The 55955-nt window shown below is 72.1% G+C and carries 59 protein-coding genes and 2 pseudogenes (2 of these 61 cut by a window edge); 28 read left to right on the top strand and 33 right to left on the bottom strand.

Annotated elements, in window-relative coordinates; genetic code table 11:
• Positions 1–1405 carry the 5' portion of a hypothetical protein gene (locus tag EV384_RS22000; protein WP_130336153.1) on the bottom strand. It extends 869 nt beyond the left edge of the window, so only the first 1405 of its 2274 coding nucleotides appear in the window; the start codon lies at positions 1403–1405; the stop codon falls past the left edge of the window.
• Positions 1406–1541: 136 nt separating this feature from the next.
• Positions 1542–2023, bottom strand: a pseudogene (locus EV384_RS36200) (transposase); the annotation flags it as partial.
• Positions 2024–2188: 165 nt separating this feature from the next.
• Here EV384_RS36200 and EV384_RS34970 point away from each other — a divergent pair.
• The 4 genes and pseudogenes from EV384_RS34970 to EV384_RS36195 all read left to right on the top strand — a co-directional run.
• Positions 2189–4795 (top strand): hypothetical protein, encoded by a 2607-nt coding sequence (locus tag EV384_RS34970; protein WP_165440015.1) that lies wholly within the window; start codon positions 2189–2191, stop codon positions 4793–4795.
• A complete protein-coding gene (locus EV384_RS21990) occupies positions 4792–6099 on the top strand; it encodes a patatin-like phospholipase family protein (protein ID WP_165440014.1) in 1308 nt (435 codons plus the stop codon). Before EV384_RS34970 ends, EV384_RS21990 begins: the two co-directional genes overlap by 4 nt.
• Positions 6100–6213: 114 nt before the next feature.
• Entirely contained in the window at positions 6214–7107 is an 894-nt protein-coding gene (locus tag EV384_RS21985) for an IS982 family transposase (RefSeq protein ID WP_130336149.1), read from the top strand.
• Between the two features lie 122 nt (positions 7108–7229).
• Positions 7230–8052 (top strand): annotated as a pseudogene (locus tag EV384_RS36195) (IS481 family transposase); the annotation flags it as partial.
• A 313-nt stretch (positions 8053–8365) separates the two neighbouring features.
• Here EV384_RS36195 and EV384_RS21970 read toward each other — a convergent pair.
• A complete protein-coding gene (locus EV384_RS21970; protein ID WP_130336147.1) occupies positions 8366–8971 on the bottom strand; it encodes a hypothetical protein in 606 nt (201 codons plus the stop codon).
• Positions 8972–9400: 429 nt separating this feature from the next.
• Entirely contained in the window at positions 9401–9877 is a 477-nt protein-coding gene (locus EV384_RS21965; RefSeq protein ID WP_130336145.1) for an HNH endonuclease, read from the bottom strand.
• A 101-nt stretch (positions 9878–9978) separates the two neighbouring features.
• On the opposite strand from EV384_RS21965, the gene EV384_RS36190 reads away from it, so the two are divergent.
• Positions 9979–10164, top strand: a complete 186-nt coding sequence (locus EV384_RS36190; protein ID WP_242624206.1) for a hypothetical protein — start codon at positions 9979–9981, stop codon at positions 10162–10164.
• 456 nt (positions 10165–10620) lie between these two features.
• Here the strand turns inward: EV384_RS36190 and EV384_RS21950 are convergent, their stop codons facing one another.
• Entirely contained in the window at positions 10621–12417 is a 1797-nt protein-coding gene (locus EV384_RS21950; RefSeq protein ID WP_207232403.1) for a TIGR03767 family metallophosphoesterase, read from the bottom strand.
• Positions 12418–12627: 210 nt separating this feature from the next.
• Entirely contained in the window at positions 12628–14088 is a 1461-nt protein-coding gene (locus EV384_RS21945; RefSeq protein WP_242624205.1) for a hypothetical protein, read from the bottom strand.
• Between the two features lie 298 nt (positions 14089–14386).
• Between EV384_RS21945 and EV384_RS21940 the strand changes: the two genes are divergently transcribed.
• Complete coding sequence (locus tag EV384_RS21940) at positions 14387–15871, top strand: vWA domain-containing protein (protein WP_207232402.1); 1485 nt, start codon at positions 14387–14389, stop codon at positions 15869–15871.
• Between the two features lie 60 nt (positions 15872–15931).
• On the opposite strand, the gene EV384_RS21935 is transcribed toward EV384_RS21940, so the two are convergent.
• From EV384_RS21935 to EV384_RS36180, 4 genes are read right to left on the bottom strand one after another with little or no spacing between them, the layout of a single operon-like run.
• Positions 15932–16504, bottom strand: coding sequence for a GNAT family N-acetyltransferase (locus tag EV384_RS21935; protein WP_242624204.1), 573 nt, complete (start codon positions 16502–16504; stop codon positions 15932–15934).
• A gap of 38 nt (positions 16505–16542) precedes the next feature.
• Positions 16543–17361 carry a TIGR04222 domain-containing membrane protein gene (locus EV384_RS21930; protein ID WP_130336141.1) on the bottom strand — a complete coding sequence of 273 codons (819 nt, stop codon included), beginning with the start codon at positions 17359–17361 and terminating at the stop codon, positions 16543–16545.
• Between the two features lie 37 nt (positions 17362–17398).
• On the bottom strand, positions 17399–18232 hold the full coding sequence (locus EV384_RS36185) for a DUF2785 domain-containing protein (RefSeq protein WP_242624203.1): 834 nt from the start codon (positions 18230–18232) through the stop codon (positions 17399–17401).
• Positions 18229–18780, bottom strand: coding sequence for an alpha/beta fold hydrolase (locus EV384_RS36180; RefSeq protein WP_242624202.1), 552 nt, complete (start codon positions 18778–18780; stop codon positions 18229–18231). The genes EV384_RS36185 and EV384_RS36180 overlap by 4 nt, the downstream gene beginning before the upstream one ends.
• A gap of 109 nt (positions 18781–18889) precedes the next feature.
• Here EV384_RS36180 and EV384_RS21920 point away from each other — a divergent pair, with 109 nt between their 5' ends.
• Both EV384_RS21920 and EV384_RS21915 read left to right on the top strand, forming a co-directional pair.
• Positions 18890–19375, top strand: coding sequence for a GNAT family N-acetyltransferase (locus tag EV384_RS21920; RefSeq protein ID WP_130336139.1), 486 nt, complete (start codon positions 18890–18892; stop codon positions 19373–19375).
• A gap of 27 nt (positions 19376–19402) precedes the next feature.
• Positions 19403–19840, top strand: a complete 438-nt coding sequence (locus EV384_RS21915) for a cupin domain-containing protein (protein ID WP_242624201.1) — start codon at positions 19403–19405, stop codon at positions 19838–19840.
• On the opposite strand, the gene EV384_RS21910 is transcribed toward EV384_RS21915, so the two are convergent.
• Positions 19794–21029 carry an MFS transporter gene (locus EV384_RS21910; protein WP_130336137.1) on the bottom strand — a complete coding sequence of 412 codons (1236 nt, stop codon included), beginning with the start codon at positions 21027–21029 and terminating at the stop codon, positions 19794–19796. The genes EV384_RS21915 and EV384_RS21910 overlap by 47 nt on opposite strands.
• Before the next feature lie 68 nt (positions 21030–21097).
• Here EV384_RS21910 and EV384_RS21905 point away from each other — a divergent pair, with 68 nt between their 5' ends.
• The 3 genes from EV384_RS21905 (at position 21098) to EV384_RS21895 (ending at position 22667) form a co-directional block, all read left to right on the top strand.
• On the top strand, positions 21098–21589 hold the full coding sequence (locus tag EV384_RS21905; protein WP_207232401.1) for a MarR family winged helix-turn-helix transcriptional regulator: 492 nt from the start codon (positions 21098–21100) through the stop codon (positions 21587–21589).
• A 71-nt stretch (positions 21590–21660) separates the two neighbouring features.
• Entirely contained in the window at positions 21661–22167 is a 507-nt protein-coding gene (locus EV384_RS21900) for a GNAT family N-acetyltransferase (RefSeq protein ID WP_242624200.1), read from the top strand.
• A gap of 74 nt (positions 22168–22241) precedes the next feature.
• The gene (locus EV384_RS21895) at positions 22242–22667 is read left to right on the top strand and encodes an Hsp20/alpha crystallin family protein (protein ID WP_130340730.1); all 426 of its coding nucleotides are present in this window, start codon (positions 22242–22244) and stop codon (positions 22665–22667) included.
• On the opposite strand, the gene EV384_RS21890 is transcribed toward EV384_RS21895, so the two are convergent.
• Positions 22657–23691 (bottom strand): helix-turn-helix transcriptional regulator, encoded by a 1035-nt coding sequence (locus tag EV384_RS21890; RefSeq protein WP_130336135.1) that lies wholly within the window; start codon positions 23689–23691, stop codon positions 22657–22659. The genes EV384_RS21895 and EV384_RS21890 overlap by 11 nt on opposite strands.
• Positions 23692–23847: 156 nt before the next feature.
• Between EV384_RS21890 and EV384_RS21885 the strand changes: the two genes are divergently transcribed.
• Entirely contained in the window at positions 23848–24846 is a 999-nt protein-coding gene (locus EV384_RS21885; RefSeq protein ID WP_130336133.1) for a tyrosine-type recombinase/integrase, read from the top strand.
• 123 nt (positions 24847–24969) lie between these two features.
• Complete coding sequence (locus tag EV384_RS21880) at positions 24970–25815, top strand: LLM class flavin-dependent oxidoreductase (protein WP_130336131.1); 846 nt, start codon at positions 24970–24972, stop codon at positions 25813–25815.
• A gap of 81 nt (positions 25816–25896) precedes the next feature.
• Here the strand turns inward: EV384_RS21880 and yczE are convergent, their stop codons facing one another.
• Positions 25897–26544, bottom strand: coding sequence for a membrane protein YczE (gene yczE, locus EV384_RS21875; RefSeq protein ID WP_130336129.1), 648 nt, complete (start codon positions 26542–26544; stop codon positions 25897–25899).
• 199 nt (positions 26545–26743) lie between these two features.
• Here yczE and yczR point away from each other — a divergent pair, with 199 nt between their 5' ends.
• A complete protein-coding gene (gene yczR, locus EV384_RS21870) occupies positions 26744–28231 on the top strand; it encodes a MocR-like transcription factor YczR (RefSeq protein WP_207232400.1) in 1488 nt (495 codons plus the stop codon).
• A gap of 29 nt (positions 28232–28260) precedes the next feature.
• Here the strand turns inward: yczR and EV384_RS21865 are convergent, their stop codons facing one another.
• The gene (locus EV384_RS21865; protein WP_242624199.1) at positions 28261–28665 is read right to left on the bottom strand and encodes a winged helix-turn-helix transcriptional regulator; all 405 of its coding nucleotides are present in this window, start codon (positions 28663–28665) and stop codon (positions 28261–28263) included.
• Between the two features lie 93 nt (positions 28666–28758).
• Here EV384_RS21865 and EV384_RS21860 point away from each other — a divergent pair, with 93 nt between their 5' ends.
• The gene (locus tag EV384_RS21860) at positions 28759–29586 is read left to right on the top strand and encodes an NAD(P)H-binding protein (RefSeq protein ID WP_130336127.1); all 828 of its coding nucleotides are present in this window, start codon (positions 28759–28761) and stop codon (positions 29584–29586) included.
• A gap of 53 nt (positions 29587–29639) precedes the next feature.
• Here the strand turns inward: EV384_RS21860 and EV384_RS21855 are convergent, their stop codons facing one another.
• Both EV384_RS21855 and EV384_RS21850 read right to left on the bottom strand, forming a co-directional pair.
• Positions 29640–30011 (bottom strand): VOC family protein, encoded by a 372-nt coding sequence (locus tag EV384_RS21855; protein WP_130336125.1) that lies wholly within the window; start codon positions 30009–30011, stop codon positions 29640–29642.
• Positions 30012–30067: 56 nt separating this feature from the next.
• Positions 30068–31774, bottom strand: coding sequence for an acyl-CoA dehydrogenase family protein (locus tag EV384_RS21850; protein ID WP_130336123.1), 1707 nt, complete (start codon positions 31772–31774; stop codon positions 30068–30070).
• 107 nt (positions 31775–31881) lie between these two features.
• Here EV384_RS21850 and EV384_RS21845 point away from each other — a divergent pair, with 107 nt between their 5' ends.
• The gene (locus tag EV384_RS21845) at positions 31882–32340 is read left to right on the top strand and encodes an Rv0361 family membrane protein (protein ID WP_130336121.1); all 459 of its coding nucleotides are present in this window, start codon (positions 31882–31884) and stop codon (positions 32338–32340) included.
• A 2-nt stretch (positions 32341–32342) separates the two neighbouring features.
• Here EV384_RS21845 and EV384_RS21840 read toward each other — a convergent pair whose 3' ends face one another.
• The 3 genes from EV384_RS21840 to EV384_RS21830 are packed head-to-tail and all read right to left on the bottom strand — an operon-like array spanning position 32343 to position 35288.
• Positions 32343–33056 carry a thymidine kinase gene (locus EV384_RS21840; protein WP_130336119.1) on the bottom strand — a complete coding sequence of 238 codons (714 nt, stop codon included), beginning with the start codon at positions 33054–33056 and terminating at the stop codon, positions 32343–32345.
• Positions 33057–33109: 53 nt separating this feature from the next.
• On the bottom strand, positions 33110–34501 hold the full coding sequence (locus tag EV384_RS21835; RefSeq protein WP_130336116.1) for an MFS transporter: 1392 nt from the start codon (positions 34499–34501) through the stop codon (positions 33110–33112).
• A gap of 19 nt (positions 34502–34520) precedes the next feature.
• Positions 34521–35288, bottom strand: coding sequence for a glycerophosphodiester phosphodiesterase family protein (locus EV384_RS21830; protein ID WP_130336114.1), 768 nt, complete (start codon positions 35286–35288; stop codon positions 34521–34523).
• A gap of 126 nt (positions 35289–35414) precedes the next feature.
• On the opposite strand from EV384_RS21830, the gene EV384_RS21825 reads away from it, so the two are divergent.
• Both EV384_RS21825 and EV384_RS21820 read left to right on the top strand, forming a co-directional pair.
• Positions 35415–35870 carry a helix-turn-helix domain-containing protein gene (locus tag EV384_RS21825; RefSeq protein WP_242624198.1) on the top strand — a complete coding sequence of 152 codons (456 nt, stop codon included), beginning with the start codon at positions 35415–35417 and terminating at the stop codon, positions 35868–35870.
• Positions 35863–36243, top strand: a complete 381-nt coding sequence (locus EV384_RS21820; RefSeq protein ID WP_130336112.1) for a DUF4180 domain-containing protein — start codon at positions 35863–35865, stop codon at positions 36241–36243. The genes EV384_RS21825 and EV384_RS21820 overlap by 8 nt, the downstream gene beginning before the upstream one ends.
• On the opposite strand, the gene EV384_RS21815 is transcribed toward EV384_RS21820, so the two are convergent.
• Positions 36244–37089: an SDR family NAD(P)-dependent oxidoreductase gene (locus EV384_RS21815; protein WP_130336110.1), complete on the bottom strand. Its 846-nt coding sequence runs from the start codon at positions 37087–37089 to the stop codon at positions 36244–36246.
• A gap of 71 nt (positions 37090–37160) precedes the next feature.
• Entirely contained in the window at positions 37161–37934 is a 774-nt protein-coding gene (locus tag EV384_RS21810; RefSeq protein ID WP_130336108.1) for a lysophospholipid acyltransferase family protein, read from the bottom strand.
• Between the two features lie 177 nt (positions 37935–38111).
• Here EV384_RS21810 and EV384_RS21805 point away from each other — a divergent pair, with 177 nt between their 5' ends.
• Positions 38112–39524, top strand: coding sequence for a cytochrome ubiquinol oxidase subunit I (locus EV384_RS21805; RefSeq protein ID WP_130336106.1), 1413 nt, complete (start codon positions 38112–38114; stop codon positions 39522–39524).
• Positions 39525–39539: 15 nt separating this feature from the next.
• Complete coding sequence (cydB, locus tag EV384_RS21800; RefSeq protein WP_130336104.1) at positions 39540–40538, top strand: cytochrome d ubiquinol oxidase subunit II; 999 nt, start codon at positions 39540–39542, stop codon at positions 40536–40538.
• A gap of 63 nt (positions 40539–40601) precedes the next feature.
• Here cydB and EV384_RS21795 read toward each other — a convergent pair whose 3' ends face one another.
• Positions 40602–41039: a MarR family winged helix-turn-helix transcriptional regulator gene (locus tag EV384_RS21795; RefSeq protein WP_130336102.1), complete on the bottom strand. Its 438-nt coding sequence runs from the start codon at positions 41037–41039 to the stop codon at positions 40602–40604.
• Between the two features lie 101 nt (positions 41040–41140).
• Here EV384_RS21795 and EV384_RS21790 point away from each other — a divergent pair, with 101 nt between their 5' ends.
• Both EV384_RS21790 and EV384_RS21785 read left to right on the top strand, forming a co-directional pair.
• Positions 41141–41584 carry a MarR family winged helix-turn-helix transcriptional regulator gene (locus EV384_RS21790; protein WP_130336100.1) on the top strand — a complete coding sequence of 148 codons (444 nt, stop codon included), beginning with the start codon at positions 41141–41143 and terminating at the stop codon, positions 41582–41584.
• Between the two features lie 41 nt (positions 41585–41625).
• Positions 41626–42807 (top strand): GNAT family N-acetyltransferase, encoded by a 1182-nt coding sequence (locus tag EV384_RS21785; protein ID WP_130336098.1) that lies wholly within the window; start codon positions 41626–41628, stop codon positions 42805–42807.
• A 132-nt stretch (positions 42808–42939) separates the two neighbouring features.
• Here the strand turns inward: EV384_RS21785 and EV384_RS21780 are convergent, their stop codons facing one another.
• The 3 genes from EV384_RS21780 to EV384_RS21770 form a co-directional block, all read right to left on the bottom strand.
• A complete protein-coding gene (locus tag EV384_RS21780) occupies positions 42940–43626 on the bottom strand; it encodes a hypothetical protein (protein ID WP_130336096.1) in 687 nt (228 codons plus the stop codon).
• Positions 43627–43693: 67 nt separating this feature from the next.
• Complete coding sequence (locus EV384_RS21775; protein ID WP_278045630.1) at positions 43694–44128, bottom strand: peroxiredoxin; 435 nt, start codon at positions 44126–44128, stop codon at positions 43694–43696.
• A 67-nt stretch (positions 44129–44195) separates the two neighbouring features.
• A complete protein-coding gene (locus tag EV384_RS21770; RefSeq protein ID WP_130336094.1) occupies positions 44196–45026 on the bottom strand; it encodes a patatin-like phospholipase family protein in 831 nt (276 codons plus the stop codon).
• 78 nt (positions 45027–45104) lie between these two features.
• Here EV384_RS21770 and EV384_RS21765 point away from each other — a divergent pair, with 78 nt between their 5' ends.
• Positions 45105–45833 (top strand): SDR family oxidoreductase, encoded by a 729-nt coding sequence (locus EV384_RS21765; protein WP_130336092.1) that lies wholly within the window; start codon positions 45105–45107, stop codon positions 45831–45833.
• 60 nt (positions 45834–45893) lie between these two features.
• Here EV384_RS21765 and EV384_RS36820 read toward each other — a convergent pair whose 3' ends face one another.
• The 5 genes from EV384_RS36820 to EV384_RS21745 form a co-directional block, all read right to left on the bottom strand.
• Positions 45894–46016 (bottom strand): MFS transporter small subunit, encoded by a 123-nt coding sequence (locus EV384_RS36820; RefSeq protein ID WP_278045629.1) that lies wholly within the window; start codon positions 46014–46016, stop codon positions 45894–45896.
• The gene (locus tag EV384_RS21760) at positions 46013–47434 is read right to left on the bottom strand and encodes an OFA family MFS transporter (RefSeq protein WP_130336090.1); all 1422 of its coding nucleotides are present in this window, start codon (positions 47432–47434) and stop codon (positions 46013–46015) included. Before EV384_RS21760 ends, EV384_RS36820 begins: the two co-directional genes overlap by 4 nt.
• A gap of 150 nt (positions 47435–47584) precedes the next feature.
• Positions 47585–48724: a hypothetical protein gene (locus tag EV384_RS21755; RefSeq protein ID WP_130336088.1), complete on the bottom strand. Its 1140-nt coding sequence runs from the start codon at positions 48722–48724 to the stop codon at positions 47585–47587.
• 158 nt (positions 48725–48882) lie between these two features.
• Positions 48883–49161: a hypothetical protein gene (locus EV384_RS21750; protein ID WP_130336086.1), complete on the bottom strand. Its 279-nt coding sequence runs from the start codon at positions 49159–49161 to the stop codon at positions 48883–48885.
• Between the two features lie 520 nt (positions 49162–49681).
• The gene (locus EV384_RS21745; RefSeq protein ID WP_130336084.1) at positions 49682–50137 is read right to left on the bottom strand and encodes an Lrp/AsnC family transcriptional regulator; all 456 of its coding nucleotides are present in this window, start codon (positions 50135–50137) and stop codon (positions 49682–49684) included.
• 93 nt (positions 50138–50230) lie between these two features.
• On the opposite strand from EV384_RS21745, the gene EV384_RS21740 reads away from it, so the two are divergent.
• The 4 genes from EV384_RS21740 (at position 50231) to EV384_RS21725 (ending at position 53343) form a co-directional block, all read left to right on the top strand.
• On the top strand, positions 50231–51085 hold the full coding sequence (locus tag EV384_RS21740; protein WP_130336082.1) for an LLM class flavin-dependent oxidoreductase: 855 nt from the start codon (positions 50231–50233) through the stop codon (positions 51083–51085).
• Positions 51086–51096: 11 nt separating this feature from the next.
• Positions 51097–51531: a nucleoside deaminase gene (locus EV384_RS21735; protein WP_130336080.1), complete on the top strand. Its 435-nt coding sequence runs from the start codon at positions 51097–51099 to the stop codon at positions 51529–51531.
• 460 nt (positions 51532–51991) lie between these two features.
• Complete coding sequence (locus tag EV384_RS21730) at positions 51992–52501, top strand: SigE family RNA polymerase sigma factor (RefSeq protein WP_130336078.1); 510 nt, start codon at positions 51992–51994, stop codon at positions 52499–52501.
• Entirely contained in the window at positions 52498–53343 is an 846-nt protein-coding gene (locus EV384_RS21725) for a hypothetical protein (protein ID WP_130336076.1), read from the top strand. The genes EV384_RS21730 and EV384_RS21725 overlap by 4 nt, the downstream gene beginning before the upstream one ends.
• Positions 53344–53614: 271 nt before the next feature.
• Here EV384_RS21725 and EV384_RS21715 read toward each other — a convergent pair whose 3' ends face one another.
• Genes EV384_RS21715 through EV384_RS36175 form a run of 3 tightly spaced genes read right to left on the bottom strand, consistent with a single transcriptional unit; the run spans position 53615 to position 55760 of the window.
• The gene (locus EV384_RS21715) at positions 53615–54985 is read right to left on the bottom strand and encodes a permease prefix domain 1-containing protein (protein ID WP_242624197.1); all 1371 of its coding nucleotides are present in this window, start codon (positions 54983–54985) and stop codon (positions 53615–53617) included.
• On the bottom strand, positions 54982–55356 hold the full coding sequence (locus EV384_RS21710) for a PadR family transcriptional regulator (protein ID WP_130336072.1): 375 nt from the start codon (positions 55354–55356) through the stop codon (positions 54982–54984). The genes EV384_RS21715 and EV384_RS21710 overlap by 4 nt, the downstream gene beginning before the upstream one ends.
• A gap of 38 nt (positions 55357–55394) precedes the next feature.
• Positions 55395–55760: a hypothetical protein gene (locus EV384_RS36175; protein ID WP_242624196.1), complete on the bottom strand. Its 366-nt coding sequence runs from the start codon at positions 55758–55760 to the stop codon at positions 55395–55397.
• A gap of 32 nt (positions 55761–55792) precedes the next feature.
• On the opposite strand from EV384_RS36175, the gene EV384_RS21700 reads away from it, so the two are divergent.
• Positions 55793–55955, top strand: the 5' end (the start) of a protein-coding gene (locus EV384_RS21700) for a helix-turn-helix transcriptional regulator (RefSeq protein ID WP_207232399.1). 335 nt of this gene lie beyond the right edge of the window; 163 of the gene's 498 nt are visible here — the first part of the coding sequence; it begins with the start codon at positions 55793–55795; its stop codon lies beyond the right edge, outside the window.

Genomic DNA, 55955 nt, shown 5'->3' with positions numbered 1-55955 from the left:
GCCGCGCTCGTCGTCCCCCGCCACGCCACCAGGCCAGACCGCCCACCACGGCGAGGCCGGCCAGCACGGCGAGCGGCAGGAGGGTGAGGTACGGGACGAGCGCGTAGACCCGGTCGTGGATCATCAGGGCGTTCGACCGGTCAGGGCGCGCCGCCGGGTGGGGGACGTCGCCGAGCAGGTCAGCCACGCGGATCATCACGCCGGTGCCGACGCCGTTGAGCAGCACGCCGCCGGCGGCGACCGCCGCGAACGGCAGGAGCAGCGCGCGGGGTCCCTCTCCACGTCGCCGGGTGACCAGGCCCGACACCAACACAGCAAGCACGACCGCGACGAGGACGCCGTAGCAGCCGTCCACCGCCGTCGACATGCCCGGAAGCGGTCCGGTACCACCCGGTCCGAGCGGCTGACGCATCGCGAAGACCGCCGCGCAACCGGCGGAGAGCATCCCGGACAGCAGGACCGCCAGCAGCGCGAAGGGCCACAGCAGACGTACCGGGGGACGGTCGGAGGCTAGCAGGACCACCGCGCCGATCAGCGTGACGAGGGCCGCGAGCACCGTCGCGGTGTGCCAGCCAGGTGAATGTGCCACCTGCCCCGCCTCCCGTACGGCGGCGCCGACGGTGTGTCCGGTGAGCCAGGCCAGGAACGCCATGGCAACCGCCAGATGCAGCACGCCGAGGCCGATGCTCTTGCCGTGCCAGAAATACGGGTGGCCGAGACCAACGCCGGGCCGCGCCGACGTGACCAGCGGTGGCCGCGAGGCGTCGCCCACCCCCCGGGGCGGCTGGACGCTCTCGTAGGGTGTCCACTGTCGTCCGCCTAGCAGGGCGAGACCGAGGACGAGCAGCAGCGGAATGGCCGCTCCGGCGAGGACCCGCCAACCCGGGTGGTCGGCCAGTGGTCCCCATCGCAGCCACCGCAGCCACCAGTGGTCGACACAGGTGTCGCGCGCGCCGCACTGGTAGGCCATCACGTCCATTGCGGTCATGGCGGCCAGCAGGACCAGGTTGAGCGTCATGGCAAGCGCGGCCACCCGGAGCACCGCGCGGTGCAGCAGGAAGCGCCACCGACTGCGCCAGGTCGCGGGGGTGCACATCCAGCCGGCGACGTTGACCATCGCAAACGGCAGTAGCAGCAGCCACAGCAGGCGTACCGCGCTGCGGACGGCAAGCGCCCCCCACGAGTACGCCTCCACATGCCGCCCGTTGAGGTCGGCAGTGCGGTAGAAGCCGGCAGCCTGGTCACCGGCCACCAGCTGTGGGGCCAGGTCGGCGAGCAGAGTCTCCGGCCGGATCCCGCCGACCCCGTGCAGCCGCAGCTCCGTCACTCCCGTCAGGTCGACGCCCGGGGGCAGCTGCCCGGAGGGGCGTGGGACGGGACGGGAATTGTGGATTGGGACCGGCATGGCGGAAACCTCCCCGGGCCTGACGACTGCTCCACTGTCGCGTACGCGGGGCCAGCTCGCCACCCGCCTCGGGTGAGGGAATTTGGCGGCGGACCCGACGGCGTGGTGATCGAGCCGACCGGCCCGGCGTGGCTGTGACGTGCACCCCGTCGGTCCAGACGTAGACGTAGTCGACCTGCGACACGTCCCGAGCGCAGAAGGCGTGGTAGTCATCGCCCCACTGCTTGGTCAGCCGCGTGATCGTCGCCGACGACAGCCCGGCGGCCGAGCCCAGGAACGACTCCAGCGCGGGTACGAAGTCGCCGGTCGACAGCCCGTGCAGATACAGCAACGCCACCACCTCGACCACCTTCGGCGACTTGCGGCACCACGGCGGCAAGACCACCGACCGGAACCGCTTGCGCTGCCCGGTCTCCGCATCGACCCACTTGTCATTGACCTGCGGCGCGGTCACCTCTACCGCACCGGCCACGGTCATCATCTGCCGAGGCTGCGTGTGACCGTTACGCACCACCAGACGCCGACCCCGCTCGTCACACGTTCGTCGGCCAACTCGGCCAGATTGGCGTCAACCTCCGCCTCCAACGCGGCAGCCAGCATCCGCCGCCCGGCCTCTCGCCGAACAGTGCGAGCTCACGGCTCAATCTTCCCCTCGGTAGCCGCGAGCCTGGCGCCTCGTGTGCGCCACGCCCCTGCGATCACTGTCGCGAGTTGTACTCCCTCCTTGACTTTGCGTAACCGGCCGTCGAACCTCAATATGTCGCCTCTCGATCGATGAAGAAGGTGAGTGGCGTGCCGGAACTTGTCCGTTTCACCTTGGTCCGAGACGCGCAGAAGGTCGAGCCGCAACCCGACACCACCATCCCTCTCGTCCCGCCGGGCGCGGCAACACCACAGGTACTCACCGAGCTCGCCGATGCCCACCACAGCGAATCGGTGCAGGCCATCTGTGCGAATTTCCTGGCCGCCGGCCACTTCAAGCCGCCAGAACCCGACGCGGACCTACCGATCTGGGAACTGTCGCGATGGCTCAGGGAACGCGCGGACCGGGTGAGCCGTGCCGAGGTGCTCGCCTGGCTCGCCCACCGGGACGCCGACGTGCTCACCCGGCTCGCCCACCGGGACATCGCATCCAAGCGGGACTCGTCCGGCACCGAGATTTGGGCCGGGATCCGGGCGGAGATCGGAGCGAGTCTCGTCGTGGCAATGCTGGTGCCCGATGCCGATCCCGCCGTACCACCGGCGCTGAACCGTCTTCTCCTGGTCGGAGGGTTGGCGGAGCTCGTCCTGCGACCCCGCCGACCGGCGACCGAGCGCGACGGCGCCGGCGAGAAGGGCACCGGCAAGCCGGAGACGGACACGGGCGCCGAGGTCTGGTGGGCGCTGCACCGGCGCAAGGTGTTGCTGCCGACCTGGCTGAGCCGATATCCCGAGCGGACTGAGCGGACTGAAGCCGGCCTGCTGCGGAGCAGCAAGCTCGCACGTACGCCTGCCGTCTCGGACTACTACGTCGTCGAGGACGAGTGGAACCGTTACGAGGCCGCCGAGATCGCCCACATCGAAAACGTGCTGCCGCACGAGTCGAAGAAGCGCGTCCATCGCCGTGAAACCGAGACTGAGCAGACCACGACAACCGACACGGAGCGGACCACTGAAACCGAGGTCGACACGCAGCAGACCGACCGTGGCGAGTTCAGCCGCCAGACACAGCGGGAAAGCGAGCTGGCGTTCGAGGGCGAGCTGAGCGTGGACACCACCGGGCAGTACGGCCCGACGAACGTCAAGACGCATCTCGCCGCGACCGTGGACGGATCCCTGGCCGAGGCCGAGCAGACCGCGTACAAGACGGCGAAGGAGATCGTGAGTCGGTCGGTCAGCAAGGTGTCGGAGCGCACCCGTACCGTCCGCGTCACCCGGACATTTACGCGGATCACCGAAACCAACCGGCACGGCCTCGACAACACCGAGGACGAGCCGATCGTCGGCATCTACCGCTGGGTTGAGCAGGTACGCCGGCTGCGCGTGCTGCGGTACCCCAACCGCTTCCTGCTGGAGTTCCTCGTGCCAGAGCCGGCTGCATGGTGGCGGTGGCTGGACAAGAGCCGCCAGGGCAAGGGATTGATCACGACACGCCCCGACCCGTTCACCGCGGACGCCAAGCCGAAGTCGGACACCAACCCGGAGCTGACACCCGCGGACATCAACCCGAACACCGACACGTATTTGAAGTACGCGGCCCGGTACGGCGCGACCGGGCTCGAACCCGTCCCAGCCGACCAGACGGTGGCCACCGTCATCAGTCGGTACCCGCCGTTGAAGCAGGAAAAGGACGGCATTCCGGTCATCGTCGAGCCGAAGAACGAGTGGACGCTGGAGTGGAACAGCCAGAACACGCTGACGGTGCCGGCCGGGTGGAGGGCCAAGTCATGGCGAGCCGCGGTCCTGGCGTGGCATGACGGGCACTTCCCGGAGTGGCAGGAGCAGCTGAGCATCACCATATCGGTCGGGGCGGGTCAGGCAGCCGCCGTTGGCACCACCGCGAAGGGCAGCGCGCTGGTTACGCAGATCTCCAACGGGGCGGTCGGGCCGATCTCATCGGGCACGGTGCCGGTCGCGGTCATGCTCGACGCACCGTACGGGTACGTGATCAACGTAGAACTGATCTGTGAACCAACCGCGGCGGCGATTCAGCGGTGGAGACAGGCCACGTATGAGGTGATCCGGGGCGCCTACGACCTCAAGCTCCAGGAACATCTGCAGGAACTGGCGGCCAGCTCCATTCGGGCGGGCATCGACATCTCCGGGATGAGCCCCGCGCGAGCCCGCGAGGTCGAGCGAACCGAGCTGAAGAAACATGTCCTGACCCTGCTGAGCGGCCAATCCCCGGCCGCCTCGCCGGATCCCTGGGCGGGGGACGAGAAAGGTCCCTGGCTCGACGTGAGCAAGCCGCCCCGGGACGAGGTGATGTTCCTGGAACAGGCATTCGAATGGGAGAACCTACGCTACGTGTTCTATCCCTACTTCTGGGCCAACGCCGACCGTTGGCCCGACCTGGCCGACATCACCGGCGCGGACGCCCTGTTCGCGGCCTTCCTGAGGGCGGGCTCCGCGCGGGTCGTCGTCCCGACGAGACCGGGGTACGAGGACCAGGTCAACTTCTACGTCCATACGCTCATTCCGTGGGGCGGTCTGGGCGCCCCGGCGCCGGACGCGCCCGGCTACCTGTCCATCGCCGACGAGGTTCAGGCACTGTCCGGGCCGGCGCGTGGCGGCGTGCCGGTGGGCAGCTCGTGGGAGGTTCGCCTGCCGACCGAGTCGGTGTGCCTTGCAGACGCCGGGTTGCCGGTCAACCCGCACCCGGCGATCCCGGCCCCACCCACGGCCTCATGAACGGCCAGCTGCTGCAGCCGGTGCCCACGGCACCCGGCCGGATCCGTACCCGCCTGCGCCCCGCCGACATCAACTACCTGGTATTCGAAGGGGGCGGCGGCAAGGGCTTCGCGTACCTCGGAGCCCTTGACGTCCTGCGTGAACATGATGTCTTCGACCACGTGGTGGGGTACGGGGGCGCCTCCGCCGGCGCGATCACCGCGATGCTGCTCGCCGCCGGTTACACCGTGGACGAGATCCGGGAATTCATGAAGCGGCCGGGAAGCGTTCCGGGCGTCTCCATCGATTCCTTCGAGGACTTCTTCGAGTCGTCGACCCCACGGCTCGTGCCTGTCGTCGGCGGACCGTACCGGCAGGTAACCGACTCGGACGAGGAACGGAAGCTGATTTCCGTCCTGCGGAAGCACGTCGTCCTGGAGTGGGGAATGGACGCGGTCATGACCAGCGGTTTGTTCTGCCCGGTCGGCGCAATGCTCTACCTCGCACTGAAGGCGTGGGTGGGCAAGTACGCCAAGAAGCTGGACGACGTGCTGACGGAGAACAAGGACAAGCGGCTGGTGCGGCTGCTCAGAGCGCAGTGGCCGGAGTACGTCGCCTATCTCAGCCGGGACATGGGCGTGTTCTCCGGCTCGCGTGCCCGCGACACGCTGGACACCCTGCTCGGCAACAAGATGAGGAACGCCAGCGGGATTCCGGGGCGCCACACCACCTTCCGGCAACTGCTGGCGGGACCGCGGGGCGCGAAGCTGCTCGTCACCGGCACGAATCTCACCACCGGCGCCACACAGATCTTCTCGCCCGACCATACGCCCGACTTCCCGGTTGCCGACGCGGTCCGGATCTCCATGGGTCTTCCGTTCATCTTCAAGCCGTACGTCATCGACGGTCCGGCCCGGGACGGCTGGCCTGCCCCGGGAACCTATGTCGACGGCGGCGTGTGGAACAACCTGCCCTTCCGGGAGTTCGACGATGAGCCGACCGAGAAGCCACGGGCTGCTGCCGCCAACCAGCCGGAGCGTTCGCACACCCTCGCGCTGCGATTGGATGTCGTCCCGGAGTCCCCACCCGCGATCACGGACATCGGACAGATGCTCGCGGCGGTTGGGAAGTTCGGGGTGTTCGGCACCGGAGAATCACAGGTCACCGAGCGGTACCGGCTGCAGACCGTCGAGTTGAACACCGAAGGGCTCGACCTGATCGAGTTCTCCCCGCCCGATGAGGTGATCAAACAATCAGTCGAGCGGGCCCGCACGGCGATGCGCGACTACTTCAAGCTCGCTGTCCGGGACGCGTCCGCCCGGTAACCCGTCTGAATCTGGATGGCCCTGTCGATCGAGTACCCCCGAGTACGCCTAGACGAGTAATTCCTAAGTCGGTCCGGGGCTGCGAACGCAGCGAAGGGTGTTGATGATCCGTTTGTGACGACAGACCTCAACACCCTTCTCACCGCACTGTACGTGAAGATCGACGACTGGCTGGGGCGGCCCCGCAGGTCCGGTCGGCCACCGAAGCTGTCCGATGCTGAGCTGCTGACCCTGGCGGTGACCCAGGTGCTGCTCGGGATTCGGTCCGAGGCCCGCTGGCTGCGGTTCGTCCCCGCGCATCTGCCCGGAGCGTTTCCCTATCTGCCGGGGCAGTCCGGCTACAACAAGCGCCTACGAGCCGCCGTGCCGCTACTGAAGAGGGCGATCCGGGCGGTGGCCGCGGACACCGACCTGTGGGCCGACTCGACCTGGGTGCTCGACTCCACCCCGGTCGAGTGCGGCCGGTCCCGGCCCACCGTGCGCCGCTCATGGTTAGCGGGGTGGGCCAGCTACGGCTACTGCCCGTCGCACTCGCGCTGGTTCTGGGGCCTGCGGCTACACCTGATCTGCACCCCGGCCGGCCTACCCGTCACCTGGGCCCTGGCCAGCCCGAAAGTCGACGAACGTCAGGTGTTGACCGCGGTCCTCGAACACGACCCGGACCTGATGGCCGAACGCCCCGGCCTGCTGATCATCGCGGACAAGGGCTACGTCTCCGCCGAGCTGGACCGCTGGCTGGCCGAACGCGGAGTGCGGCTGCTACGACCCTCCTACCGCAACCGCACCCCACGCCCCGACGAACACCTGCTCAAACCGATCCGGCAACTCATCGAATCGGTCAACGACACGCTCAAGGGCCAGCTCGACCTCGAGCTACACGGCGGCCGCAGCATCGAAGGCGTCGCCGCCCGCGTCGCACAACGACTCCTGGCCATGACCGCCGCCATCTGGCACAACCGCACCACCGGACAACCCCTGACCAGGTCCTTGATCGCCTACGACCACTGACCAGGATTAGGACTTACTCGTCTAGGTCCCACGGACGTTGGTGACGCGTCCAGGATCTTGAATGGGTGAGGACCTCCGGGTGAGGTGGAGCTTGTCGAAGTTCACACCCGCCGGAGGTCCTCGTGGTCCACCGTAATGCCCCCTTGTCCGAGACCGGCAGGCTGCGCCTGGCCCGCTGTGTTGTGCACGATGGCCGGCCACTGTGCCGGGCTGCGGAACGGTTCCAGGTCAGCCCGACCACAGCAAGGCGGTGGGCCGACCGCTACCGAGTAGGCGGTGAGACCGCGATGGCAGATTCCAGTCGGCCCCACCGCACGCCGACGCGCACGCCAGCTGCCATCGAACGCAAGGTCCTGTCCTTGCGGGCCACACCGGTGGGGACCGGCTCGGATAGCGGGCCATCTCGGCCTGCACGCTTCCACCTGCCACGCGATCCTGTACCAAGCCGGCGTGCCACGCCTGGCCCATCTCGATCGAGTTACGCGGCAGCCGGTCCGCCGCTACGAACATCCCACACCCGGTGATCTCATCCACGTCGACGTCAAGAAGCTCGGTGTCATTCCCGACGGCGGCGGCTGGCGCACCCAAGGCCACCGCCAGGGCAAACGCAACCGCACCGCCACACATGGTCAATGAACCGACGCCTGGGGCAGCGCGCCCGGCTTGGTTACGCCTATCTGCATACCGCCTTGGACGATCACTCCCGGCTGGCCTACACAGAAATCCTGCCCGACGAGCGGAAAGAGACCGCCGCCGGGTTCTGGCAACGCACCCACGCCTGGTTTACATCCCACGGGATCACGGTGCGCAGCGTGATCACCGACAACGGCGCCTGCTACAAGTCGTTCCTCTGGCGCGAAACACTCACCGCGGCCGGTATCAGCGTGAAGAAGACCCGCCCGTTGCCGCCCGCAAACCAACGGCAAGGTGGAGCGATTCCACCGCAGGCCTACCGGGGTGGCCGTGTCCCTATCAGCGGTCCGCTGACGCCACCCGATCCGGCGACAACACCCCCCCGGATCATCCGTACGGCAGGGGCAGTAAGTCATACCGGGCCGAGAGACCGAGGAGTCCCCGGCTGGGGACGATCAAAAGCGTAACCGGGGGGACCGGGGACCTCACTCCCGGGTCAGCGCACCTCACGACGGGTGAGCAGGGACTGACAAGCCATGTCACTTTCACTGACACTTTCGTGTCACTCAACAGTGCTCGCGCCGACTTCCGTACTCCGCGTGGCGCCGAGGCGCGTCAGGCGCGGTCAGCGTCCGGTGCGGCAGTGTGGGACCGATCCGGACAGCGACCTGCCGGCCCCTCGGCCGTTGCTGGCCAGCGCCACGTCGAGGAACGCCCCGACGCCGACCCGCGCGGCCTTCGCCATGTGGGCGATCAGCAGCAGTCGGCACCGGGTGTTCTCCGGTTCGCCCCCGGGCACGTCCGCGGCGGGCGGTCGGTGGCCACCAGGAAGGAGCGCGGCTAGCAGCCCCCGGTTCACCTGGGGCAACCAGTGCGCGGAGCGGTCGACATGCGCCGCCAGGAGCGGCCAGGGGTCGGGCCCGTCCGGGTCGAGCTCGTCGGCCAGCAGTCCTGCGGTGTCCTTGAGGACCTGGTGCGCCCATGGGTGGGGCAACCGTGACAGGCGGTCGATCGCGTTCTCGAAACCCTTGCGATCCGCCCGATCGACCGCGCGGACCCCGGCCACCACGGCGTTCCACAGCTCCTGCTCCGCCGGTGTTGGCGGGTTCCACATCACCGTTTCCTCTCGCTCGGGGGACTGGTAGCGCTCGGCGTTGCGTCGCTCCGCTTCGGCGGGGTGGCCGGCACGGGCCCGTAGGAGGGCGGGACCCGTGCCGGCCGCGGTGATCACCCCAATCACCGGCTTCCGCCGACGCCGGCTCGGCCGGGTCGTGTCAGGCCGGGCCGCCGCCGGCGTCGTACCGAGGCGGACAGCGCCCCATGTTGATCGAGCGTGTTCCGATGAGCGCACGCGAAAGTTCCTGTGTTGGGGCGCTCGTGATACTGAGTCAGTTATACGACAAATTACACAAGTTATTGCTATTTCGAGCAATCTGGGAGGATATTGTTCTTCCTGCTCGGTGGAGGGCAGTCACGTCCTGCCGCCGACGGCTGACCTGCCGGTCGGTCTGCGCGATCCCGCCTGCTCGTTCGCCCAGGGCGGGACCAGGGCATGGGCGCCGGGCGCTGAGGTCCTCGATCCACCCGAGGGCCAGCACCAGGCCGCTGAGGATCACCAGGGCAACCACCAGGTAGCCCAGCTTGCCGATCCCCCCGTGGATCAAGCGGAGGCCGACGGGCCGCGACCGTGCGTGGCTCTCGCCGTGGCGACCTCGGCGGCCCGACGGTCCCGCCAGCGCCGCTGAGCCTCCCGGTTGCACGTCCGGCACACGCGGCGGTAGCGCCCGGTCACCTCGTCGATCTCCCGGGCGTGGCCGTTGCGGCACCGCGCTTCCTGCCGCCGGTCCCGGCAGGTCACCGCGCGGCTGACCTGACGCAGGTGGGTGGGCTCGATGCAGTCCCTGGCGGCGCAGCGGTGGTCGACGTCCAGCGCCGGGTCGTAGCCGCCGACGAAGACCGCGTACGCGGCGATGTGCGCCCACGCCCGCCCGGCGACCTTCTGGTGGACGTCGCGGCGGGAGCCGTACCCGCGCACGATCAGGCAGCCGTCGTCGCGGCGTTCGGAGCGGGCGAGCAGGTAGGCGCGCAGGCTCTCCTCGGTGAAGTGCCGGGACAGGCCCTTCACCCTCGGCAGCATTGCGTCACTGTATGCGGCCCGACTCTCGCCGGCGGCTTCAGCCGCTGGCGGGACGTTGCCGAGCGGGGCCGGTCGAGTCGCGTACGACCAGGGTGTGGCCGGTGGGACGACGGCGGGGGCGCGTCGAGCGGGGCTTAAGCGAACTGCTGGCCCGGGGGCTGACGGCCACCTGCGTGTTCGCGCTGACCGACGTGATGGCCATCGGCGCCTGCGCCGCCCTGCGCGACCACGGAGCGGGAGACGCCCAAGCACGATCGGTGAGCGGGTGCGCGAGCACATCTGCCTGATCGCCCGGACGTCCCCCGCCGACTGGGCCTGACCGGCTTTGCCACCTGGAGCTTGTCCAAGCTCGCCGACCACCTGGTCCAACGGCACGTGGTTCCGAAAATCAGCCGGGAGACGCTACGCCGCATCCTGCGCTACTTCGCCCTCAACGGCAACGACCACCGCACCCACGTGGAGCAGAACGCCGCGATCGCGGCCTACGTCCGCTGGCGCAACGCCCGCGCCGAACCGAAGACCAACTTCGCCCAAGACTCACCCACCCGTCAGTGGACGCGATACCCGGCCGCGGCGCATCTGGAGCGCGTTGCACGGCATTGCTGTCCTGTCCGACAGCGGCCGCATCCCCCCGGATGCTCAGGAGGAACGGCTCGATTTCCTCGTCACTCAGATCGCCGCACCCCCAGCGGCCGACCACGCAACAAGGAGCAATTGAAAGGCCAAGGATCTGAGCCAAGCCACTAGCCGCTCACCGCCATCGAGAACGCCTCGCCGACCTCGGCGGACACCGCCTTCACCCCGGCGAGCGGCGACGGGATGACCAGCTCGACGTTGCGATCGGCCAGCGTGCCGCGCCGGAAGTCACCCCTGCCCTGCCAGTCGTTGGCGGATAGCTCGCGGGAGAGCGCGGCGAGCGCCGTGGTGTCCGACAATCCGCCCCTGGCAGCCGGTCCCGCGTGGTCGACGATGGTGCAGAACGCCGAGAGGGTGCCGTCGAGATTGTCCACCAGCTCGATGATCCGGGACTGCTCGGGCCAGTCGATGTGCGCCGCCGTGTTGACCTCCCAGAAGCCGCCACCGACGACGGCGCCGGCCGGGCGGGCGTGGGGCAGCACCTCGTTGCGGTGGGTGTGCCCGTTGACCCAGAGGATCACGTTGGGGTAGCGCAGCAGCAGGGCTCTTACCTGCGCACCACCGATCCGGTCACTGCCGGCGGGCACGTTGTCCATGCTGCCGACGGTGTGGTGGCTGAAGATGGCGACGTACTTGTCCGCCCGACCGGGGCGGGTGACCACCTCGCCCGACGGTGACAGCCAGCGGCTGCTCGCCGCTTGCAGTTGCCGCTCCAGCCAGGCGTACTGGGTGGGATCGATCGAGCCGTTCGGACCGCCTGCGCTGTTCACCGTGTCCAGGACGATGCCGCGCACCCGGCCGGCGTCGAAGGTGTAGTACGCGGTGGCGTCGGCGATGTTCGTCTCCGTGAAGCCGTGACCGACGGGCGTGCCGCTGGTGACGAAGTGTTCGGCCACGGTGGTGGCCCGGTCCACGATGCGCCGGTCGGGGTCGGGAGTGACGAAACGGCGCCCGCCGGAGGAGAGCATCAACGCCACCGCGGCCGGGTCCTGGGCGAGCAGCCCGACGATGAACTGGATCTGCGCCGGGATCGGCGCCGCGAGGATCGACGGTGGCAGGCTGGTCAGCTTCAGCGGGCCGGTGGCCAGTTGACGCAGCAGCGGCGAAGCCGGCACGTTGCCCTGGACGAGGCCGTCGTGGTTGCCGTAGACGGCGTACCACGGCACACCGATCCCGGCCGCCTGGAACGGGGCTCGCGCGGCGCCGAGCAGGCCCGGTACGACGGGGAACCCGGAGACCGAGGTCGCCTGGCCGAAGCCGGTCTCCGGGTGCCAGTAGGACGGATCCGCCGCGACATCGTCCGCCACGCCCTCGTACCGACTCGGGTCACCGGAGTCGGGCCGGACCGCGGCACCGTCGAGCAGGTCGATGTACCAGCGCAGCTCGTTGTGCTGGCAGTTGTCGGTGTTGTCGCCGGTCACCACCGAGAACCGGAGCGGCGCACCGGTGAACGGGCCGGCGTGCACCTGGCGTACCTGCCGGATCATGGCGTCGCCCACCTGGGCGCTGAGCAACTCCTGCGGCCGGTACGCGCTGCCCAGGTCATCCAGTCCGGGCAGGCTGCCGTACCGGTCGAAGAACTCGAACCGCCCCGGCGACTGGGTGTCCAGCACGTGCACGTCGGTCAGCTGCGCGAAGCAGGTCAGCACCCGACCGGTGAAGCCGGCACGCTCGCGCGGGGATCCACCGAGGTCGGCCCGGACGAGGAACGGTTCACCCTCGGCGAGCCGCAGCGTCGCGTAGCCGCCCGCGCCCGGTGCGCCCCGGACGATGGTGTGCTCCAGAGTGGTACCAGCGGTGGAGGGTGCGGGCAGCGCGAACGCGCGGCGGGACGGGAACTGGCCGAGGCCGACGGCGGCCCCGCCGAGCATCCCCGCGAGTAGCGCTCTCCTGCTGAACGGCATCATGGCTCCATTCCGTCTCGGGGAGCTTCGATGCGCGCCGGGAGGAACCGACAGCTGTCGTAGAGCCACGCGCAGCATCAGCTCGATGCAAGAAACCATCGCGCTCGGTACCTGTCAGCGCAATAGCCTGAAGGCGCTGTTGTCGTGAATGGATGGCGTAGTCGCGGCGCCGGCGAGGCGATTCCGGCGGATCGGCGACCCCGGTGAATGTCAGGCCCGAGCCCCGCCGAGGCCCAGCAGGACGGCCAGCCCGAGGGCGCTGCGCGGGGCGTACGGCACCCGCCACAGCCCGCCGTGCGCCGCGGCGTACGCCTCGTCCTGCCACGGGTGCGCCTGCGCCGGCCCGCCGCCGGTGCGCAGGTCGTGCACCAGCAGCGCGGCCATCAGGGTGTTGCTGGTGGCGGGATCGAACACCTCGATGCCGAACCGGTGCGCGCCGGCGTACGCGGCGGCGAGCGCCCGGTTGCGCAGCACGGACCGGGTCCGCGTCGGCGGCGCCACCTTGAACGACACGGTCGTCCCGGCGTCCCGCGCCACCGTCGCCCGCCACCGCTGCAACCGCTTGGCCAGGGCGTAGTTCGGGCCCTGCTGCGGCACGAGGCTGTCGTTGATGCCGGGGTCGGCGCCCGGCGGGTAGTTGCGGTGCAGCAGGCGGCCGCCGGAGAGCACCCGCAGGGACCGGCGGGCGACGCCGCGGGCGGCGTAGCCCCGTTCGGCGTGGCGGACCGCCTCGGCGGGGACGGCGAAGACGTCGGTGGGGGTGGCGAGGAACGCCAGCGCCACGTCGTCGCGGTGCTGCTGGAGGTGACGGGTGAGCGCGTCGACGGCCATCGCGACCCGTACGTTGGTCGCCCCGTCCGCGTAGACGTAGTTGCCGAGCACGAGCCGGCCGTCGAGGCCGAGCAGCCACTCGGCCGCCCGCGGGAGGCGGTGCAGCAGGTCCGCGCCGGCGCCGGCGGCGAGCGCCTCGTCGTCGCCGGCCGTGCCAGTCCGTACCGGCAGGTGCAGGCGACCGGCGTACCGGTGGGTGGTGCGCAGCAGCCGTCGCCAGATCTCCGGACGTGGCAGGTCGACCGCGACCACATCGCCGCCCCAGCGCAGCACGGACGGCAGCGGGCCCATCTCGGCCCCCGCGCCGAGTACCACGATGCGCTGGTCGCGCAGATCGAGCCAGTCCGGGTTGGCCAGGACGGCGCGGACGGCCTCGGCGCAGGACGGTTCGACGACGCCGGCGGTGACCCAGGCGTCGAGCCGGCGGCGCAGGTCGTCGCCGCGCAGCCGCTGCCCCCGGTACGGCAGGGAGAACTCCCGCTCGGCCGCGCCGGCGCCGGTGACGGTGGCGGTACGCAGCGGCTGCCCGGCGACGGTGCTGAAGACCTCGTCCAGGCCGATCTCCGGATTGTCGTCGGGGACCACTCGCATCCGGGCGTGCAGGGAGGCGAGGCCGTCGCGGGCGACGGTCACCGCCGCCTCGCGGGAGAGCAGCCCCGCCTCGACCAGGCGGCGGAAGTGTCCGAGGTAGCCGTGCCGCCAGTTGGTCTCGTGTTCGGCCGAGCGCGCGCCGACCGGGTCGACGGCGCGCAAGGCGTCGGCGACGACCGCGCGGCCGAGTGCCGACGTGCTGCGCGTGCCGTCGGCCATGGGGAACACCACCCCGGTCGTACGTTCCACGGCCACTGCCCTCCCGTCCCGGCCGTCTGGTTCCGGCCGCGACTGCCACTCTGCCCCATCCGCGGCGGTGCGGCACGGCCGGGCACTCCGTCCATCGAGGCCGGTCGCCGTCGCGGCGGCGCCTCGTCGGGCGGACTGTTCAGGTCACGGCTTGCACACGAAGCGGTCACGACGCTCACGCTTGCGTATCGGCTCGGCCACGACGGGATCCGTCGCGCCGGTGGTCTGCGTCAATGACCACGACGGCTCCGGTACCCCGCGGCCGGTCGCCCACCCCCGACCCACCCCGGAGGATCCGATGGCCCACCTGCGACGGTCACCGCTGCTGCCGGCGCTGCTGGCGATCACGATGACGATCACCGCCTGCGGCGCCGAAGGCCGGGGCGCACGGCAGGCCGACACGGCCCCGGGATCCGCCCGCCACCACGACGGCACGCCCTGGTCGGGCGATGAGGAGACCGCAACCGAGGAGGACCCGCGCTCCACCTTCGGCGTCGACGTCGACACCGCGTCGTACGGCTACGCCCGCCGGCTCATCATGGACGGGCGGTTGCCCGAGCGGACCGCGGTGCGGCCCGAGGAGTTCGTGAACTCCTTCCGGCAGGACTACGCCGAGCCGGGCGGCGACGGCTTCGCCGTACACGTCGACGGCGCCCACTTCCCCGACTCCCACGAGGTGTCCGGCGAGGTCCGGTTGATGCGGGTCGGATTGCAGACCCGCTCGGAGGACGAGGAGAGCCGGCCGGACGCAGCCCTCACCTTCGTCGTCGACGTCTCCGGCTCGATGGGTGAGCCCGGACGGCTCGACCTCGTCCAGGACGCGCTGCACACCCTGGTCGACCAGTTGCGCCGCACCGACTCCATCGCCATCGTCGAGTTCAGCGGCGAGGCCCGGGTGGTCCGGGAGATGACCGCCGTCTCCGACGCCGACGAGCTGCACGCCGCCATCGACTCCCTGCACACCCGGGACAGCACCAACCTCGAAGCCGGCCTGGTGCTCGGCTACCGGGTGGCCCGCGACGGGTTCCGCCCCGGCCGGACCAACCGCGTGATCGTGCTCTCCGACGGGCTCGCCAACGCCGGCCGGACCGACGCGGAGCCGATCCTGCGCCGGGTGCGCGACGAGGCGGAGAAGCAGATCGCGCTGCTCGGCGTGGGGGTCGGCAGCGAGTACGGCGACGAGTTGATGGAGCAGCTGGCCGATCGGGGCGACGGCTTCGCGGTGTACGTCAGCGACCGCGCCCAGGCCCGGAAGGTGTTCGTCCGACAGCTGCCGGCGACGCTGAGCGTTCGGGCGCTCGACGCCAAGGTGCAGGTGAGCTTCGAACCGACATCCGTGCGGTCCTACCGGCTCGTCGGGTACGACAACCGGGCACTCGACGACGAGGACTTCCGCGACGACCGCGTCGACGGAGGCGAGGTCGGACCGGGGCACAGCGTCACGGCGCTCTACGCCGTCCGGCTCGCCGACGGGGTGCCGCCCTCGGCCCGGATCGCCCGCGTGCAGGTGCGCTGGACCGATCCGACGAGACGTGACGCCGCCGAGACGTACGAGTCGGTGACCGTCGCCGACGTGAACGGCGACTTCCGGGAGGCGTCCCCGCGGTTGCGGACCTGCTACTCGGCCGGCTATTTCGCGCAGGCGCTGCAAGACGGCCCGTACGGCCGGGAGGTGCGCCTGGACGACCTGGCGGCGATCGCGCAGCAGGCGGCCGACGCGACCGACGACCCGGAGGTGCGAGACCTCGCGACGGTGATCCACGAGGCCGAACGGCTCCGCTGATTCCCGAGCGGGCCGCACTCCGCCGGGCTCACTCCGTCGGCCGGTCCCCGGGTCCCGCGCTCACGGGTCCGTGTCGAGGCGGGCGTGGACGTGCATGTCGTGCCAGCCGTCGGCGTGGCGCGCCGCGCCGCGCCGCGTACCTTCCGCCGGGAAGCCGGCGTGCCGCGCCGCCCGGCAGGACGCCGGGTTCGCCGGCGAGTGGCTCAGCTCGACGCGGTGCAGCCCCAGCGTCGCGAAGCACCAGCCGCCCAGCGCGGACAGCGCCCGGGGGGCGACGCGGCGACCCCGCGCCTGCGGCAGCACCCAGGACGACACCTCGGCCTCGCCCTCGGACAGGACGACCCGGCGCAGGCTGATCTGCCCGACCACCTGTTCCGCGGCGAGCACCGCCCACCCGGCGCCGGTCTCACCGCGCCACCGGCCGGCCCAGGCGGCGATCCAGTCCGCGGCCTCGCCGTCGCTCATCGATCGGCAGTGCCAGCGCTGGATGGCGGGATCGGCGTAGGCCGCCACCACCACGGGGCGGTCCGGCGGCTGCCAGGGGCGAAGCAGCAGACCATCGGCGCGGATCCGGGGTTGCGGCAGCGCCGCCATCGACCCGGGCGGCAACGCGGGCTCGGTGAGCAGGGGCACGCGCCGACTCTAGAGTGACCGCGCGACCTGCCACCCCGTCAGCGGCGCCGGGCGGGAGCCGGGGCGGCCGGCCGGGTGAGCTCGGCGTCGACGCCGACCAGCTCGGCGAACCGGGGGTCGACCGCCAGCAGCGGGCGCGGCCCGAACAGGGCCATTCCGGTCAGCAGCTCGTCGGTGCCGCGCTCGCTCCACGCCGGCCGGCGCTCCGGGTTCAGCTCGGCGTGGACGCGGCGCTGCCGGCGCAGCAGCCGCCGGGCGGCCGCCCCGGTCTCGGGCACCTCGCAGAGCCACCAGCCGGTCAGCGCCGTGGCCAGGCAGCACAGCAGGAGGCCGGCGACCGACGCGGGGCCACCGGCGTTGCGGCCCTCGACCGCGCTGTCGACCAGCCGGGTCACCCCGACCGCGGCCACGGCGAACAGCGGCAGGGTGCCGATCGCGATGCGGCGGCGCTGCGCCGGGGTCAGCAGCCAACCGTCGCGGACCAGCCGGCCGACCAGCCGCCGCAGGGCCCGGCCCACGGCGGGGTCGGCGAGTACGGCCGCCCAGGTCTGCGGTCGGCGCAGGGCGGCGTGCAGGGCCCGGACCAGCGGGGCCGACCCGGCCGGGGGCGGACCCTCGACCGACAGCGTCGACAGCTCGCCCCGGCGTACCGCGCCGGCCCGGCGCAGCGCCCCCATGCCGACCTGACAGGCCAGCCCGGCCCGGTCGGTGAGGTACGCCAGCTCGACGGTGGTCAGCGGCTCCCCCCGGGTACGCCAGCCGGTCAGCGATCTGATCGACAGAGCGACGGCCAGCGCCCCGGCGACCGCCGCCACGTAGTCGAGGAGGAAGAGTGGACCGCTGACGCCCCAGAGCATGGCGACAAGTATGGATCGCCGTCCGCCCGGCGCCACGTCAGTGTGATCTGAACCTGCTCACCCTGGCCTCGGCGGCCCCGATCGCCTGGCCGAGCGGCCCGGTGCGGGGGCGTCGAAAGTGCAGGCTGCGCAGGAAGTTCTTCGTGTTGACCCGGGCCACCACCTGCGCCCGGCTGCGCGGCTGGTCGGCGCAGTCGGCCAGCCGACCCAGCCAGTCGGCGATCTCCCGCTCCGGCAGGAGCCCGTCCTCGATCACCACGTCCACGACGGTGGCCATCCGCTCGTCGTCCTCGTCGGGGAAGATCGTCGTGCCGTTGTGCAGCATGCCGCGCAGGGCGTCGAGGACGGCCCACCGGGTCGCCGGGTCGCTCTCCGGGCAGCGCACCAGCTCCGCCAGGGCGTCCGCGCCGAGCGCTGCGGCGTGCGCCCAGCCGCCCTCGGCGACCAGCCCGCGCAGGTCCCGCTCCTTGCGGTGGTAGCGCAGCAGGGCGTCCCGTACCCGGGCGTACCCGTCGGCGGTGAGGAACGGCCGCCGCCGGTGCCGGCGGACGACCAGCGCAATCGCCAGCATCGAGAACGTGCGGGTGAAGACGCTCGGGTCGCCGGCGGCGCCGATGCCGTGGAAGAGGTGCGCGTCGTCGATCAGCGTGTCGAGCAGGGCCCGCAGCTCGGCCTCCGTGAGCCGGTCGCCGTCGATGAACGCGTGGAAGGTCGGGTAGATCAGCTCGTCGCGCAGCTCCGGCGCGGCGTCCCCGAGGTTGGCCAGCATCGGCGCCACGAACTCCGCCGGTCGTTCGCCCGGGCGCAGCTGGTACCCCTCGTCCTCGATCCGCCGCAGGTCGGCCAGCAGCCTGGTCCTGGTGTCGCTCAACCCCGTGTCCTCTCCAGCATCGTCATGATCTCTGCCAGCACGACGTCGGGCTCGTCGTGGTGGACGTCGTGGCCGCTGCGGGCGGCGATCCGGTGCCGGACGCCGTGGCGGCGGACGAGGTCGCGTTGCATCCGCTGGTCGATCCGCAGGATGTCCAGCGCCGGCCAGTCCGGCCCGGCCGCGTCGGGCCTGCCCCGGGTGATGACGCTGGCCGACACCCCGCGGGGGAGCGGATGCGCGGCGACCTGCCGGTAGCTGACGGGCTTGTCGATCCGTTCGGCGTTGCGCGCCGGGTCGGTCAGGTAGGCGCGGTTGGCGGCGCGCAGGTGGGCGGGGAGCACCGGCTCGTACACCGTCTCCCGGTACTCGACCACGGCGTCGACCAGCACCAGACCAGCGACGGCGCGCGGCTGCCGCGCGGCGAGGAGCCGCGCGACCAGGCCGCCGAAGGAGTGCCCGACCAGCAGCCAGGGGGTGGGCGCGGCCACCTCCGCGAGCAGCCCGGCCAGCTCGTCGACCAGGTCCGCGCAGGTCCGCACGCCGGTCACGGCCGGGCTCCGGCCGGGTACCCGCGAGGCCAGCCGGCGGTCACGGTTCGGGCACGCGGGCCGGATTCCCGGTCGCCGCCGATCGGGCCGTCCGGCTAGCGTTCCTGGCATGCGTATCCGGGATTTCACCGAGGCCGACTGGGAGCAGGTCTGGCCGATCGTCGAGGACGTCATCACCGCCGGGGAGACTTTCCCGTACGACCCGACCTGGACGTCCGAGATCTGCCACGACGTCTGGGTCGAGGCGGCGCCCGGCCATACCGTGGTGGCGGAGGAGGATGGCAAGATCCTCGGCACCGCCAAGATGGGGCCGAACCGACCCGGCCCGGGTTCGCACGTCGCCACCGCCAGTTTCATGGTGGCCGCCGCCGCCCGCGGCCGCGGCGTCGGCCGGGCCCTCTGTAAGTACGCGCTGGACTGGGCCCGCCGGCAGGGGTACGCGGCGATGCAGTTCAACGCGGTGGTGGACGCGAACGAGGCGGCGGTGCGGCTGTACCGGCAGCTCGGGTTTACGGTGATCGGCACGGTGCCGGAGGCCTTCGCGCATCCCACCCTGGGTCGGGTGGGCCTGCACGTGATGCACCGTCCCCTGTGAACGACGCCGGTGGGCGACGATGGCGGCATGAGAGATGAGCCGATCGAGCTGGCCGCCGCCCTGGCGGGCTTCGACCAGCTGTGGAGCCCGCGCATCGTCACGAAGGTCAACGACTACGACGTTCGGATCGCCAAGGTGGCCGGCGAGCATGTCTGGCACACCCACGACCACACCGACGAGTTCTTCCTGGTGCTCGACGGGGAGCTGCGCATCGCGCTGCGCGACGGGGCGGACGAGCGGGAGGTGGTGCTGCCGCCCGGCGCGGTGTTCGTGGTGCCGCGCGGGGTCGAGCACAGGCCGTCCAGCGCGCGGGGCGCGTCGATCCTGATGTTCGAGCCCCGGCACGTCCAGTGTCGGGGACCGGCACGAGCCGGTCCCCGACCACGTGGACGCCACCACCGGGCACGCCCTCTGACGGTCAGCGCCCCGCCGGGACCTGCTCCGCCGGGACCGGCGGGGCGCTGACCGGCCAGCCCAGCCGGCGTACCGCGGGGACGGCGGCGGTGCCGGCGCAGGCGAGGGCGACCAGCGCCCCGGCGACGGCGAGCGGCACCGGCGCGCCCCAGGCCCGGGACGCCAGCGGGGCGAGGGCGTAGCCGAGCGGCATGGCGCCGAGCGACACCAGCCAGTCGTACGAGGTGACCCGGGCCAGCACCTGCGCCGGGAACTGGCCTTGCACCACGGTCTCCCAGACCGGGTTGAGGAAGCCCAGCGCGGTCAGCGCGAGGCAGTAGGCGGCGATGACCGCGCCGGCGGGCGCGGCGACGGCCAGCAGGAGCAGCGGCGCCGCGTAGGTGGCGAGGCCGAGGTTGGCCACCAGCACCGGTCGGCGGGGTCGGGCCCGGGCGGCCAGCAGCGATCCGGCGAGCATGCCGACGGCGCCGGCCTGCTGGAGCAGCACCCAGACGCCTTCCCCGCCAAGGCGCTGCACCGCGACCACCGGCCCCAGGGTGAGCAGCACCGCGGCGGCGCCGTTCCAGACGCCGTGGGCGAGCAGGCTGCTCCAGAACCAGTCGCGGGAGCGGACTTCCCGCCAGCCGAGCGCGAGGTCGGTCCGGATGGAGCGGCGGGGTACGGGGACGTGGCGGACCCGGATGACCGACAGCAGCAGGGCGCTGAGGGCGAAGGAGAGGGCGTCCAGCACGAACGCCCAGCCGGGGCCGGCGGTCCAGATCAGCAACCCGGCCAGGGCGGGGCCGAGCAGTCGGCTGGCGTTGGCGGTGACGCCCATCAGCGCGTTGGCGCGTTGCCGGCCGTCGGGCTCGACGGTGCCGGCGACCAGCGGTGAGGCGGTGGGCATGGCGAAGGCGGAGGCGACGCCGCCGAGCGCGGCGGCCACCGCGATGTGGGTGAGCGACGGGGTGCCGCCGAGCAGTTCGGCGCCGACGACCAGTTGGGCGGCGCAGCGCGCCAGGTCGGTGCCGATGGCGACGCGGCGGGCGTTGAACCGGTCGGCCACCACGCCGCCGAGGGGCAGCAGGAGCAGCCGGGGGAGCATCGCGCAGCCCAGGACGAGGGCCAGCGCGGTGGTGGAGCCGGTGGCGCGGAGCACGGCGAGGGCCAGCGCGGTGGGCACGACCGCGTCGCCGACGGCGGAGACGGTGCGGCCGAGGAAGAGCAGCCGGAAGGAGCGGAGCCGGAGTGGATGGGTCACCTCCGCAAGTTACTTCGACATCGAATATTTCGTCAACGAATATTTCGGTGTCGACGTATGCTGGCGCGGTGACCGACCGCGTAGACCTGCACGTGCGGCGCTGGCTGCCCGTGCTGCCCGACCTGGACCCGGACGTCGAGGGTGCGGTCACCCGGATGCAGTTCCTCACCCGGCACCTGCGCGCCGTCAAGGACCAGGCGCTGGCGGACCTCGACCTGCAGGAGAAGGAGTTCGGCACCCTGCACGCCCTGGCCGGGCGCGGCGGCCGGGCCGCGCCGTCGGAGATCGCCGCCGACCTCGGCATGGCCCCCGCCTCGATCACCGCCCGGGTGGACGGGCTGCTGCGGCGGGACTTCGTCCGCCGGATCCCCTCCGCCGTCGACCGGCGCCGGGTCGACGTGGAGCTCACCGACGCCGGCCGGGCCGCCTGGCTGCGCGCGATGGACGTCGTGGGCGGCGAGGAGCACCGGCTGCTCGGCGCGCTGGCGCCGGACGAGCGCCGGCTGCTGTCGGACCTGCTGCGCCGCGTCCTCATGGTCGCCGAGGGGCCTGTCGGCTGACCGCCAGCCGCCGACCCCGACCATGGTGGCCGGGACGGAAAAGCCGTTGACCGTCCGGCGACGATCGGGCGGTGACAACCTGGACGACGAGTCTCACCCATCCCGACGAGCCCGACGCGATCTTCCTGCTGCGCGAGTACCTGACGGAGCTGGTCCGCCGCTACCACGGGCGCCCCGACCTGCCCGGCGAGGTGGATGCGGCCCTGGCCGAGTCGCCGAGCGACCATCTGGCGCCGCCGACCGGGCTGCTCCTGCTCGCCCGCCACGACGGGGAGCTGGCCGGCTGCGCGGGCCTGCGGTGGCGGCCCGGCTGGGCCGAGCTGACCCGGGTGTACGTGCGGACGTCCTTCCGCGGGCGCGGCGGCGGGGCCGCCCCGCTGGCCGCGGTCGAGCAGCGGGCCCGCGCCGCGGGTGCGGATCGGATCCGGCTGGACACCCGGTCCGACCTGGTCGAGGCCCGTGCCCTCTACGCGCCGCAACTACGCGGAGATCCCCGCCTACAACGACGACAGGTACGCCGAGCACTGGTTCGAGAAGGCGCTCCGGCCGGAGTTGACGACGCCGACCCGACGCGCTAAATAAGAAACCGAGGACTTGAGTCGCGATGACTCAACTTGACACCTTCGGCCAGGAGACCCGAGGAGGCACGACCATGCTGATGCGTACCGACCCGTTCCGTGAGATCGACCGGCTCGCCGAGCAGTTCTTCGGCACCACCGCCCGGCCGGCGGCCATGCACCTCGACGCCTACCGCGACGGCGACTGGTTCTACGCCGCCTTCGACCTGCCCGGCGTCGACCCGGACAGCATCGACTGCACGGTCGAGCGCAACGTGCTGACCGTCCGCGCCGAGCGGCGTCGTCCCGCCGGTGACAACGTCGAACTGGTCGCCGCCGAGCGGCCGATGGGCACCTTCACCCGGCAACTGTTCCTCGGCGACACCCTCGACACCGACAAGCTGGAGGCGGGCTACGAGAACGGGGTGCTGACCCTGCGCATCCCGATCGCGGAGCGCGCCAAGCCGCGGCGGATCAGCATCACCGCGCCGGCGAACGCCCGCAAGCAGATCAACGCCTGACCACCGGGCCGGCGGGGGCGTCCGCGCCGGACGTCCCCGCCGCCTCGGCGGGCAGTGGGTACAGCCCGGCGAGCGCGTGCGCGGTGGCGGTGAACCGCTCCCGCAGCTCCGCCGGGGCGAGCACCTCCACCTCGGCGCCCAGCTTGAGCAGCTCCACGTGCCCGTGCCTGACCGACTCGATCGGCACGGTGGTCTCCAGCCAGCCGGACTCGTCGGGCGCACCGGCGGCGGCCCGGGCGGCCCGGCTCATCTCCGGCGGGGAGACGTACGACATGAACTCCAGCGCGGCCACCGTCATCCGCACCCGGGCCTCGTCGCGGTAGACGCCGCGCTCGTACCGGGCGGTCCACTCCCGCCAGAAGCCGGCCAGGTCGAAGTCGGCCAGCCGGTCGAACCGCTCGTCGAGCACTACCAGGTCGAGGACCGCGCCGACCCGGTAGGTCCGCACCTGCTCGCCGGAGCGGGCCACCAGGTACCAGCGGCCGGCCTTGAGCACCACGCCCAGCGGGGCGAGCACCCGGGTCACCTCCCGCGGGGTCTTCCACCGGCGGTAACGGACCTCGACCAGCCGGTCCTCCCACACCGCGCGGGCCAGCGCGGTCAGGTGCGGGGTGGGCTCCGGGTTCCGGAACCAGCCCGGCGCGTCCAGGTGGAACCGCTGCCGAGCCCGGCCACCCCGGTCGGCCAGTTCGTCGGGGAGCGCGGCGAGCAGCTTCAACTCCGCCGCCGCGAGCACCGGGCCGAGGCCGAGATCGGCCGCCGGACCGGGCATGCCGGCCAGGAAGAGCGCCTCGGCCTCCGGCGCGGTCAACCCGGTCAACCGGGTCCGGTACCCCTCCAGCAGCCGGTACCCGCCGGCCGGACCGCGGTCGGCGTACACCGGCACCCCGGCGGCGCTGAGCGACTCGACGTCCCGGTAGACGGTCCGCACCGACACTTCCAGGGCGCCGGCGAGTTCCTGGGCGGTCATCCGCCCCCGGGTCTGCAGGAGCAGCAGCAGGGAGACCAGCCGGCTGGCACGCACCGGCCGACCGTAACGCCGGCCCCGCGCGGCGTCGACGCCGGGAGGCGGAATCGCTCGCCGACGGCCGGCTATCGGAGGGGATGGTGTGACCTTTGTCGGATTCTCGTCGGGCGCGCCTCGTCGCCATTCGCCGTGAAGGCTGAGAGCCTTTCTCACATGCTTCGCCCCGACACCCCGGTGCTGGCCCGCGCGTCGGCCCGGCCGGCCCTGCCGGGCGGGCCGACCGACTTCACCGAGGCCTGGCTGCGCAACCGGCGGCTGTCGGAGCACACCCGTGACGCGTACCGGCGGGACATCGCCGGCTGGCTGGCCTGGTGCGCCGGGCGGGGCCTGGACCCGCTGCGGGCGAGCTTCCTCGACGTCAACGATTACGGTCGGGCGCTGGAGGCCACGCTCGGGGTCCGCAGTGGCCGGCCGCTCACCCCGGCCACCGTGGCGCGCCGGCTCTCCGCCCTGTCCAGCTGGTACGACTTCCTGGTCAAGCTGCGCGCCGTCGACGCCAACCCGGTCTCCGGGGCGGACCGGCCGCGGATCGACCGGGACCACTCCGCCACGGTCGGCCTCACCCCGGAGGAGGTCGACGCCCTGCTCGCCGCCGCCGAGGCGGACGGCGGCCCGACCGCCGCGCGCAACCGCGCCGCGATCGCCCTCCTGGCCGACCTGGGGCTCCGGGTCGGCGAGCTGATCTCGCTCGACCTGACCGACCTGGGTGCCGAGCGGGGGCACCGCAGCGTGCGCTTCGTCGGCAAGGGCGGCAAGGTCCGCCGCCGCGCGCTGACTCCCGGGACCGCGTACGCGGTGGACGCCTACCTGGCCACCCGGGCCGCCGCGGAGGGAGTGACGGTGCCGGAGCTGACCGGCCCGCTGCTGGCCACCGCGACCGGCGGCCGGCTGGATCGGCACTCGGTGTTCCGGCTGGTGCGCCGGCTGGCCCAGGCGGCGGGCATCCCGGCCTGGGCGAAGCTGTCGCCGCACTCGCTGCGGCACGCGTTCGCCACCACCGCCCGGGCGGAGGGGGTGCCGCTGGAGGACGTGCAGGACGCGATGGGTCACGCCGACCCCCGCACCACCCGCCGGTACGACCGGGACCGGCACAACCTCGACCGCGACCCGGCGTACGTCATCTGGGCCGCCCGGGCCCGGCGCCGCGGCTGACTCATCCGGTAAATCCGTTGGCGGAGGGAGCGCGCACTCCGCCATGGTCCGCGACGACTCCGGCAACCTCTACGAGGTCATGTCCCCGGCGTGACCGTCGCACCCGCGGCCTACGGTGCGACGATGAGACACGGACTGGAGATCTGCTGCGGCGGCCCGTCGGTGACGGCATCCCTTCTGGTCGAGCTGGGGGAGCTGGCCGAGCGTGCCGGCTGGGACGGGTTGTTCTTCGAGGACTACCTGATTTACTACGACGGCGATGACCCGCCCACGTACGACCCGTGGCTGCTGCTCACCGCGATCGCCGGGCGCACCGGCCACGTCCGGCTGGGCACCACGGTGACCTCATTGCCGCGCCGACGTCCGGCGAAGCTGGCCCGGGAGGTGCTCACCCTCGACCACCTCTCCGCCGGCCGCGCCACCGTCGCGGTCGGCGTGGGCGACCCGAAGGACCGCGGCGTGGCGGCGTTCGGGGAGCAGACCGACCTGAAGACCCGGGCGGCGATGCTCGACGAGGGCCTTGACCTGCTGGTCGGGCTGCTCGGCGGTGACCGGGTCGCGCACCGGGGCGCCCACTACCGGGCCGACGGGGTGACGATGCGCCCGGCGCCGGTGCAGGCGCCCCGGGTGCCGGTCTGGGTCGGCGGCAGCACCCAGGCGAAGGCGGTGCTGCGGCGCGCCGCCCGCGCCGACGGGATTGTGCCGTACAAGCTGACCGACACCGACGGCTGGTCCGACCTCACCCCGGACGAGGTGCACGACCTGGTGACCGCGCTGCCGGCGACCCGCGCCGACGGGGAGCCGTTCGACGTGGCGATCGGCGGCCGCCGGCGCCGTCCGGACGAGCGCGCCGAGCGGGCGTACGTGGGCGAGCTGGCGGCGGCCGGGGCGACCTGGTGGCTGGAGTTCATCAAAGCCGGTGACCCGGCGGCGATGCGCGCGGCCGTCGCCCGCGGCCCGCTGCGCTGACGCGCCACCCGGCAGGCTCCGCATCGCGGAAGGGGGTGCGGCGGGGCCGGCGCGCGGGAACCGGTTGATCGCCGCCGCTTCTCACGAGCCCTGAGTCGCCTTCTCGGTCGGTGTCGCGTGGCGCACGCGTTCGGCAGTGCTCCGGTAGGCGAACCACGGCATGAAGAACTGGGTGGTCGGGCCGACCGCGAGCGCGTACAGCACGGTGCCCACGCCCACGCCCCCACCGAGCAGCCAGCCTGCGGCGAGCACGGCGATCTCGATCAGGGTGCGGACCAGCCGGATGGAACGGCCGGTCGCGGCGGACGCGCCGGTCATCAGCCCGTCCCGGGGTCCGGGGCCGCAGCGCGCGCCGACGTAGACGGCGACGGACACCCCGTTGAGGAGGACACCTCCGGCGAGCAGACCGACCCGGGCGGGGAGCGCGAGGTGCGGGGGGAGGAGCGCGAGGCCGAGGTCGGATGAGTACGCCAGGACGACGATGTTGGCGACGGTGCCGAACGTCGGCCGCTGCCGGAGGGGGATCCAGAGCAGCAGCACGAGAACTCCCAGGACGGCGCTGATCGTGCCGAAGCTCAGGGAGCTGTGCTGCTCCAGCCCCTGGTACAGGACGCTCCAGGGGTTGACGCCCAGCGAGGCCCGGACCATGAGCGAGAGGCTGAATCCGTACAGGGCGAGGCCGACGAAGAGCTGGGGCAGGCGTCGCAGCGGGCGCTCACCGAGAGGCACGTAGCTGAGCGTGGGCGGGGACGGCCTCGTTCGGGACGTCTCCGCGGTCGCGGTGCGATCCGCGGGCGGGACCTCGCGGTCCGTGATCTCCAGGTGCATGCCCGTTGCCTCCACAGGTTGCTCGTATGCCGTCAAGGCCATTGCGGCAACTCTGTACAGTGATTGGCCCAGATAACATGGCCAATCCCGGGAGAATGGTGTGGCTGACCCGAACCCCCTCCCGCCCGCGGAGCGGACGGGCCGCGCGGACCGCACCCTCGGCAGCCGGCAGCTCGCCGCGATGCTGCCCGGCCTGGTGGGCGCCCGCCCCGCCTACCGCCACCTGGCCCAGGGCATCAGCGAGCTGATCCTGGACGGGCGCATCGCCCTGCACGTCAGACTCCCCGCCGAACGGGAACTCGCCGCCGCCCTGAACACCAGCAGGACCACCATCACCGCCGTGTACGACCTGCTGCGCGAGAGCGGCTACGCGCACAGCCGCCAGGGCTCCGGCACCTGGACGGCCCTGCCCGCGGGTCGCCCTCCGCGCGGCGTCACCCGCCTCCTCGACGCCCAGGAGAGCGCGATCGACCTGGCCCGAGCGGCATCCGGTCTGCCGGAGCAGGCACTCGTCGACGCCCTCGGCCAGGTCACCCCGCAGCTGGCCGAGCACGCGCACACCCCCGGCTACCACCCCTACGGCCTGCCGGAGCTGCGCGCCGCCATCGCCGAGCGGTTCACCGAGCGGGGCCTGACCACCGGGCCCGAACAGATCCTGGTGACCTCCGGCGCCCAGCACGCGTTCACGCTTGTCACGGGGCTGCTGTGCCGCCCCGGCGACCGGGTGATGGTCGAGAATCCGTCGTACCCGAACGCTCTCGAGGCGATGCGCCGCGCTCGGCTGCGCACCGTGTCGGTCCCCGTGACCGATGCCGGCTGGGACATCGAGATCGTCGAGTCGACTCTGCGTCAGGTGGTGCCCCAGCTGGCCTATCTGATCCCCGACTTCCACAACCCGGCCGGCTGCCTCATGCCCGAGCAGGAGCGCGGCCGCGTCCTGCGCGCCGCGCAACGCTCCGGCACCTGGCTGGTCGTCGACGAGACCCTGGCCGACCTCGCCCTCGACGTGCCCGCCCCGCCACCGTTCGCCTCCCACGCCCCGCCCGGTGGCGCCGGCCAGGTCATCACCGTCGGGTCGATGAGCAAGACCCACTGGGGCGGTCTGCGCATCGGCTGGCTGCGCGCCCCCGCGCGGCTGGTCACCGAGCTCGCCGGCCAGCGAGTCGCCACCGACATGGGCGGCTCGGTCCTGGACCAGCTCCTGGCCCTCGCCCTGCTGGCCCGGACCGGGGAGCTGCTGCCGGCCCGTCTGGAACAGCTGCGCCAGCAGCGCGCCGCCCTGGCCGCGGCCCTGGCCGAGCAGATCCCACAGTGGACCTGGCGAGTGCCGCCCGGCGGCCTGTCGCTCTGGGTCGACCTGGGCGAGCCCGTCGCTTCGGCGCTGGCCGAGCGAGCGCTGGAGAACGGGGTGCGGATCGAGGGCGGCGCCTACTTCGCGACCGACCCGGGGATCTTCGAACAACGCCTTCGCATCCCGTACACGACCCCTCCGGACACCCTGCGCGAGGCGATACACCGGATGGCCGCCGCCCTCGCCGGTGGCCTCCCGCTCTCGGCCGCCTCCCGACGACCGCACTGGGTCGCCTAATCGGGGCCCCCTGTCCCGGTCCTCGCCGATCAGCGCCGGGTGCGGGTCCGCTCGCGGGCGTCGTAGTCCTCTCGGGCCCGGTCGACCTGGTCGAGGTTGGCGGTGGACCATTCGGCGAGCGTGGCGAACAGGGGTGCGAGGCTGCGCCCCAGGTCGCTGATCTCGTACTCCACGCGGGGCGGGACCTCGGCGTGGTAGGTGCGCACGACGAGGCCGTCGCGTTCCAGTTGCCGCAGCCGCTGGGTGAGCACCTTCGGGGTGATGGTGACCAGGCGGCGTTCCAGCTCGACGAAGCGCTGCCGGCCGTACTCGTGCAGCGCCCAGAGGATCGGCGTGGTCCAGCGGCTGAACACGATGTCGACCACCGGGGCGATCGGGCAGGCCTGCTCCGGGTCGACGTCCACTCGGGACGCCGGGATGGTGGTGCCGGTCACAATCGCTCCCTCTGCCGTTACTTTCCTCTAGGTACCTACTATAAGCAGGAAGGTAGCGTCCTCTCCGTCCACAACGAACGGGGAGGAGTTGTCATGATCGTGGTGACGGGAGCGACCGGGAACGTGGGGCGGCCGCTGGTGCGGGCGCTGGCGGCGGCCGGTGAGCGGGTGACGGCCGTGTCACGGCAGGTGTCGGCGGCGGACCTGCCACCGCAGGTACGCCCGGCGGCGGCCGACCTGGCCGACCCGGCCGGTCTGAAGGCGGCGCTCGACGGCGCGCAGGCGCTGTTCCTGCTGCTGACCGGTGATCTGCTGACCGGCGGCGCCGACCCGGCCGCCATCCTTGGAGTCGCACGGGACGCCGGCGTACGGCGGGTGGTCCTCCTCTCCTCGCAGGGCGTCGCGACCGGGCGGCACCCCGCCGGCCTGGAGGAGGCGGTGACCGGGTCCGGTCTGGACTGGACGGTGCTGCGCCCCGGCGGGTTCCACTCCAACGCGCTGCAGTGGGCCGGGACGGTCCGGGCGCAGCGGCTGGTCGCCGCGCCCTTCGGCGACGTCGCGTTGCCGACCGTCGACCCGGCCGACATCGCGGCGGTCGCCGCCGTCGCGCTGCGGGAGCCCGGCCACGCCCGTGCGACGTACGAGCTGACCGGGCCGGAGCCGATCTCGCCGCGGCAGCAGGCGGCGGCGATCGGGCAGGCGCTGGGCGAGCCGGTGCGCTTCGCCGAGCAGAGCGCGGCGCAGGCTCGGGCGCAGCTGCTGCGCTTCATGCCCGAGCCCGTCGTCGAGGCCACCCTCGGCATCCTGGGCATGCCCTCGCCGGCCGAGCAGCGGGTGAGCCCCGACGTCGAGCGGGTCCTCGGTCGCCCGGCGCGCCCCTTCGCCGACTGGGCGCTGGGCAGCGTCGACGCCTTCCGCTGACGGGCCGGCCACCGGCTCGTCGGGCGGGTCCCGCCCGACGAGCCGGTGGTGGCTCAGCCCTGCGGGCGGGGGCAGATGCAGAACGGCTGGCCGATCGGGTCGATCAGCACCACCCAGCGCTCGCCGCCGGGCTGGAACTCCGGCTTCGCCGCGCCGGCGGCCACGAACTCCTTCTCCGCCACGGTGAGGTCGTCGACGTAGAGGTCGAGGTGGTAGCGCTTGCCGGCGGTCTCGTCGGGCCAGGCTGGCGGCGTGTAGCCGGGCACCAGCCCGAACCCGACGGAGACCCCGTCCTTGCTGATCATGGCGTATTCGGTCTGGCTGTGGGTGATCTCCCAGCCCAGGACGCGGGAGTAGAACCCGGCGTGGGCGACCGGGTCCGAGCTGTCGAGGTTGACCATGGCGAGGTCGGCGGTCACTGTCATGCAGGCCAGTCTGCCGCCGGTACCTGACACCTTGTGGCAGGTACGTCAGTCGGGTTTCAGCAGAGCAGTTCCAGCTGCCGGTGCGCGTCGGCGGCGATGTCCTCGTGCCGCAGCCAGCGCCGCGCCCACAGCCGGGCGGCCGCCTCGGCCTGCTCGTCGCCCCACGCCGCGTGCTCCACCAGCAGCGCGGTGGTCAGCGCGTACGCCATCCGCAACGCCAGCCCGCGCGCGCCAGCCACCACGTCGTCCCCGGTCGGGTCGGCGGTGACCTCGGCGAGACCGTCGCGCAGCTCGTCGGTGGCGGCTGCGAGGATGTCGGCGAGCGCGGGGGAGAGCGGGCGGGCCAGGTCGACCGCGGCGGTCAGCCGGCGCAGCAGCGGCCCACCGGCGTCCTCGCGGGTCACCGCGCGCAGCACGTCCAGGGCGAGCACGTTGGTGGTGCCCTCCCAGATCGGCAGCACCTGGGCGTCGCGCAGCAGCCGGGGCACCCCGGTGTCCTCGACGTACCCGGCGCCGCCGAAGGCCTCGACGTATTCGCTGGCGGAGGAGACGGCGAGCCGGCCGGTGGCCAGCTTGGCCAGCGGCGCCACCACCCGCAGCTCGGCGGCGGCCTCCGGGTCGGCGCCCACCTCCACCCGGCCCAGCAGCGCGAAGGCGTGCCCGGCCAGGACGAACGCGCCGGCCGCGTCGACCGCGAGGGTGCCGAGGGTGCCCCGGTGCAGGGGCGAGTCGGCGAGCCGGCCGCCGGCGACCTGCCGCGCCTGCGCGTACGCCCGGGCGTAGGCCAGGCCGCGGCGCATGCCGGAGGCGGCGGCGGAGGCGTTGTGCACCCGGGTCACCACGACCAGGGTCATCGCCCGCACCAGCCCGGGCACGGCCGGGTCACCCAGCGGCAGCGCGTACGCGTCGTGCAGCCCGATCTCGGCGGTGGGCAGGGCCCGGGTGCCGAGCTTGTCCTTGAGCCGGCGCACGGTGACCCCGGGGGCGGGAGCGTCCGGCGCGACGGTCGCCCCGGTCAGGGGCGAGTCGGCGGCGTACCGGGGCACCAGGAACGGCGTGAGCACCCGGCTGCCCCGGCCCGCGCCATCCGGCCGGGCCAGGGCCACCGCCATCGGCGCGTCGGCGGCGGAGCAGAACCACTTCTCCCCGGTCAGCCGCCAGGAGCCGTCGGCGGCGGGCCGGCCGAGGGTGCTGGAGCGGGACAGGTCGGAGCCGCCCTGCGACTCGGTCATCCACTGGCCGCTGACGATCGCGGTGTCCGGGTCGGTGGAGATCAGCCGGGGCAGCCAGGCGTCGCGGACCTCGACGTCGACCTCGGGGAGGCTGAGCAGCGCGGCGGCGCCGTCGGCCATCGCGACCGGGCAGGAGAAGGTGGCCGACTCCGGGGCGTACAGGTGCAGCAGGGCGTGCTGGACGACCCGGGCGGCGGCCCCCCAGGTGCCGCGCGCGGACTCCAGGTAGGGCAGCGCGACGACCGCGTGCCGGGCGGCGGCGGCCCGCTGGGCCTGCCAGCCGGCGGAGGTGTCGATCCGGTCGACGCGGGCACCCCACGGGTCATAGCGGACCAGGGTCGGCGGCTGCGCCTCGGCGTCGGCGTGCGCGGCGCGCAGCGGCCCGGCGACCTCGGCGGCCAGGTCGGCCAGCCGGCCCTTGGCGGCCGCGTGCCCGGCCGGGCCGAGCTGCCGCTCCAGCCAGGACCGCAGCAGCGGATCCCCGGTGTACGGGTCGTCGGCGGTGGGCACCGGCTGCACGTAACGGGTCATCCGTGGCTCCTTCGAGGGTGTGCGCCGACGGTAGACGATGCGGTGGCGCGGGCGACAGGGGCCGGAGTTCCTGCGCTCGGGTCGGCCGGTTCTCTACCGTCGAGGTGATGGGCGGAAAGCAGGAATGGAGCAGGCCGGCCCGGCCACGCCGGCCGGTGCGCACGGGCCTGCTGCTGGGCGGCCTCGGGGTGGGCCTGTGCCTAGTCGGGGTGGCGGGGCTGGCCCTGTGGAATGTGCAGCTGGTGATGCAGGCCAACGGCCCGGTGCGGGAGACCGCCGACGGGTTCTTCCACGAGGTGTCCGCCGGGGACACCGACCAGGCGTACGAGCGGCTGTGCAAGGACACCCGCAGCCGGTGGAGCGAGGTCGGCTTCGGCAGCTGGGTCCGCACCCCGCCGCAGGTCAGTGGCTACGAGATCACCGACGTGTCGATCTCCACGCTGCGCGGCCGCCCGCGCGCCACGGTGGCGGTGCGGGTGACCCGCGACGGCGGGGCCAGCGAGGAGCGCAAACTCCCCGTGATCCAGGAGAACGGAAAGTGGCGGGTCTGCGGGGACCCGTTCTGACCTCAGCTGCGGGGGCCGAGTTCGCCGGAGCGGTAGTGGCGGCGGCAGAGCACCTGGTAGCGCACGTCGGCGCTGTCCATGGTGTCGCCGATGACGACCTGCGCGCCCTCGCGGACCACCCGCCCGTCGACCACCCGGGCGTTGAGCAGTCCTTCCCGGCCGCACCAGCAGAGCACCTCGACCTGGATGCGGGCCACCTCGTCGGCGAGTTCGAACAGCCGCTGCGCGGCCGGGAACAGGCAGGAGCGGAAGTCGGTGGCCAGGCCGAAGGCGTACACGTCGACGTCGTAGTTGTCGACCAGCTCGGCCATCTGCTCGACGTGCTCCAGGTTGTAGAAGGAGGCCTCGTCGCAGATGAGGTAGTCCACCCGTAGCCCCTCGGCCCAGGCGTCGCGGACCAGGTCGCGGAGGTCCAGGGAGTCGGTGACCTCGATGGCGGAGTGGGCCAGCCCGATGCGGGTGGTGACCTGCGGGCCGAGCGAGCGGTCGATGCGGGTGGTGACCAGTCCGCGGCGGCCCTGGCGGGCGTGGTTGTAGTTCATCTGCAGGGCCATGGTGGACTTGCCGCAGTCCATCGGCCCCCAGAAGAACTTCAGCGCGGCGGCGTGCAGCGGCCGGCCGTCGAGGCCGCGGGCGGCGGCGCAGCCGGTGCGGGTGTCGTCCGGGCCGGGGAGGGGTCGGGCCAGGCAGATCGGGGCGGCGGCGTCGTCGGTCACGTCGGGGCAGCCTAGCCCATCGACGCGCGGCGATCAGGACGGTGCGGCGCGCGCTACAGCACCCGGGGCGGGGTGTTGCCCGCGGCGACGATGGCCCGGCGGATCGGCACGGCAGCCAGCAGCGCGAACCCGACCACGAAGAAGATCAGCAGTGAGACCAGGCCCACCCGGTAGGAGGCGGTGAGCTGGAACACCAGGCCGAAGGCGAGCGGCCCGAGCCAGCTGGTGCCCTTGTCGCTGATCTCGTAGAAGCCGTAGTACTCGCCCTCCTTCCCGGCGGGGATGAGCTGGCTGAACAGCGACCGGCTCAGCGCCTGGCTGCCGCCGAGGACCAGGCCGATCGCGCCGCCGAGGACCATGAACGGCAGCGGCGCCTCGGCGGGCAGCCGGAACGCGGCGATGATCACACCGGTCCAGAGCACCAGGCTGATCAGCACGGTCTTCCACGCGCCGATGCGCCCGGCGAGCGCGCCGAGCGCCAGCGCACCGCCGAAGGCGAGGAACTGCACCAGCAGGATCGTCGTGATCAGCGTGCTCTGCCCCAGCCGCAGCTCCTTGGTGCCGTACTGGCTGGCCAGAGTGATGACGGTCTGGATGCCGTCGTTGTAGACCAGGAAGGCGAGCAGGAAGAACAGCGTCAGCGGGTACGCCTTGATATTCCGCAGGGTGTGGCCGAGCTGCCGGAACCCGTCGGTGAGGACGTTGCCGCCGCCGACCCGGGCTGCCGCGGCGGCGGCGGGATGTTCGCGCAGCCAGCGCAGCGGCACCAGAGTGAACGCCGCCCACCACACGCCCGCGGACACGATCGACCAGCGGGCCAGGTCGAGGGTGCGCTGCGGGTTGCCCTCCTCGCTGAGCACGGTGATCGCGACCAGGTTCAGCGCGAGCAGCAGGCCGCCACCGAGGTAGCCGATGGCCCAGCCGCGGCTGGAGATGGCGTCGCGTTCGTCAGGGCCGCCGAGCTGCGGCAGGAACGAGTTGTAGACGACCACGGCCGCGCCGAAGGAGATGTTCGCGACCAGGAACAGCGCCCCGCCGAGCAGGTACCGGTCGCCGGTCACGAACGCCATCGCGATGGTCGCGCCGGCGCCGGTGAACGCGGCGGTGGCCAGCAGCCGCTTCTTGTGCATCGACCGGTCGGCGATCGCGCCCATCACCGGCAGCACGAAGACGGTGAGGAAGACCGACAGCGAGATCAGGTACGGGTAGTAGGAGCCGGCGGCGACCCGGATGCCGAGTGGATGCACGTACCCCTCGCAGCTGTCCGCGCCCAGTTCGCAGCCGGCCGCCAGCTCGGTGACCGTGGTCAGGAACGGGCCGAGGAAGACCGTGATGACGGTGGTCTGGAAGGCCGAGTTGGCCCAGTCGTAGAGGTACCAGCCGCGCCGCTCGCGGCGGGTGCTCGACGGGGGCTCGTGCAGGGTCGGGCTGACCGTCTCGGCCATCGGTTCCTCCGCCAGGGGTTCAGGCGGCCCAGTGGCCGCGGCTGCGGTAGACGTCGCGCAGCACGCCGACGTGATCGGTCATGATGCCATCCACCCCGAGATCAAGTAAGTCGTGCATCTCGGCAGGTTCGTCGATCGTCCAGACGTGCACCTGCAGCCCGATCCGGTGGCAGTACGCCAGGAACCGCCGGTCCACCACCGGGATGCGTCCGTAGCGGACCGGGACCTGGGCGGCGACCACGGACGGCGGCAGCCGCAGCGACCGCCCGTGCAGGGAGGCCATCCGCAGCCGGGCCACCCCGCGCATGCCGAGGCTGGTGGCGACCTTCGGCCCGGCCAGGGTGCGCAGTCGGGTCAGCCGGGTGTCGCTGAAGGAGGCGAGCAGCACCCGTTCGCCGGCGCCCGTGCGGGTGACGGTGGCGACGGTGGGTTCGACGCCGCCGTCGGCCTTGACGTCGATGTTGAAGCGGACCTCCGGCCAGGCACCGAGGACCTCGTCGAGGCGGGGGACCACGGCCGCGCCGCCGACGCGTACCGAGGCGAGGTCGGCCCAGCGCAGGTCGGCGATGCGCCCCGGCTCGCCGGTAACCCGGCGCAGGGTGGCGTCGTGGAAGACCACCGCCAGCCCGTCGGCGGTGGCGTGCACGTCGGTCTCGACGTACCGGTACCCAAGGGCGATGGCGCGGGCGAACGCGGCGGCGGTGTTCTCGTCGCCGTCGGCCGCGCCGCCCCGGTGGGCGAACGCCAGCGGCGCGGGGGCGTCGAGGTAGCCGGAGCGGGGCTGCACGCCCGGCAGTATGACCGCCCCGGATGGCGCCCGGGTGACCGGCCGGCGAGCGCCGCGCGCCGGAATCGGCACGGGCGGGACAACAGGCTTCCCTATCGTTCCCTATCCTGCCTAGAATCGTACCCAATGAGTGAGGATATGTACTCGGTTGAGCAGGTGGCCGACCGGCTCGGCTTGCACCCGCGCACCGTGCGCGGCTACATCCGCGCCGGCCGGCTCAGGGCGGTGCGGATCGGCAAGCAGTACCGGATCGCCCGCGCCGACCTCGACGCGCTGACCGGCCGGCCGCCGTCGGCCCGGCCCACCGCGCTTTCCGCGGTGGAGGTGTCGAGCATCGTGCAGGTCGACGGCGTCGACCGGGCGGCGGCCGACCGGCTGGGCACCCTCGTCCTGGCCGCGGTGAACACCGTCCACGACCCCGCGCACCCGCTGCGCGTCCAGACCGTCCACGACGAGGAGCGCCAGCGCATGAAGATCGTCATCCTGGGTGGCGCCGCTGCCACCGCCGACGTGCTGCACCTGCTCGACGCCGTCCTCGACGGCGACAACGGCCTGCTCGCCGGGGAGGCCGAGGATGCCTGACGTGGTGCAGCAGCGGATGGGCGTGCCGGTGCTGGTGTGCGACCCGGCCGGCCCGCCGGTGGCCACCGTGGGTGACGCGCTGGACCTGATCGGCGCGGCCTTCCTCGGCGCCGAGGTGGTGGCCGTGCCGGCGAGCCGGCTGGACGAGGGCTTCTTCTCCCTGGGCACCCGCTTCGCCGGGGAGATCATGCAGAAGTTCGTCAACTACCGGCTGCGCCTGGCCGTGGTCGGTGACATCTCCCGGCACCTCGCGCCCAGCGCGGCCCTGCGCGCCCTGGTCCACGAGTCGAACCGTGCCGAGCACGTGTGGTTCGTCGCCGACCTCGACGCGCTCGACGCCCGGCTGGCCGGGGCGCCGCCGCACCCCCGTTGATCAGACCAGCCAGCCGGCGGTGATCGTGGCGACCGCGCGGCCGTCGAGGTCGGCGAGCTTCGCCCCGACGAACTGCCGGGCCGTGGTGGAGGTCTGCACCCGCGGCGCCGGCTCCGGGTCGGTCAGGGTCGCGACCACCGCCGCGGCGGCGTCCGCCGGGGACTGGGCGGCGGCCGCGAAAGCGCCGGCGGTGCGGTCCAGGTACGCCCGCAGCGCGGGCGCGTACACCCCGGCCTGCGCAACGGCGGCGTCCCGATCGACGCCGACGTTGGCGACGAACTCGCTGGCCACCGCGCCGGGCTCGACGACGGTGACGGTGACCCCGACGGTCGCGGCGACCGGGGCGAGGGCCTCCATGAACCCCTCGACCGCGAACTTCGCCGCGCAGTACCCTTCGTTGAACGGCTGCCCGACCACCCCGCCGACGCTGGTGACCGTGACCAGCCGGCCCCGACTGGCCCGCAGGTGCGGCAGCGCGGCCCGGCTGACGTGCAGGACGCCGAAGAAGTTGACTTCCATGACGGCCCGTACGTCGTCGACGGTCTCCTGCTCCAGGGTGCCCACGTGCCCGGCGCCGGCGTTGTTGACCACCGCGTCGAGGCGCCCGTGCTCGGCGATCACCGCAGCCACGCAGGCGCTCACCGAGGCCGGGTCGACGACGTCGAGCCGGCGTACCTCGACCAGGTCGGCGACCCCAACGGCGTCGGCCGCGCGGCGCAGCGCGTCGGAGCGCGACACGTCGCGCATGGTGGCCACGGCCCGCCAGCCGGCCCGGGCCGCGCCCACGGCGATCGCCAGGCCGATGCCGCTGGACGTGCCGGTGATCAGCGCGGTCGGTGCGCTCATGGCTGCCTCCTGCGCGGGACGCGGTGTCCCGGCCCGAAGAGTCTCACCGTTCGCGCGCGCTGGCAGGCAAATCAGCCCGGCGGGTGCCGCCGGTGCGACCGGGTGGTCTCGCTGGGGCGGCCGGGGTCGACGTGCCGGGGGCGGTCGGGCTCGTCGGGGCGCAGCGGCGCCAGGTCGTCGGTGATCGCGTCGATGATCCGGCCGGTGGCCCGCCGGGCCGACCCGGGGGTGCCGGGGTGCAGGTCGCGCAGCGCCACCGGGGCGCCGAAGTGCACCCGGATCGTCGGCCGGCGCACCAGCGCCCGGGCCAGGCCACGCAGCGCTCCCTTGGGGGCCCGGTACGGCAGCACCTCGTGGGAGCCCCACTGGGCGACCGGGATGACGGGGGCGCTGCTGGCGATGGCGAGCCGGGCGGCGCCGGTCTTGCCGCGCTCGGGCCACATGCCGGGGTCCAGCCCGATCCGCCCCTCGGGGTAGACCAGGATCACCGAGCCACGGGCGACGGCCGAGGCGGCGGTGTCGAGGGCCTGGTGGACGGCGGCGGTGCCCCGGTCGACGCGGATGTGTCCGGCCCGGCGCATCAGCGACCCGACGACGGGGGCGCGGAACAGCCCCGCGGTGGCCATGATCCGCGGGGCGACGCCCCGGGCGCGGCAGGCGGCCGCGAGGACCACCGGGTCGAACGGGCTGATGTGGTTGGCGGCCAGGATCAGCGGCCCTCGGCGCAGCTCGGCCGGCACGTCGCCGGTGACCTCGAGGTGGCCGAGCGCGCCGACGATGCCGCGGGCGAGCAGTTGGGCGGCGCGCCAGAGCAGCGGCGGTCGCCACACGGTCGAGGTGTTCATCAGTGCTGGATGGTCGCACGCGTCGGGGTGAGCGGGGGACCCGATCCCGGGTCGGGCGGCAGAGGTGATCAGGGTCATTGGTCCCGGGTCGGGTCGGGACCCCCGGCCCTGCCGATTTATCTACGACGGGCGGTAGTATTTACTACGTCCCGTAGTACGCACAGCTGGGGGTTTCAGGTGGACGCGTTGGACGTCGCCCGCTGGCAGTTCGGTGTCACCACCGTCTACCACTTTCTCTTCGTGCCGTTGACCATCGGACTGTCCATCCTGGTGGCCATCCTCCAGACCCTGTGGCACCGCACCGGCAACGAGCGGTACCTGAAGCTCACCAAGTTCTACGGCAAGCTCTTCCTGATCAACTTCGCGATGGGCGTGGTCACCGGCATCGTGCAGGAGTTCCAGTTCGGCATGAACTGGAGCGACTACTCGCGCTTCGTCGGCGACATCTTCGGCGCCCCCCTCGCCATCGAGGCCCTGGTCGCGTTCTTCCTGGAGTCGACCTTCATCGGCCTGTGGATCTTCGGCTGGGACCGGCTGCCCAAGCGGGCGCACCTGGCCAGCATCTGGGCCGCCGCGATCGGCACCAACCTGAGCGCGTACTTCATCCTCGCCGCGAACTCGTTCATGCAGAACCCGGTCGGCTACCGGGTCAACCCGACCACCGGCCGGGCCGAGCTGACCGACTTCGTCGCCGTGCTCACCAACAAGGTCGCCCTGATCACCTTCCCGCACACCCTGTCCGGGTCGTTCCTGGTCGCCGGATCGCTGATCGTCGCCGTCGGCCTCTGGCACGTCATCCGCAACCGGGACAGCGCCGACACCGCCGCCTACCGGTTCGCCACGAAGTTCGGCTCCTGGGTCGTGCTGGTCTCCTCGGCGCTGGTGGTCTTCACCGGCGACATCCAGGGCAAGATCATGACCGACGTGCAGCCGATGAAGATGGCCGCCGCCGAGGGCCTCTACACCACCGAGAGCCCCGCGTCGTTCTCCGTGCTCACCGTCGGCAGCCTCGACGGCAGCCGCGAGGTCTTCGCCATCAAGATCCCGTACCTGCTGTCGTTCCTCGGCACCGGCGACCCCAACGGCACCGTGCAGGGCATCAACGACCTGCAGGCCCAGTACGCCAGCCAGTACGGCGCCGGCAGCTACACCCCGATCATCCCGGTCACCTACTGGAGCTTCCGCTTCATGATCGCCTTCGGGATGGCCGCCGCCGCGATCGCCCTGCTGGTGCTCTGGAGCCAGCGCAAGGGCCGCACCCCCACCAGCAGGTGGCTGCTGCGCGCCGGCCTGGTGATGCCCGTGCTGCCGCTGCTGGCCAACTCCTTCGGCTGGATCTTCACCGAGATGGGCCGCCAGCCGTGGATCGTCTTCGGCGAGATGCTCACCCGCAACGGCGTGTCCCGCAGCGTCTCGCTGGCCGAGGTGCTCACCTCGTTCACCGCCTTCACGCTGATCTACGCCACCCTCGCCGTGGTCGAGTTCAAACTGCTGGTCCGCTACGCCAAGGCCGGCGTACCCGACCTCACCCCGGCGCCCGTTGACGACGACACCGACGACGCCGAGCGCCCGCTGGCGTTCGCCTACTGATCCCCGGAGCCCATCGTGGAACTGACGACCGTCTGGTTTCTCCTCGTCGCCGTGCTCTTCACCGGCTACTTCATCCTCGAAGGCTTCGACTTCGGCGTCGGCATGCTGCTGCCCGTGCTGGGCCGCGACGACCGGGAACGCCGCGTCCTGATCAACACCATCGGCCCGGTCTGGGACGGCAACGAGGTCTGGCTGATCACCGCCGGCGGCGCCATGTTCGCCGCCTTCCCCGAGTGGTACGCCACCCTCTTCTCCGGCTTCTACCTGCCGCTGCTGCTGATCCTGCTCGCGCTGATCGCCCGGGGCGTCGCCTTCGAGTACCGGCACAAGCGCCCGGAGGCGTCCTGGAAGCGCCGCTGGGACCAGGCGATCTTCTTCGGCTCGCTGCTGCCGGCGATCCTGTGGGGCGTCGCGTTCGCCAACATCCTGCGCGGCGTGCCGCTGGACGCCGACCACGAGTACGTCGGCGGCCTGTTCGACCTGCTCAACCCGTACGCCCTGCTCGGCGGCCTGACGACCCTCGCGCTCTTCCTCACCCACGGCGCGGTGTTCATCGCGCTGAAGACCACCGGGGAGATCCGCGAGCGGGCCGGCGCCCTGGCCGTGAAGCTCGGCGTCGGCACCGCCGTGGTCGCGGTGGCCTTCCTGGCCTGGACCCTGACCATCCGCTCCAGCGCCGCCGCCGTCGTGCTCGCCGTCGGCGCGGCCCTCGCCCTGGTCGGTGGTGTGGCCGCCGCCCGGGTACGCCGGGAGGGCTGGGCGTTCACCGGCACCGCCGTGGCGATCGCCCTGGCCGTGGCGACCCTGTTCGCGGCGCTGTTCCCGAACGTGCTGCCGTCGACCCTGGACGCCGCCGGCACGCTCACCGCCACGAACGCCTCCTCCACCCCCTACACCCTGAAGATCATGACCTGGGTGGCGGTGGTGTTCACCCCGATCGTGCTGGCCTACCAGGGCTGGACGTACTGGGTGTTCCGCAAGCGAATCGGGGTAGTGCACATTCCGCAACACTGATGAGCCTGCGGGCGCGGGACGCGGGGCCGGTGCGAGGGGGTCGCACCGGCCCCGCGCGGCGTTTCAGGCCAGCGCCAGCTCGGCGTCGGCCCGCTGCTTCAGCAGGGTGAGGACGCGGCCGGCGACCTCCAGTTCGGCGGCGGGGATGTCCGCGTACAGCCGGGCGACGATGCCGGCGACCGCGTCGGTGACCTGCCGCTGCCGCGTCCGACCGGCGTCGGTGAGCGCGAGACCGGAGCCTCCGGCGGGCAGCGTCCGGAGCAGCCCGGCGTCGGTCAGCTCGGCGAGCGTGGTGCGCACCGCCGACTCGTCGACCTTCAGGCCGCCGGTCATCCGCCCGACGAGCGCGGTGCGGTCGACGACCCCGCCCTCGGCGGCGACGGCGTTGAGCGCGACGGACTGGGGGAAGGTGATCCCGATGCCGGCCAGCTCGCGTTCGAGGACCGCCCGGGTGGCGTGGTGGGCCTGGCCGATGACCTGGCCGGAGAGGGTGATCGACATGCGACGCTCCTTCCATCAGCTCGTTGGCGTCGCCAACGTTGGTTTGGCCAACGTAGCAGGGATCGTGGGTGCTGCCAACGATCGCTGGTAGGGTGGCCGTCATGGAACCCGGCACCCCGGCCCGGCTGCGCACCACCCCGAGCTGGCTGCTCACCCAGACCGCCGCGCACGCCGCCCACCTCGTCGCCGACGGCCTCGGCGCGCTCGGCGCGCGCGGCTACCACTACCGGCTGCTCGCCGCGCTGGAGGAGCAGGGCCCGGCCAGCCAGGCCGACCTGGGCCGGCGCTGCCGCATCGACCGCAGCGACGTCGTCGCCGTGCTCAACGAGCTCGCCGCGAAGGACCTCGTGGTCCGCGCACCCGACCCGGCCGACCGGCGCCGCAACGTGGTCACCCTCACCACTGCCGGCCGCTGCGAGCTGCGCCGGATGGGGGAGACCCTCGACCGGGTCCAGGACACCCTGCTCGCCCCCCTGTCCCGGGCGGAGCGCGACCAGCTCACCCGGCTGCTCACCATCCTGCTCGACCACCACGCCGACCGGTAAATCCCGTCCACCGCCAAGATCTACGCCGCTAGGGTGGGCCGGTGCCCGTCACCGTCCGCGAACTCACCCCCGACGACCTGACCGACGCCTGGCAGCTCGGCCGGCTCGCCTTCGGCTCCGACCCGCGGCCGCCGCCGCACGCCACCGCACCCGTGCCCGGCCTGACCCGCTACGGCGCCTTCGACGACGACGGCCGGCTCGTCGGCAAGGCCGTGGACCTGCACCACGAACAGTGGTGGGACGGCAGGACGGTGACCGCCGCCGACGTCGGCGGTGTCGCCGTCGCCCCGGAGGCGCGCGGCCGGGGCGTCGCCCGCGCCCTGCTCGGCGGCCTGCTCCGCGGTGCTCACGACCGTGGCGCCGCCGTCAGCGCGCTGTTCCCCACGGTCACCGCCCCCTACCGGGCCTGCGGCTGGGACGTCGCGGGTGTGCTGCGCACCGTCACCCTGCCCACCGCGGCGCTGCCCCGGCACCGGCCCGCACCGCACCTGACGCTGCGCGCCGCTCAGGCGGCCGACCTGCCCGCCGTGGCCGCCCTCTACGAGCGGGTGGCCCGCCACCGCCGCGGCCTGCTCACCCGCCGGGGCGAGCTGTTCACCCCAGCCGCCGGCAGCCTCCCGTTCGACGGCCTCACCCTCGTCGAACACGACGGCGAGCTGGTCGGCTACGCCGGCTGGAACCGCGGCCGTGGCTACCGCCACGACGCCGTCCTCACCGTCGAGGACATCGCCGCCAACACCGGCGACGCCGCCCGTGCGCTGATCGGCAGCCTCGCCAGCTGGCAGAGCGTCACCCCCACCCTGCGGATCTGCCCGCTGCCCGGCGACGCCGTCGGCGCTCACCTGCCCCTGGAAGCCGCCCGGGAACACGGGCGGGAACTGTGGATGCACCGGCCCGTCGACGTGGCCCGCGCCGTCGCCGACCGCGGCTGGCCCGTGCACCTGCGCGGCAGCGTCGAGTTCACCCTCGACGACGACCTCGCCGACTGGAACACCGGCACCTGGCGCCTCGAGGTCGCCGACGGCGACGCCCGGCTCACCCGGGTAGCCACCGACGCCGACCTGCGGCTGACCGTCCGCGGCTTCGCCCTGCTCTACTGCGGCGCCACCGACGCCCCGGCCGTCGCCGAGGCGGGCCTGCTCCACCTCGCCGCCGGCGCGGACCCCCGCCCGCTGAACCTGCTCGCCGCCGGGGGAGCAGCCCACCTGCACGACTACTTCTGAGCCGCAGCGGGCCCGGTGGAAGAGCGGATCCTCGGCCAGCCCGCGTGCTCGACCACCGACAGCCGCGACCGACGGCTGACCCCACCGGCGGCCCGTGCGGCGGCCTCGACGGGCCGCCGCACCGGGCCTCCGTCAGCGCGCGTCGCGCAGGTCCGCCAGCCGCGCCTCGATCTCCGCCAGCTCGGCGCGCAGCTTCTCCGCCTGCTGCTCCGCCTCCGCCCGCTCCGCGGCGAGGATCTGCTCCACCGCCTCCTGCACCCCCGGCACGTCCACCAGCGCCACCATCCGCAGCGCCTCCGCGGGCTTCACCACGTACGGCTTCGCGAGGGCCTTCGCGCCCTGCTGCGCCGCCACCGTCCACTCACCCTCGGCGTACGCCAACGTCACCGTCAGCCCCGCCGGGCCCTTCGGCTTCGCCGCCTTCACCGGCCGCCGCGCCGGCGGCTTCGCCTCCACCTGCTGCTCCACCTTCGGCTCCTCCCGACGCGGCGCCGGCACCCGCGGCGTGTCCAACACGAACTCCGGCTCCGGCGGCGCAACCGGCTCCTCGACCTCCGGCTTCGGCTCCGCCGGCGCCTTCCGCCCCGCTCCCCGCGGCGCGACCGCCACGTCGGCGGGGGAGAAGGGCAGCTCGTCCCGGCCGAACCGCACCACCACGAACTCGTCCGAGGCCGCCGGATCGGTCAGCTCCACCACCTGGCCGAGCTGACCCGCCATCTGACCCGCCGCCGTCGTGAACACCACCTTCGGCTTCCGGCCCGCGGCCAACGCCTCCCGGATGCCTTGCACCTCGTCAGTGGACAAACCCTGGCCCGCCATCACAGCCCTCTTCCGTACAAATGTTTGATTGCAGCCTTGATACCAGCCGGCTGCGACACCACGAAGATCAGGCCCCCAGCGCCCGTAAGGCGGCGTCCGCGTGCTCGTTCATGCTCAGCTCGCTGTGCACCACCGCCAGCACCCGCCGGTCCTGACCGATCACGAACGTCATCCGCCGCGTGCTCAACGCCCCCAACGGCAGCCGCCGCCGCACCCCGAACGCGTCCGCCACCGCGCCGTCGACGTCCGACAGGAGCGGATAGTCGAACCCGTGCCGCCGGGAGAACTCCGCCTGCTTCTCGACCGGATCCCGGCTGATGCCCACGCGCTGGGCGCCCACCGCCGCGAACTCCGCCGCCAGATCCCGGAAGTGGCAGCTCTCCGCCGTGCACCCCCGCGTCATCGCCGCCGGGTAGAAGAACAACACCACCGGCCCCGCCGCCACCAGCTCCGACAGTCGCCGAACCGTCCCCGTCTCGTCCGGCAGCGCGAAATCGTCCACCAGATCACCGACACCCACACCCACCGCGCACCTCCGCTGATCGATCCGACGCGCGGAGCCTAGGCGATCAGCCCCACACCGCCGCCACCTCGTCGGCCACCGCCGCCGCCTGTGCCCGACCCGCCCGCGCCGCACCCGCCCGCCGCGCCGGATCCAACACGTTGCGCCCGATCGCCCGACGGGCCGCCGCGTCCGGCGCCACCACCGCCACCCGCGCCGACCGACGCAACGCCGCCACCTGCGTCGACAGTCTCGGCATCGGCCCGAACGCCGACGACACCGGCGCCAGCACCACCACCGCCTCAGCGCCCGCCGCCAGGTCCGCGTTCACCGCCGACCGCATCCCACCGTCGACGTACCGGCGATCCCCGATCGTCACCGGCGGCCACACCCCCGGCACCGCGCAACTGGCCCCCACCGCCTCCACCAACGACACCCCACTGGCCGCGTCGAACACCACGAACTCACCCGAGCCCGCGTCCACCGCCGTCACCAGCAGCCGCCGCGCCGGCCACTCCCGCGCCGGCAACCGCCCCTCGATCACCGCCCGCCGCGACGCCTCCGACGGCGTCCGCGCCGCCACCGCCATCGCCCCGATCCGCGCCCGCGACCGCACCTCATCCCGGGTACGCCCACCCGCCCACAACAGCCGCGCCACCGCACCCACCCCGAACCGGGCCGCCACCTCACCCGTGGCCGGGCGCAACTGCGCCGCGTACAACTCCTCCACCGGCACCCCGGAACACAGCTGCGCCCCCACCACCGACCCCGCCGACGTGCCCACCACCAGGTCCGCCCCGGCCAGCTCCACCCCCCGCTCCGCCAACCCGGCCAGCAGCCCCAACTCCCAGGCCACCCCGGTCACGCCGCCACCACCCAGCACCAACGCCCGCGTCATCGTGTGATCGTCCTCTCCACCACCGCACCGTGCCGGTCACGGTAACCTCACCCACACACCAGGGCAGGGGAGTGGGCGTTGACCTCCGTCACCATCGTCACCGGCGGCAGCCGCGGCATCGGCGCCGCCACCGCACGCCGGCTCGCCGCGGCCGGCCACGACATCGCCATCGGCTACCGCCGCGACCACACCGCCGCGAAAGCCGTCCTCGACGACATCCAGGCCACCGGCCGCCGCGGCCTCGCCGTCCCCGCCGACACCACCGACCCCGACCAGGTCCAGCGCCTCTTCGACGCCGCCGCCGACCTCGGACCCGTCACCGGCCTGGTCAACAACGCCGGCATCACCAGCCCGATCGGCCCCTTCACCGAGCTGCGCACCGACGACCTGCGCCAGGTCGTCGACGTCAACCTCATCGGGTACGTCCTCTGCGCCCAGCAGGCCGCCCGCCGGATGACCCACGGCGGCGCCATCGTCAACGTCTCCTCCGCCGCCGCCACCCTCGGCAGCCCCGGCGAATACATCCACTACGCCGCCGTCAAGGCCGCCACCGACACCCTCACCCTCGGCCTGGCCAAGGAACTCGCCCCGCACGGCATCCGCGTCAACGCCGTCGCACCCGGCATCATCCGCACCGACATCCACGCCCTCTCCGGCGTACCCGACCGGCCCGACAGCGCCGCCGGCCGCATCCCCCTGGGCCGCGCGGGCGAACCCGACGAGGTCGCCGCCGCCATCGCCTGGCTTCTCGGCCCCGACGCCTCCTACACCGCCGGCGCCGTGCTCCGCGTCGCCGGCGGCCTGTAGTCCCGGCACGGCGAACGGCCCGGGAGAGCGCACCCCCGGGCCGTCCTCATCGGCGCCGCGTCAGCTCGTGAACAGCTTCGCCGCCGTGATCACCGTCTGCACCACCCCGTAACCCAGCAGCGCCGACACCACCAACCAGGAGATCCACAACCGGGCCCGCTGCCCGTGACCGACCTCGTTCATCGCGTGCCGCTCCTCTCCGCCGCCACCGGCTCCGCACCCTCATTCGCGTCCCGACCCGACGCCGGCTCGTGGAACCGCGCCGGCACCGGCCGGATCAACAGGTTGGCGATGAACCCCACCGCCAGCAGCCCGACCATCGTGAACAACGCCGGCCGGTACGCCGCCGCCGTCAACGTCCCCGGCTTGCCCTCGGCGTCGAGGAACCCGTTGACGATCAGCGGCCCGGCGATCCCCGCCGCCGACCACGCCGTCAACAGCCGACCGTGGATCGCGCCCACCTCGAACGTGCCGAACAGATCCCGCAGGTACGCCGGCACCGTCGCGAACCCGCCCCCGTAGAAGGACAGGATCACGCACGCCAACAGCACGAATAACGCCGTCGCCGTCTGCCCGAACAGGGCCAGCAGCGTGTACAGCACCATGCCCACGCCCAGGTACACCAGGTAGATCGGCTTACGCCCGATCAGGTCCGACGTCGACGACCACGCGAACCGGCCCGCCATGTTGAACAGCGACAGCAACCCCACGAAGCCACCCGCCGCCGCCACCGACACCGCCGACGTCCCGTTGTCCCGGAAGAAGTCCTGGATCATCGGGCTCGCCTGCTCCAGGATCCCGATGCCCGCGGTCACGTTGCAGAACAGCACCACCCACAGCAGCCAGAACGACCGCGTCTTCACCGCGTTCGCCGCCGACACGTTCGCCGTGGTCACCAGCGGCTTCGCCGCCACCCGCGCCGGGTCGAAACCCGCCGGCCGCCAGTCCGCCGCCGGCACCCGCACGTTGAACACCCCGAACATCATGATCAGGAAGTAGCCGACGCCCAACGTCACGAACAACCACACCAGCGCGCCGCCCGACGCCGTCGAAGCGGCGTTCGCCGGGTCGTACCCCGGGTCGTAGAACGACAGCAACTGACGAGACAGGGGAGAGGCCACCATCGCCCCACCCCCGAACCCCATGATCGCCAGACCGGTCGCCAGCCCCGGCCGGTCCGGGAACCACTTGATCAACGTGGAGACGGGGGAGATGTACCCGATCCCCAGACCGATGCCGCCGAGCAGCCCGTACCCCAGGTACAGCAGCCACAACTGCTTCGTCGCGATGCCCAGCGCGCCAACCAGGAACCCGGCCGCCCAGAAGCACGCCGAGACGAACATCGCCTTCCGCGGCCCGTTCGCCTCCACCCACGTGCCCGCCACCGCGGCCGACAACCCCAGCATCACGATCGCGATGCTGAAGATCACCCCGATCGCCGTCTGACTCGCGTCGAAGTGCGCGATCAGGGAGTTCTTGTACACGCTGGTCGCATAGACCTGCCCGATGCAGAGATGGATCGCCAACGCCGCCGGCGGAATCAGCCAACGGCTGTACCCGGGCGGCGCGACGGTGTGCCGACGATCGAGTGCGGAAAGCATGCTGCTTCCTCTCCGGAAGATGGCAAGAAACCTCCCCGCTTCATGCCCCCACCACAGCCTGCGCCGAAACCCACCACGCGCCCGACGGTCGAAACCCTGAGCCGAGCGGTCACCCGCACCGCGCCCGACTCACCCCACGTCGCTCCGCCGTCACGCCACGGAAGCGCCCGGCCCCACCTCACCCGAACCCGCCAGCGCCGACCCGCCACCGTCGGCCTCCCGCCACGGGATCAGCCGCAACGCCAACCGCGCCCGCCCCGGACCCGCCAACCGGCGCGGCCCGTACTTCGCGTCGAACAACGCGAACACCCGCGCCCGCTGCGCGTCCGCGTCCACCCGCGCCAACCGGAACCGCGTACCCGACCAGCCGTCCATTGCCAACGGCCGCGACAGCTCCACCTCCAGCGGCCCCGTCCCGTGATCAGTCAACTGGTCCACGATCGGCGAGCCGTCGATGCACCACCCGTCGACCAACGTCACGAAGTGCACCTCGCAGGACCGCAGCACCACATCGTCGTACCGCAAGGCCATCGGCAGGCAGACGTACTCCTCCAACCGCCGGGTGCTCGGATGCCGCCACAACTCGTCGAAGCGGCTCTCCACGAACTCGCCCAACGGGCTGCCCATGAACACCTCCAGGTGCGGCGCCGCCGAAGCCCGCACCCCGATCGGGAAGAACGAGATCAGCGCCTTGTCGTCCCACCGGAACATGTGCGCCGTCGGCGAGGCGTCGTAGATCCGTACCTGAAAACGGGTCCGCGTCTCCGCGTCCAGCGACTCGGCGAACTCGTTCAGCCGGCGCAGATTGTCCACGATCACCTCGCGCACGTTCACCGGCCGGATCTCCTCCGCCCGCTGCGACGCCGCCGCCGAATCCGGATCCAGCAGCAGCACCCGCACCAGGACTCCGTTGCCCAGCGCCGTCCGCAGGGCGCGCAGGAACCGGTCCCGTCCGGAGCCCTCCAACAGGTGACTTCCCGTATCCATGATCGAGACCATCGAGGAGGCGGCCGCCACGTGCGCGCTGAACTCCTCGTCGTCGAAGTGCGGATGCTCCTCCACCCGCGACCGGCGCAACTCCTCGAACAGCGGATCCACGATCGCGTACGAGAACGCCACGATGACAATGCTCGCGCCGATGTTGAGCAGCAGCTCCTGGTTGTAGCCGGTGACCGTCCGACCCCAGATCAACAGCGCCGCCGACAACGCCAGCAGGCCGAGGAAACCGGCCGTCCGGCGGGCGCGCCACCGTAGGCGCCGACCGAGAACCCCCGCGATCCGTTTGCCCACGCGTCCTCCCCACTGACGCAGGTAGATCGATGATGCCCACCACAGTGGACGCAGCGCAACGGCGACAGCCCGGCCGGCCATGGATCATGGCCGGGGAGTGGCCCTCTCCAAGCGGACCGCGCCGGGACCCCGAGTGAACACATCAAGGCGATTCGGGTCTAGGGGCGACCCCGGAGCACCTGGTAGAAGGTCTCCGAGACGCGGGCTGGACGCTGCCCGTCGTGCCAGCCGATTTCCTCAGCACGACGCCGGATCGCTGCGCCGGCCTGCTGTGCGGCTGCATCGTCCTCGAAGACGGCGACGGACAGCCCGTTGCCGGTCTCGGGATCGAGAAGGTGGTAGACCGCGTGTACGCCGGGAACATCTGACAGCGCGTCGACAAGCCAGTCCCGGTCGTCGGTCGGCATGGGCTCCCACACAGCGACTCTGGCGATCATGTCCAACTCCCGTCAGTCGGTACCGCTATCCCGGCGCACGCCGATGGGGTCAACGTAGCGGTGGGTGGGGACACCACAGACCCGCTCTGCGGACACCTTGCAACCAACCTTCCGGCCCCGCCGCCACCGATGCCACGGGTTTGACCGCCGTCAAGCAGGTCCGGGCCCTGCTGGCCGGGGTTCAGCTCGCATTGGGCTTCTCTGTACGCGGTGGCGAGAAGCCCGGTCCGTTCTCATTCATCCTGAGCCGCCTGGTCCGCCTCTCAGCAGCGGTGGCTCAGGTTGGTTGAGCTGTCCCAGCCTCCAGCTATTCTCACTATCTTGAGCCACGCCGGCCGCTTGTCGTCTGGTCGTGGCGGGCGTAGCTGGCCCCGTCGCCGATCCGGACAAAGCAAGCGACGTTTACGCTGCGTTACCGCTGCGCAGCCAGCACCACGTCCGTCGCTGCGACTGCTGGCAGCGGAAGGCGTCGTCGTTCTGCCAGATGTTGCACCGCCGGTACGCCCCGACCCGGTCAGGATCACGTGGGCTGCGGGCCCCGCGGACCACGGTAGGGCAACGTCTGGCTGTAGACGATGTTGGTGGTGGTACTGCCGAACTGGGCCAGTTCGTTGATGAGCTGCTCCAGGTGGGCCATCGAGGTGGCCGCCAACTTGAGCGAGTAGCAGTCCTCGCCGGTGGTGCGCAGGCACTCCAGGATCTCGAAGCGCTCCCCGAGCAGCCGGTGCAGTGGCTGGTGCCGGCTGCCGGGGTATTTCAGGCGCACGACGGCGAGGACCGGGTAACCGACCTTCACCAGGTCGACATCGGCGCGATAACCGGCGATGACGCCCGTCGCCTCCAACCGCTTGACCCGCTCGGTCGTCGCGGAGGCGCTCAAGTTCACCCGCCGTCCCAACTCGGTGAGCGGGATGCGGCCGTCTCGTTGGAGTTCGCTCAGGATCGCCCAGTCGGTCGCATCGAGACTCTCGGTCATCCGTGCAAACTACCGGCAGATCCACGGTAGAAGCGCCAACTCGCGGGCAAGATTCTCTTCTATCAGGTTGGGGCGGATGGATAGCCTGGACCGGTGAAGATCGGCGTGAACGTCCCCAACTTCGGGCCCGGCACCGGCCCCGACGTGCTGCGCCGCTGGGCGCAGACGGTGGAGGGCCTTGGTTTCGACCTGCTGATGGTGTCCGACCACATCGCCGTGACAGCCGACGTGGCCGAGCAGTACCCGGCGCCGTTCTACGAACCCTTCACCACCCTCGCCTGGCTGGCCGGCGTCACCGACCGGGTCCGGCTGGGCACCACCGTGCTCATCGCGCCGTACCGACACCCGCTGCTCACCGCACGCATGGCCGCCAACCTTCAGCAGCTCAGTGGCGGCCGGCTGGTGCTCGGCGTCGGCGTCGGCTGGGCCCGGCAGGAGTTCGAAGCGCTCGGAATCCCGTTTCAGCGCCGCGGAAGGCTGACCGACGATCACCTCTCGGCGGTACGCGAGGCCTGGGAGAACCACGACGACTACCGCAGCGGGCAGATACCGATCTGGATCGGCGGCAACAGCGACGCCGGCCTGGGCCGAGCGGTACGCCTCGGCGCCGCCTGGCATCCGCTGCGGTTCACCCTTCCCTGGTTGCGCGAGGCGCTGGACCGGATGAAGGCCGTAGCGGACGAGCAGCAACGACCTGCTCCCACCCTGGCTCCCCGCATCGCGCTGCGACTGACCACGGCACCGGTCACCGGCCCCGGACGGCTCGCCGGCGAGGGCACCATCGAGCAGATCGTCGACGACCTCGAACAGTTGCGTCTCCTCGGCTCGGACACGGTCGTGCTCGACCCGTTCAACGGAGACCCACGCGAAACCTGCCGGCCGCAGACCGCGTGGCAGGCGCTCGCGACCGTAGCTGCCTGCTGGGAACCGAGCGAACACCACACCTGAACGGAGCAAGCGTGAACCTCGACGACGAACGTCATCTCCGCAGGGCCATCGAGCTGGCCGGCGCGGCACGGGAGGCGGGCAACCCGCCGTTCGGATCACTGCTGGTGGGCCCGGGCGGCAAGGTGATCGCCGAAGAACAGAACACCTCGATCGCCGACAACGACATCACCGCGCACCCTGAGCTGAAGCTGGCCCGGTGGGCGGCCGCGAACCTGGCCCCGGACGTGGCGGAGGCCACCACGATGTACACCAGCTGCCAACCCTGCGGAATGTGCACGGGCGCGCTCGAACGGTCCGGCCTCGGCCGCGTCGTGTTCGCGCTGGCAACCAAACAGCTCAACAGCCTCAAGTCGCCCACCTCCACCGCCGGCCCGCGGCCCGTACGCCAGGACGGTCCGGCTCTGCTCGACGAGGCACGCAAACCGGTCGAGGGCTACTACCGCTGATCCTCCGACCCGGGGCGGCAAGGGATGCGGACGCCCCGGGGCTGCCCGGCTATCCGCAGAACCGCGCCGCTTTCCAGGCAGGCGGCTTCTCCCGGCTACGCCGGTCGCCAGCCACAACCTCGCCTTGGGCGGCCTGATCGTGCTTGGCCCAACCGGAGCCTAGTAGGGGAGAAGGTCGCGAGCGACGCGCTGGCGACCACGGTGGCTCAACTTGGTGAGAAGGATTGGAAAACGAACACCCACTGGCCGTCCTCATTCATCCTGAGCCACCTGGACCGCCGCCGAGCTGCGATGGCTCAGTTGGGTTGAGAAGCGGTGGGCTCCAGCTCTTCTCACGACGGGTGAAGACTGGCCCCCGAGCCCGGCGGGAGTCCGGCGCCACGAAAGATTTCACTCCGAGGAGCAACCCTCGGAGCCGGACCACACGTGACTATCTCGAATCGGGGGATCGGAGGCTCGGATGGGCGATCGCGACGCGGCGTTCGCGGAGTATTTCGCGGCAAGGTCGGACGCGATGCGCGGCACCGCGTACCTGCTCTGCGGCGACTGGCATCGGGCGGAGGACCTGGTCCAGACCGCGTTCACGAAGCTCTACCTGGTCTGGAACCGGATCTCCCGGCACGAGGTGCTCGACGCCTACGTGCGCCAGATCCTGATCCGGACCTTCCTCGACGAGCGGCGCCGCGGCTGGTGGCGGCGGGAGCGGCTGGGCGGGGAGAACGCCGAGCGGCCGGCACCGCCCGACTCGCCGGAGAACCGGTTGGTGATGCTGCAGGCACTGGCCGCCGTACCGCCGCGCCAGCGGGCCGTCCTGGTTCTCCGGTACTGGGAGGACGTGTCGGTCGAGGAAGCCGCAGCACTGCTGGGGTGCTCGTCCGGGACGGTGAAGAGCCAGGCGGCCCGCGGCCTGGACACGCTCCGCGGCCTCCTGTCGCCCACGCACAGCGGGATCGAGAAGGGGGCACGATGAACGGCGAAGAGTTGCGCGAGGCGCTGCGCGGCGAGATGGCGTCCACCACCCCGCCGCCACCGTTGAGTGCGGCCGCCGCGCTCGGCGCCGCCCGGCGGGCGCGCGGCCGCCGCCGTACCGCCTGGGCCTGCGCCGGATCCGCGGCCGCGGTTCTGGCGGTCGCCGGCGTCGCGGCCATCGGCGCCCCGGGTGCCGGCGGCCTCAGCCCGGGGGGCCCTGGGCCGCAGGCTATCCCGCACCCGTCGTCAAAAGACACTGCGAAGCCGTGGCCAACCGGACCGGACGGCCGCCCGCAGGAGAACCGGACCGCGCGGGCGGGTACCAGGTACGACCAGGCGATCCGGCTGCTCGACGAGATCGTCTCCGTCGCGCCCGCCGGCTACACCGCACCGGAGAAGCCGGCGAACCAGCCCGCTGACCAGATGCCGCTGCGGGACCACCAGGCGCAATTCGAGGACAAGGTGAACGGCGTCGATGTGTGGAGCTACATGTCCTCGGCCGCCCTGGCCCAGGGGGAGCGGATGGGGCGCTTGCTCGTCGAGGTGCACACCGCAGGCAGTCAGCTACCGGCCGAACCGTGCGCGCTGGCCCGGCAGTTCTGGGGCATGCAGGGCGAGTGCCAGCTGGTGACGGTCGGAGGGGCACAGGTCGGCGTGGTCGTCCGGCCTACCGGCGACGACCGGTTCGACCAGTGGGCGGCGTACCGGCACCCGGACGGTGTGACGGTCTTCGTTGCGCAGGGCGCGAAGCTCGGCGACGGCCGGCCGGGGCTGACGACCCTGCCGTTCTCCGTGCAGCAGCTGGCGGCCCTCGCCGTCGACGAACGGTTCCACCTGCGGTGAGGCGGCATCACATGGGCTACGGCGGCCGCCGCGCCTCGCTGGCGGGGTCAGCCGGGTAGGTGGACGCCGCGGGCGTCCCCGCCGCGTTCGGCGAACAGGCGGACCAGCCAGCGGAACTGAGCGGACTGCAACCCCGTGAACGGGCAGACCCACTCCGGGCGGGGCTGATGTACGGTCCCGGCAAGGTAGTGGAACGCCCTGATTGGGACACTCTCGGCTGGCCCGCTCAACCCTGTCCTGTACCGGACAGGTTGAGCGGGCCGGATCCGGCTCAGGCGAAGTCGAACACGGGCGGGAAGACGAGGACGACTGTCCAGGCCCAGACGGCATACACGATCATGTAACGGGTCTGCCAGTGTTCCAGGCGGGCGAAGGGCATGCGGCCACGCACGAAGCCGAGGAACAGCCATGCCGACCAGGCCAGGTTGGTGAGCAGGATGACGTTCTCGCCCAATGCTGCGGTCTTGTTGGGGCTGAAGCCCCATTCGGTGATCCGGCCGGTGATCGCCAGCAGCACCATGACGTCGATGATCAAAGCGCTGACGACGAGCGCGAGCTGCAAGCGGTCAAAGAGACCGGGCCGGGCCGCAAGGTCACGGGCGGAGATGGCATACAACAGCAGGCCCAGCACGATGACGAGCAGCAGGTCGAAGAGGATGAGCGCATCGCGCTCGACGTCGATGCCGTTGTTGGTCCAGATGATGGCGACCAGGAAGGCCAGCAGGGTGGCCGCGAAAAGCGGCGTGAAGACGCGGGTCAGCACCGGCGCCATGTTCTCGATGACGCTCTGCTTGGCCTCCACCAGCCACGCCGACACGATGACCGCGGCCATGGCACCGCATGGCAGCAGCCACGATTGGACGAATCCCTCGGCGTCAAGGCCGATGGCACGGAAGGTGCCCATCGTGAAGGCCATGAGCACGCCACCACCCAGTCCAATGAGGCTAAAGTAGATCAGCCACTCGCCGGTGAACCGGATGAAGTCCATCCGCCGCCGGTCTGAACGCCAATCACCGCCCACATAGGCGACGCCGACAACCAGCCACAGCGCGAGCGGCAGGTGGATCGCCGTGAGCACAGTGGTCTGCGAGTCATCGGCCAGCGGATACGCGTTCGCGGCGACCGCGCCGAGAATGAACAGCAACGCGAGCACCGCGATGACGCGAAGACCGACCCGGCGTTGCCAAGCGAAGTAAGCGGCCAGCGCCGGCAGCGCGAAAAGGCTGACGTTTCGCGCGTAGAAGCCGGCATCGTCCCCGGACATGTCAAGCCCGAACCAGCCCGGCACCTTGATCGCAAGCGCCGCGACGGCCGCACAGAGCACCATGACAAGCAGCTCGCGGCGGGAACGGGCGGCGGCGGGCGCGTCCGGCTCCCGGGGCAGCACGAGCTGCTTCCACAGCCGCTCGGAATGCTCGCGAGCGAACTCCCGCGACAGCTCATCGAGGCTACCCATGCGTTTGACAGCGATGAGGAACGCCTCGTCGGCTCGCAGGCCCGCCTCGGTCAGCTCGGTGATCCGGCTGCGAAGATGGTCTTCCAGCTCCTCGGCATCGGTGTGGTGCAGCTCCCGGCGGCGGTGCATGTAGGCCCGCCACTCGGTGATCTGGCCCTCCAGATCGTTGTCGCGGTCGACGGTCACCGTCCCGCCTCCCATGCCGGTGCCATGATCGGCTTGATGGACTGTGTCGTGCTCCAGACGCCCCGCAGGGCGTCAACGACCGCGGCCCACTGGCGGCGCTGCTCGGCGAGCTCGGCCCGGCCCTGGTCGGTGATGCGGTAGTACTTGCGGCGGCGTCCCCCGGGCGGGGTCTCCCAGGCCGAATCGACGTGGCCAAGCCGCTCCAAGCGGTGCAGCAGCGGGTACAGCAGGCCGTCGGTCCACTCCAGCTGCCCGCCCGACAGTTCGTTGACCTGCTTGAGGATTGCGTAGCCGTAGCTCTCGCCCTCGGCGAGGATCCCCAGCACGAGCGGCGTCGCCGAGGCCGCGACGAGGTCTTTGGTGATACGCATGTGACCCCCTAACCCTAGAGCTGCAATGCATGATACTTCTAGGTATAGCGATCGCGCAATCCCGACTGCCGGACGTCGTCGCCGAGCGTGATCAGCGCAAACGGTGGGCGAGGTCGCGGATCGGGCGGATAACGACGGTGTTGATCAGCCAGCGGGACTTGATCCTCCTCGGCCCGCCAGCCGATGCCGGTCAGTTGCGGAGCGCCCGGGGCGGAATCAGGCCGTTGGTCGCCGGGGGGAATCGCTACGACACTCTGGATCGGCCCGCCCTCGGTCTCCTTGAGCGCGGCGACCTCGTCGAGCGAGTGGAGAACGGTGGTCTCGCCCCAGTTGTCGACCAGGTCGTCGTCGGTCAGGTCGTCGAGACGACGTTCGACGAACTCGATGTCCTTGAACGTGGACAAACCGGGGTCGAGCGGACGCGGAGTGGGGTGGGATGCCAGCGGCGCTGGGCAACTCCGGCACGTCGTGGCACGATCCGCAGGTGACCAGCAGACCCGCCGCAGCGCAGCACCTGCGCGACCTCGCGCGGCTGCGCCGCGTTCGCGACCGGATCGACCGGGAGTACGTGCAGCCGCTGGACGTCGAGGCGCTCGCCC

It is taken from the genome of Micromonospora kangleipakensis, assembly GCF_004217615.1.
Classification (GTDB): domain Bacteria; phylum Actinomycetota; class Actinomycetes; order Mycobacteriales; family Micromonosporaceae; genus Micromonospora; species Micromonospora kangleipakensis.
The sequence above is the reverse complement of the archived record's forward strand: the minus strand, read 5'-3'. Positions and strand labels throughout refer to the sequence as shown.

Coding starts and splice junctions, on each gene's coding strand:
- EV384_RS21990 (WP_165440014.1), top strand. CDS start 4,792: ATGAACGGCCAGCTGCTGCAGCCGGTGCCCACGGCACCCGGCCGGATC.
- EV384_RS21965 (WP_130336145.1), bottom strand. CDS start 9,877: ATGCTGCCGAGGGTGAAGGGCCTGTCCCGGCACTTCACCGAGGAGAGC.
- EV384_RS21950 (WP_207232403.1), bottom strand. CDS start 12,417: ATGCCGTTCAGCAGGAGAGCGCTACTCGCGGGGATGCTCGGCGGGGCC.
- EV384_RS21940 (WP_207232402.1), top strand. CDS start 14,387: ATGGCCCACCTGCGACGGTCACCGCTGCTGCCGGCGCTGCTGGCGATC.
- EV384_RS21930 (WP_130336141.1), bottom strand. CDS start 17,361: ATGCTCTGGGGCGTCAGCGGTCCACTCTTCCTCCTCGACTACGTGGCG.
- EV384_RS21920 (WP_130336139.1), top strand. CDS start 18,890: ATGCGTATCCGGGATTTCACCGAGGCCGACTGGGAGCAGGTCTGGCCG.
- EV384_RS21915 (WP_242624201.1), top strand. CDS start 19,403: ATGAGAGATGAGCCGATCGAGCTGGCCGCCGCCCTGGCGGGCTTCGAC.
- EV384_RS21895 (WP_130340730.1), top strand. CDS start 22,242: ATGCTGATGCGTACCGACCCGTTCCGTGAGATCGACCGGCTCGCCGAG.
- EV384_RS21885 (WP_130336133.1), top strand. CDS start 23,848: ATGCTTCGCCCCGACACCCCGGTGCTGGCCCGCGCGTCGGCCCGGCCG.
- EV384_RS21880 (WP_130336131.1), top strand. CDS start 24,970: ATGAGACACGGACTGGAGATCTGCTGCGGCGGCCCGTCGGTGACGGCA.
- EV384_RS21860 (WP_130336127.1), top strand. CDS start 28,759: ATGATCGTGGTGACGGGAGCGACCGGGAACGTGGGGCGGCCGCTGGTG.
- EV384_RS21855 (WP_130336125.1), bottom strand. CDS start 30,011: ATGACAGTGACCGCCGACCTCGCCATGGTCAACCTCGACAGCTCGGAC.
- EV384_RS21850 (WP_130336123.1), bottom strand. CDS start 31,774: ATGACCCGTTACGTGCAGCCGGTGCCCACCGCCGACGACCCGTACACC.
- EV384_RS21845 (WP_130336121.1), top strand. CDS start 31,882: ATGGGCGGAAAGCAGGAATGGAGCAGGCCGGCCCGGCCACGCCGGCCG.
- EV384_RS21835 (WP_130336116.1), bottom strand. CDS start 34,501: ATGGCCGAGACGGTCAGCCCGACCCTGCACGAGCCCCCGTCGAGCACC.
- EV384_RS21825 (WP_242624198.1), top strand. CDS start 35,415: ATGAGTGAGGATATGTACTCGGTTGAGCAGGTGGCCGACCGGCTCGGC.
- EV384_RS21820 (WP_130336112.1), top strand. CDS start 35,863: ATGCCTGACGTGGTGCAGCAGCGGATGGGCGTGCCGGTGCTGGTGTGC.
- EV384_RS21815 (WP_130336110.1), bottom strand. CDS start 37,089: ATGAGCGCACCGACCGCGCTGATCACCGGCACGTCCAGCGGCATCGGC.
- EV384_RS21810 (WP_130336108.1), bottom strand. CDS start 37,934: ATGAACACCTCGACCGTGTGGCGACCGCCGCTGCTCTGGCGCGCCGCC.
- EV384_RS21795 (WP_130336102.1), bottom strand. CDS start 41,039: ATGTCGATCACCCTCTCCGGCCAGGTCATCGGCCAGGCCCACCACGCC.
- EV384_RS21790 (WP_130336100.1), top strand. CDS start 41,141: ATGGAACCCGGCACCCCGGCCCGGCTGCGCACCACCCCGAGCTGGCTG.
- EV384_RS21780 (WP_130336096.1), bottom strand. CDS start 43,626: ATGGCGGGCCAGGGTTTGTCCACTGACGAGGTGCAAGGCATCCGGGAG.
- EV384_RS21770 (WP_130336094.1), bottom strand. CDS start 45,026: ATGACGCGGGCGTTGGTGCTGGGTGGTGGCGGCGTGACCGGGGTGGCC.
- EV384_RS36820 (WP_278045629.1), bottom strand. CDS start 46,016: ATGAACGAGGTCGGTCACGGGCAGCGGGCCCGGTTGTGGATCTCCTGG.
- EV384_RS21760 (WP_130336090.1), bottom strand. CDS start 47,434: ATGCTTTCCGCACTCGATCGTCGGCACACCGTCGCGCCGCCCGGGTAC.
- EV384_RS21750 (WP_130336086.1), bottom strand. CDS start 49,161: ATGATCGCCAGAGTCGCTGTGTGGGAGCCCATGCCGACCGACGACCGG.
- EV384_RS21745 (WP_130336084.1), bottom strand. CDS start 50,137: ATGACCGAGAGTCTCGATGCGACCGACTGGGCGATCCTGAGCGAACTC.
- EV384_RS21730 (WP_130336078.1), top strand. CDS start 51,992: ATGGGCGATCGCGACGCGGCGTTCGCGGAGTATTTCGCGGCAAGGTCG.
- EV384_RS21725 (WP_130336076.1), top strand. CDS start 52,498: ATGAACGGCGAAGAGTTGCGCGAGGCGCTGCGCGGCGAGATGGCGTCC.
- EV384_RS21710 (WP_130336072.1), bottom strand. CDS start 55,356: ATGCGTATCACCAAAGACCTCGTCGCGGCCTCGGCGACGCCGCTCGTG.